General features: G+C 70.0%; 52 protein-coding genes. 29 read left to right on the plus strand and 23 right to left on the minus strand.

The features are described from left to right. Positions 1-128 precede the first annotated feature (128 nt). The 8 genes from ACFT9I_RS28010 (at position 129) to ACFT9I_RS28045 (ending at position 7,186) form a co-directional block, all read left to right on the plus strand. A complete protein-coding gene (locus ACFT9I_RS28010) occupies positions 129-782 on the plus strand; it encodes an HAD family hydrolase (protein ID WP_382568722.1) in 654 nt (217 codons plus the stop codon). A 43-nt stretch (positions 783-825) separates the two neighbouring features. Further along, positions 826-2,085 (plus strand): MFS transporter, encoded by a 1,260-nt coding sequence (locus ACFT9I_RS28015; RefSeq protein WP_382568723.1) that lies wholly within the window; start codon positions 826-828, stop codon positions 2,083-2,085. After that, positions 2,054-3,226 carry an acetoin utilization protein AcuC gene (locus ACFT9I_RS28020; protein ID WP_382568725.1) on the plus strand — a complete coding sequence of 391 codons (1,173 nt, stop codon included), beginning with the start codon at positions 2,054-2,056 and terminating at the stop codon, positions 3,224-3,226. The genes ACFT9I_RS28015 and ACFT9I_RS28020 overlap by 32 nt, the downstream gene beginning before the upstream one ends. Before the next feature lie 102 nt (positions 3,227-3,328). Then, positions 3,329-4,144, plus strand: coding sequence for a phosphatase (locus tag ACFT9I_RS28025; protein WP_382568726.1), 816 nt, complete (start codon positions 3,329-3,331; stop codon positions 4,142-4,144). 128 nt (positions 4,145-4,272) lie between these two features. Next, on the plus strand, positions 4,273-4,485 hold the full coding sequence (locus tag ACFT9I_RS28030) for a helix-turn-helix domain-containing protein (RefSeq protein WP_014046653.1): 213 nt from the start codon (positions 4,273-4,275) through the stop codon (positions 4,483-4,485). Between the two features lie 110 nt (positions 4,486-4,595). Next, a complete protein-coding gene (locus ACFT9I_RS28035) occupies positions 4,596-4,694 on the plus strand; it encodes a 30S ribosomal protein bS22 (RefSeq protein WP_003948845.1) in 99 nt (32 codons plus the stop codon). 241 nt (positions 4,695-4,935) lie between these two features. Next, a complete protein-coding gene (locus tag ACFT9I_RS28040) occupies positions 4,936-5,973 on the plus strand; it encodes an NAD-dependent epimerase/dehydratase family protein (RefSeq protein ID WP_382568727.1) in 1,038 nt (345 codons plus the stop codon). A gap of 1 nt (position 5,974) precedes the next feature. Further along, complete coding sequence (locus ACFT9I_RS28045; protein WP_382568728.1) at positions 5,975-7,186, plus strand: lysophospholipid acyltransferase family protein; 1,212 nt, start codon at positions 5,975-5,977, stop codon at positions 7,184-7,186. 114 nt (positions 7,187-7,300) lie between these two features. On the opposite strand, the gene ACFT9I_RS28050 is transcribed toward ACFT9I_RS28045, so the two are convergent. The 3 genes from ACFT9I_RS28050 to ACFT9I_RS28060 form a co-directional block, all read right to left on the minus strand. Then, the gene (locus tag ACFT9I_RS28050) at positions 7,301-8,515 is read right to left on the minus strand and encodes a DUF5667 domain-containing protein (RefSeq protein WP_382568730.1); all 1,215 of its coding nucleotides are present in this window, start codon (positions 8,513-8,515) and stop codon (positions 7,301-7,303) included. A gap of 215 nt (positions 8,516-8,730) precedes the next feature. Next, positions 8,731-9,531 (minus strand): ECF subfamily RNA polymerase sigma factor, BldN family, encoded by an 801-nt coding sequence (locus tag ACFT9I_RS28055; RefSeq protein WP_354605213.1) that lies wholly within the window; start codon positions 9,529-9,531, stop codon positions 8,731-8,733. A gap of 291 nt (positions 9,532-9,822) precedes the next feature. Beyond that, entirely contained in the window at positions 9,823-10,767 is a 945-nt protein-coding gene (locus tag ACFT9I_RS28060) for an HAD family hydrolase (RefSeq protein ID WP_382568732.1), read from the minus strand. A 152-nt stretch (positions 10,768-10,919) separates the two neighbouring features. Between ACFT9I_RS28060 and ACFT9I_RS28065 the strand changes: the two genes are divergently transcribed. From ACFT9I_RS28065 to hemB, 6 genes are all read left to right on the plus strand, one after another. After that, entirely contained in the window at positions 10,920-11,195 is a 276-nt protein-coding gene (locus ACFT9I_RS28065; protein WP_078079553.1) for a glutaredoxin family protein, read from the plus strand. 322 nt (positions 11,196-11,517) lie between these two features. Beyond that, positions 11,518-12,282 (plus strand): redox-sensing transcriptional repressor Rex, encoded by a 765-nt coding sequence (locus ACFT9I_RS28070; RefSeq protein WP_069629975.1) that lies wholly within the window; start codon positions 11,518-11,520, stop codon positions 12,280-12,282. Next, positions 12,279-13,730, plus strand: coding sequence for a glutamyl-tRNA reductase (locus tag ACFT9I_RS28075; RefSeq protein ID WP_382568734.1), 1,452 nt, complete (start codon positions 12,279-12,281; stop codon positions 13,728-13,730). The genes ACFT9I_RS28070 and ACFT9I_RS28075 overlap by 4 nt, the downstream gene beginning before the upstream one ends. Beyond that, positions 13,727-14,695 carry a hydroxymethylbilane synthase gene (gene hemC / locus ACFT9I_RS28080; protein ID WP_382568735.1) on the plus strand — a complete coding sequence of 323 codons (969 nt, stop codon included), beginning with the start codon at positions 13,727-13,729 and terminating at the stop codon, positions 14,693-14,695. Before ACFT9I_RS28075 ends, hemC begins: the two co-directional genes overlap by 4 nt. Then, positions 14,692-16,347, plus strand: a complete 1,656-nt coding sequence (locus tag ACFT9I_RS28085; protein WP_382568737.1) for a uroporphyrinogen-III synthase — start codon at positions 14,692-14,694, stop codon at positions 16,345-16,347. The genes hemC and ACFT9I_RS28085 overlap by 4 nt, the downstream gene beginning before the upstream one ends. Before the next feature lie 80 nt (positions 16,348-16,427). Beyond that, on the plus strand, positions 16,428-17,417 hold the full coding sequence (gene hemB / locus ACFT9I_RS28090; protein ID WP_382568738.1) for a porphobilinogen synthase: 990 nt from the start codon (positions 16,428-16,430) through the stop codon (positions 17,415-17,417). A 30-nt stretch (positions 17,418-17,447) separates the two neighbouring features. On the opposite strand, the gene ACFT9I_RS28095 is transcribed toward hemB, so the two are convergent. Next, positions 17,448-18,161 carry a DUF4232 domain-containing protein gene (locus ACFT9I_RS28095; RefSeq protein WP_382568739.1) on the minus strand — a complete coding sequence of 238 codons (714 nt, stop codon included), beginning with the start codon at positions 18,159-18,161 and terminating at the stop codon, positions 17,448-17,450. 318 nt (positions 18,162-18,479) lie between these two features. Between ACFT9I_RS28095 and ACFT9I_RS28100 the strand changes: the two genes are divergently transcribed. Both ACFT9I_RS28100 and ACFT9I_RS28105 read left to right on the plus strand, forming a co-directional pair. Further along, positions 18,480-19,787 carry a helix-turn-helix domain-containing protein gene (locus tag ACFT9I_RS28100; protein ID WP_382568740.1) on the plus strand — a complete coding sequence of 436 codons (1,308 nt, stop codon included), beginning with the start codon at positions 18,480-18,482 and terminating at the stop codon, positions 19,785-19,787. 39 nt (positions 19,788-19,826) lie between these two features. Then, the gene (locus ACFT9I_RS28105) at positions 19,827-20,897 is read left to right on the plus strand and encodes a hypothetical protein (protein ID WP_382568742.1); all 1,071 of its coding nucleotides are present in this window, start codon (positions 19,827-19,829) and stop codon (positions 20,895-20,897) included. Positions 20,898-20,915: 18 nt separating this feature from the next. Here the strand turns inward: ACFT9I_RS28105 and ACFT9I_RS28110 are convergent, their stop codons facing one another. The 3 genes from ACFT9I_RS28110 to ACFT9I_RS28120 form a co-directional block, all read right to left on the minus strand. Next, positions 20,916-21,170 (minus strand): hypothetical protein, encoded by a 255-nt coding sequence (locus tag ACFT9I_RS28110; RefSeq protein WP_382568744.1) that lies wholly within the window; start codon positions 21,168-21,170, stop codon positions 20,916-20,918. Between the two features lie 132 nt (positions 21,171-21,302). After that, positions 21,303-21,542, minus strand: a complete 240-nt coding sequence (locus ACFT9I_RS28115) for a DUF397 domain-containing protein (RefSeq protein WP_382568745.1) — start codon at positions 21,540-21,542, stop codon at positions 21,303-21,305. Continuing rightward, positions 21,539-22,363: a Scr1 family TA system antitoxin-like transcriptional regulator gene (locus ACFT9I_RS28120; RefSeq protein ID WP_382568747.1), complete on the minus strand. Its 825-nt coding sequence runs from the start codon at positions 22,361-22,363 to the stop codon at positions 21,539-21,541. Before ACFT9I_RS28120 ends, ACFT9I_RS28115 begins: the two co-directional genes overlap by 4 nt. Before the next feature lie 113 nt (positions 22,364-22,476). Between ACFT9I_RS28120 and ACFT9I_RS28125 the strand changes: the two genes are divergently transcribed. After that, on the plus strand, positions 22,477-22,872 hold the full coding sequence (locus tag ACFT9I_RS28125) for an ATP-binding protein (RefSeq protein ID WP_382568749.1): 396 nt from the start codon (positions 22,477-22,479) through the stop codon (positions 22,870-22,872). A gap of 237 nt (positions 22,873-23,109) precedes the next feature. Beyond that, positions 23,110-23,865, plus strand: coding sequence for a CDP-diacylglycerol diphosphatase (locus tag ACFT9I_RS28130; RefSeq protein WP_382568818.1), 756 nt, complete (start codon positions 23,110-23,112; stop codon positions 23,863-23,865). Between the two features lie 30 nt (positions 23,866-23,895). Here ACFT9I_RS28130 and ACFT9I_RS28135 read toward each other — a convergent pair whose 3' ends face one another. Both ACFT9I_RS28135 and ACFT9I_RS28140 read right to left on the minus strand, forming a co-directional pair. Further along, the gene (locus ACFT9I_RS28135; RefSeq protein WP_382568751.1) at positions 23,896-24,681 is read right to left on the minus strand and encodes a DUF4253 domain-containing protein; all 786 of its coding nucleotides are present in this window, start codon (positions 24,679-24,681) and stop codon (positions 23,896-23,898) included. 36 nt (positions 24,682-24,717) lie between these two features. After that, positions 24,718-25,629, minus strand: a complete 912-nt coding sequence (locus ACFT9I_RS28140) for an NAD(P)-dependent oxidoreductase (RefSeq protein ID WP_382568753.1) — start codon at positions 25,627-25,629, stop codon at positions 24,718-24,720. 223 nt (positions 25,630-25,852) lie between these two features. Here ACFT9I_RS28140 and ACFT9I_RS28145 point away from each other — a divergent pair, with 223 nt between their 5' ends. Together ACFT9I_RS28145 and ACFT9I_RS28150 are read left to right on the plus strand one after the other, a co-directional pair. After that, positions 25,853-26,791, plus strand: a complete 939-nt coding sequence (locus ACFT9I_RS28145; RefSeq protein WP_382568820.1) for an STM4015 family protein — start codon at positions 25,853-25,855, stop codon at positions 26,789-26,791. Positions 26,792-26,840: 49 nt separating this feature from the next. Then, positions 26,841-28,043, plus strand: a complete 1,203-nt coding sequence (locus ACFT9I_RS28150; protein ID WP_382568755.1) for a hypothetical protein — start codon at positions 26,841-26,843, stop codon at positions 28,041-28,043. Between the two features lie 54 nt (positions 28,044-28,097). Here the strand turns inward: ACFT9I_RS28150 and argS are convergent, their stop codons facing one another. Continuing rightward, a complete protein-coding gene (gene argS / locus ACFT9I_RS28155; RefSeq protein ID WP_382568756.1) occupies positions 28,098-29,867 on the minus strand; it encodes an arginine--tRNA ligase in 1,770 nt (589 codons plus the stop codon). 187 nt (positions 29,868-30,054) lie between these two features. Here argS and lysS point away from each other — a divergent pair, with 187 nt between their 5' ends. After that, on the plus strand, positions 30,055-31,812 hold the full coding sequence (gene lysS / locus ACFT9I_RS28160) for a lysine--tRNA ligase (RefSeq protein WP_382568757.1): 1,758 nt from the start codon (positions 30,055-30,057) through the stop codon (positions 31,810-31,812). Between the two features lie 69 nt (positions 31,813-31,881). On the opposite strand, the gene ACFT9I_RS28165 is transcribed toward lysS, so the two are convergent. The 3 genes from ACFT9I_RS28165 to ACFT9I_RS28175 all read right to left on the minus strand — a co-directional run bounded on the left by ACFT9I_RS28165 (position 31,882) and on the right by ACFT9I_RS28175 (position 35,272). Continuing rightward, positions 31,882-33,348 (minus strand): DUF2637 domain-containing protein, encoded by a 1,467-nt coding sequence (locus tag ACFT9I_RS28165; protein ID WP_382568759.1) that lies wholly within the window; start codon positions 33,346-33,348, stop codon positions 31,882-31,884. A 208-nt stretch (positions 33,349-33,556) separates the two neighbouring features. Beyond that, complete coding sequence (locus tag ACFT9I_RS28170; RefSeq protein ID WP_382568761.1) at positions 33,557-34,288, minus strand: DUF3558 domain-containing protein; 732 nt, start codon at positions 34,286-34,288, stop codon at positions 33,557-33,559. A gap of 123 nt (positions 34,289-34,411) precedes the next feature. Continuing rightward, positions 34,412-35,272 (minus strand): DUF3558 domain-containing protein, encoded by an 861-nt coding sequence (locus ACFT9I_RS28175; protein WP_382568763.1) that lies wholly within the window; start codon positions 35,270-35,272, stop codon positions 34,412-34,414. A gap of 278 nt (positions 35,273-35,550) precedes the next feature. On the opposite strand from ACFT9I_RS28175, the gene ACFT9I_RS28180 reads away from it, so the two are divergent. The 3 genes from ACFT9I_RS28180 to ACFT9I_RS28190 all read left to right on the plus strand — a co-directional run bounded on the left by ACFT9I_RS28180 (position 35,551) and on the right by ACFT9I_RS28190 (position 38,399). Further along, positions 35,551-36,732 carry an RtcB family protein gene (locus ACFT9I_RS28180; RefSeq protein WP_382568764.1) on the plus strand — a complete coding sequence of 394 codons (1,182 nt, stop codon included), beginning with the start codon at positions 35,551-35,553 and terminating at the stop codon, positions 36,730-36,732. Between the two features lie 6 nt (positions 36,733-36,738). Beyond that, positions 36,739-37,833, plus strand: a complete 1,095-nt coding sequence (locus tag ACFT9I_RS28185; RefSeq protein WP_382568766.1) for a PQQ-binding-like beta-propeller repeat protein — start codon at positions 36,739-36,741, stop codon at positions 37,831-37,833. A gap of 74 nt (positions 37,834-37,907) precedes the next feature. After that, positions 37,908-38,399 carry a YfbM family protein gene (locus tag ACFT9I_RS28190; protein ID WP_382568767.1) on the plus strand — a complete coding sequence of 164 codons (492 nt, stop codon included), beginning with the start codon at positions 37,908-37,910 and terminating at the stop codon, positions 38,397-38,399. 40 nt (positions 38,400-38,439) lie between these two features. On the opposite strand, the gene ACFT9I_RS28195 is transcribed toward ACFT9I_RS28190, so the two are convergent. After that, positions 38,440-39,009 (minus strand): DinB family protein, encoded by a 570-nt coding sequence (locus ACFT9I_RS28195; protein ID WP_382568768.1) that lies wholly within the window; start codon positions 39,007-39,009, stop codon positions 38,440-38,442. 122 nt (positions 39,010-39,131) lie between these two features. Here ACFT9I_RS28195 and ACFT9I_RS28200 point away from each other — a divergent pair, with 122 nt between their 5' ends. Then, on the plus strand, positions 39,132-39,947 hold the full coding sequence (locus tag ACFT9I_RS28200) for a pentapeptide repeat-containing protein (protein WP_382568770.1): 816 nt from the start codon (positions 39,132-39,134) through the stop codon (positions 39,945-39,947). A gap of 17 nt (positions 39,948-39,964) precedes the next feature. Here ACFT9I_RS28200 and ACFT9I_RS28205 read toward each other — a convergent pair whose 3' ends face one another. Both ACFT9I_RS28205 and ACFT9I_RS28210 read right to left on the minus strand, forming a co-directional pair. Further along, entirely contained in the window at positions 39,965-40,738 is a 774-nt protein-coding gene (locus tag ACFT9I_RS28205; protein ID WP_382568772.1) for an SDR family NAD(P)-dependent oxidoreductase, read from the minus strand. Between the two features lie 121 nt (positions 40,739-40,859). Next, on the minus strand, positions 40,860-41,195 hold the full coding sequence (locus ACFT9I_RS28210; protein WP_382568773.1) for a YnfA family protein: 336 nt from the start codon (positions 41,193-41,195) through the stop codon (positions 40,860-40,862). 97 nt (positions 41,196-41,292) lie between these two features. Between ACFT9I_RS28210 and ACFT9I_RS28215 the strand changes: the two genes are divergently transcribed. Continuing rightward, entirely contained in the window at positions 41,293-41,787 is a 495-nt protein-coding gene (locus ACFT9I_RS28215) for a hypothetical protein (protein ID WP_382568775.1), read from the plus strand. A 23-nt stretch (positions 41,788-41,810) separates the two neighbouring features. Here ACFT9I_RS28215 and ACFT9I_RS28220 read toward each other — a convergent pair whose 3' ends face one another. Next, positions 41,811-42,545: a Mut7-C RNAse domain-containing protein gene (locus ACFT9I_RS28220; protein ID WP_382568777.1), complete on the minus strand. Its 735-nt coding sequence runs from the start codon at positions 42,543-42,545 to the stop codon at positions 41,811-41,813. A gap of 164 nt (positions 42,546-42,709) precedes the next feature. Here ACFT9I_RS28220 and ACFT9I_RS28225 point away from each other — a divergent pair, with 164 nt between their 5' ends. Beyond that, positions 42,710-43,252 carry a DUF6368 family protein gene (locus ACFT9I_RS28225; RefSeq protein ID WP_382568779.1) on the plus strand — a complete coding sequence of 181 codons (543 nt, stop codon included), beginning with the start codon at positions 42,710-42,712 and terminating at the stop codon, positions 43,250-43,252. A gap of 270 nt (positions 43,253-43,522) precedes the next feature. Here ACFT9I_RS28225 and ACFT9I_RS28230 read toward each other — a convergent pair whose 3' ends face one another. After that, positions 43,523-44,941 (minus strand): cytochrome P450, encoded by a 1,419-nt coding sequence (locus ACFT9I_RS28230; protein ID WP_382568781.1) that lies wholly within the window; start codon positions 44,939-44,941, stop codon positions 43,523-43,525. Between the two features lie 683 nt (positions 44,942-45,624). Continuing rightward, positions 45,625-46,149 (minus strand): GNAT family N-acetyltransferase, encoded by a 525-nt coding sequence (locus tag ACFT9I_RS28235; protein ID WP_382568783.1) that lies wholly within the window; start codon positions 46,147-46,149, stop codon positions 45,625-45,627. 71 nt (positions 46,150-46,220) lie between these two features. On the opposite strand from ACFT9I_RS28235, the gene ACFT9I_RS28240 reads away from it, so the two are divergent. After that, positions 46,221-46,862 carry a hypothetical protein gene (locus ACFT9I_RS28240; RefSeq protein WP_382568785.1) on the plus strand — a complete coding sequence of 214 codons (642 nt, stop codon included), beginning with the start codon at positions 46,221-46,223 and terminating at the stop codon, positions 46,860-46,862. Here the strand turns inward: ACFT9I_RS28240 and ACFT9I_RS28245 are convergent. After that, positions 46,856-47,695 carry a DUF6597 domain-containing transcriptional factor gene (locus ACFT9I_RS28245; RefSeq protein ID WP_382568787.1) on the minus strand — a complete coding sequence of 280 codons (840 nt, stop codon included), beginning with the start codon at positions 47,693-47,695 and terminating at the stop codon, positions 46,856-46,858. The two genes, ACFT9I_RS28240 and ACFT9I_RS28245, sit on opposite strands and share 7 nt — an antisense overlap. A gap of 62 nt (positions 47,696-47,757) precedes the next feature. Between ACFT9I_RS28245 and ACFT9I_RS28250 the strand changes: the two genes are divergently transcribed. Then, positions 47,758-48,336 (plus strand): TIGR03086 family metal-binding protein, encoded by a 579-nt coding sequence (locus ACFT9I_RS28250; RefSeq protein ID WP_382568789.1) that lies wholly within the window; start codon positions 47,758-47,760, stop codon positions 48,334-48,336. Here ACFT9I_RS28250 and ACFT9I_RS28255 read toward each other — a convergent pair. From ACFT9I_RS28255 to ACFT9I_RS28265, 3 genes are all read right to left on the minus strand, one after another. Beyond that, positions 48,326-53,350 (minus strand): DNA repair ATPase, encoded by a 5,025-nt coding sequence (locus ACFT9I_RS28255; RefSeq protein ID WP_382568791.1) that lies wholly within the window; start codon positions 53,348-53,350, stop codon positions 48,326-48,328. The two genes, ACFT9I_RS28250 and ACFT9I_RS28255, sit on opposite strands and share 11 nt — an antisense overlap. Positions 53,351-53,451: 101 nt before the next feature. Then, positions 53,452-55,467, minus strand: coding sequence for an SPFH domain-containing protein (locus ACFT9I_RS28260; RefSeq protein WP_382568792.1), 2,016 nt, complete (start codon positions 55,465-55,467; stop codon positions 53,452-53,454). A 138-nt stretch (positions 55,468-55,605) separates the two neighbouring features. Then, positions 55,606-56,250, minus strand: a complete 645-nt coding sequence (locus ACFT9I_RS28265) for a hypothetical protein (protein WP_382568794.1) — start codon at positions 56,248-56,250, stop codon at positions 55,606-55,608. Positions 56,251-56,353: the final 103 nt, after the last annotated feature.

A 56,353-nucleotide genomic window follows, 5' to 3' on the forward strand; every position in this document is an offset into this window, starting at 1 on the left:
CGATGGTACTGCAGGGGGGACCCTGTGGGAGAGTAGGACGCCGCCGAACAATCTTTAGCCTCAGCCCCCGGACCACTGGTCCGGGGGCTGAGGCATTTCTGCGTTCAGGAGCCATTTACAGTCGGCATATGAGCTACGAACTGGTCATCTTCGACAACGACGGCGTCCTCGTCGACAGCGAGCCTCTTTCCAACACCATCCTCGCCGGCTATCTCACCGAACTCGGTCACCCCACCACCTACGAGGATTCCCTCCGCGACTACATGGGTGCCGCGGTCCACCGGGTGCACGATCTCGTACGGGAGAGAACGGGGCAGCAGCTGCCCGAGGACTTCGACGACACCCTGCACAGCCGCGTGTTCGCCGCGTTCGAGCGGGAGTTGAAGCCCGTGGAGGGCGTCACCGAGGTGCTGGGCAAGCTGGCCGCCGACGGGCGGGCGTACTGCGTCGCGTCGTCCGGGAGTCATGAGCGGATCCGGGTGGGGCACCGTAAGACCGGGCTGGACCGCTGGTTCACGCCCGAGGTCGTCTTCAGCGCGCAGGACGTCGGGCGTGGCAAGCCGGCGCCCGATCTCTTCCTGCACGCGGCTGAGCGGATGGGTGTCTCTCCCGCCCGGTGCGTCGTCATCGAGGACAGCCCGCTCGGGGTGGCCGCCGCGCGGGCGGCCGGGATGGATGTGTACGCGTTCACCGCGATGACCCCCGCCGAGAAGCTGCCGGGCGCCACCGCGTACTTCTCCTCGATGGCTCAGCTGGCCGAGCTTCCCGAACTGCTTGGCTGATCCATCTACCCCTCGGTAGCGCGGAGCCATACGCTGTCCGGCCATGAAGGCCTCGACAGGCAAGCCGGTCAGCACAGACACGCGGTTGAAGCACGGGCGGGTGTCCCTGGCGCTGAGCTTCCTCGTGCAGGGGGTGGCCTTCGCCCTCCTCGTCACGCGCATTCCAGCCATTCAGGACCGGTACGGGATATCCGACGGCCTGCTGCCGGCGTTCCTCGCCGCCGTGCCGATTCTCGCCGGTGTGGGCAGCGTCCTCACCGAGAAGATCGTCGTGCGCGTACGGCCCCGAGTCGTACTGCGGTGGGCCCAGCCGGTCGTCCTGCTCGCGCTCCTCGGAGTCGCCGCAGGCGATCAGGTGTGGCAACTCGCCGCGTCGCTCGGTGCGTTCGGGCTGTCGGTCGGGGCGCTCGACGCGTCGATGAACATGCTGGGGGTACGCCTCCAGCGGGCGTACGGGCGCAGCATCATGCTCGGCTTCCACGCCACGTACAGCCTCGGCGGCATCGCCGGGGCCTCGCTCGCCTGGGCCGGGGCGCACTGGGACCTGTCGCTGCTGGTGTCGTATCTGCCGGTCGTCGTCGCGCTGTTGCCGGCCGCGCTCACCGGGAGCCGCTGGTACACCGACGCGGACATACGAATACCCGCCGACGCCGACGCCGTCACCTCGGCCGAGTTGGCCAAATCGGCCAAAGACGGTGCGAGCAGCGTCGCCTTCAAGGCCCTCCTGCCGCTCTGCCTCGTCATGACCTTCGCCTACATCGGCGACTCCACCGTCTCCAACTGGAGCGCCAAGTACCTCCAGGACGTCCTGGGCAGCTCCGACGAGGTCGCCACCGTCCCGTACAACGCCTACATGGTCACCACACTCCTCGGCCGCGCCGCCGGTGACCTCGGTGTGCGGCGCTTCGGGCCCGTCGCCGTCGTGCGGTTCGGATCGCTGTTCGCCGCCGTCGGGTTCGCGGTGGTCGCGCTGGCGCCCGGCGCGTGGGTGGGGATCCTGGGGTTCACGATTCTCGGGTTCGGTCTCTGCGTCCTCGTACCGCAGTGCTTCGCCGCCGCCGGGCGGATGTTCCCCGACGCCAGCGACGCGGCCGTCGCCCGGCTGAACATCTTCAACTACGTGGGTTTTCTGATCGGCTCGCCCCTCGTCGGCGCCCTCGGTGATGTGTGGAGTTACCGGGGCGCGATGCTCGTACCGATGGTGATGATCCTCGTGACGCTGGTGTACGCCCGGTCGTTCGCCGACGGGACCGCCCGATACGGTGGCGGGCATGACCGGTCGCGCACAGCTGATGTGGGATGACGCCGTAACGGGCTACAACTTCGGGTCGAGTCACCCGATGGACCCGGTACGCCTGGCTCTGACGAGGGAGCTCGTGCGCGCGTACGGGCTCGACAGCGAGGTGGACGTGGTGGCCGCGGCGCCCGCCGGGGATTCCACTCTGAGACTTGTCCACCACGAGGATTACGTCGACGCGGTACGGCGCTACTCGGCCGCCCCCAGGTCCGCCGACGGTTCGTACGGCATCGGAACGCCCGACAATCCGGCCTTCGCCGGGATGCACGAGGCGTCCGCGCTCATCGCCGGGCAGTCGGTCGGCGCCGCCGAGGCCGTGTGGCGCGGCGAGGCGCCGCACGCCGTGAACTTCGCCGGCGGCCTGCACCACGCGATGCCCGGCTCGGCCTCGGGCTTCTGCATCTACAATGACGCGTCTCTCGCCATCGCGCGGCTCCTGGAGCTGGGCGCGGAGCGCGTCGCGTACGTGGACGTGGATGTGCACCACGGGGACGGCGTCCAGGCGGCGTTCTGGGACGACCCGCGCGTGCTGACGATCTCGATGCACGAGCACCCCCGCACGCTCTTCCCGCAGACCGGCTGGGCCGAGGAGACGGGCGAGGGCGCGGGGGAGGGCAGCGCGGTCAACCTGCCGTTGCCCGCGGGGACGGGCGACGAGGGGTGGCTGCGGGCCTTCCACGCCGTCGTACCCGAACTGCTCGCGGACTTCCGGCCGCAGGCGCTGGTGACCCAGCACGGTGCCGATACGCACTTCGAGGACCCGCTGGCGCATCTCGCGGTGTCGCTGGACGCGCAGCGCGCCGTGCAGGCGTCCTGCCACGACCTGGCGCACGAGTACGTCGACGAGGGCCGCTGGGTCGCGCTGGGCGGCGGTGGGTACTCGGTGGTGGACGTCGTGCCGCGCTCCTGGACCCATCTGGTGTCGATCGCGGCGCACGCGCCCATCGACCCGACGGCGGCGGTGCCGGAGGAGTGGCGGGACGAGGTCTTCGCCCGTACGCGTGAGTCCGCGCCGCGGCGGATGACGGACGGGCGTACGCCGAACTGGCAGCCGTGGGACGCGGGTTACGACCCGGCGGACCGGCTGGACCAGGCGATCCTCGCGACCCGCAAGGCGGTGTTCCCGTTGCGGGGGCTGCTGGCCTGACGCACCGGGCCGGCGTGTCGGCCGGGCCGGTCGTTACGCCAACTGTGCGGTGCCGCAACCGTTTTGGCCCCGGGGCCGCCTCCGTACGGGAGCATCGGGGCTGTGCTGAGTACGGGAACGCTACGGGCCCATCTGCTGGCCGCCAGACTGGCCGGGCCGGTCGCCACCACGCGGGAGCAGAGTCTGCGCAGTTACCGGCTTTTCGCCGCCCGCGATCCGCGCGCGACGTTGGGGCTGACTCCCGAACGGGCCTGGTGCGAGCGTGACTTGCTGCGGCTCATGGCCGACAGGTGCGGGGTCTCCGGGGATCCGGCGCATGTGTCGGGCGGCGATGTCATCGACCCGGAACGGACGTTGAGCAGCCTCGACGCGTTCGCCGAACGGCTGGGCGCCGCCGCCGGGCGCCGGGCTCCCGTGCTGTTCGGGACCGGGCATCCGCACCGGCTGATCGGGTTCTACGCGGGGTTGGCAGACGCTTTGTCGGCGGCGGGATGCCTCGTACTCACCCCTGCGAAGGGGCGATGTATCGACATAACGACCCGGTTCGGCGTACGCACGTACAACCTCGACTACGTACGAGGAGTCGCGTTGGTGCGGAAATCCGAAGCGCCGCACGCCGGGGGTGAGACCGGCGCACACAGCCATTCCCCCCTCCCCGTTCGGGTCGCGCTGGACTGTGCCGCGGCGTCCGGCGGACCGCTCCCCGAGCTGGTCGTCGGAGACCACGGATGGGTCTGCGGGGCAGGTCAGTTGGGGATTGAGGCCATCGGCCTCGCCGACACCGACGATCCGGCGCTCTTCGTGGGCGAGGCGGAGGGGCGGGTGTCCGTCGTGGTTCCGGTTGACGACGGTGTGCGGTCCGATTACTACCGTCCGCTGACTCGCTATGTACTCAATCGAGCGTGTCTGTCACAGTAGGCGACCATGTGCTGCTCCTCTTCCCCACTCGTACCACCCGCCCCTAGTCTGGGGTGTGAGCGCACAGCGACGAAGAGTCACCGGAGGGGAAGCCGGTGGCCGTCGGGTGCGGAAGGTACAGGTGGGTCATGGCTGCTGGCAGCGAGAGGCCTCTCAACGAGGTCAAGTTCCTTACCGTGGCGGAAGTCGCCTCGGTGATGCGAGTGTCGAAGATGACCGTGTACCGATTGGTGCACAGCGGTCATCTGCCGGCGATCCGGGTGGGCAGGTCTTTCCGGGTTCCGGAGCAAGCGGTACACGAGTATCTCCGCGAGTCTTTCGTGGGGGTCGAATCCGCCTGAGATTTCCCTCGGATTACGTCCCTCACTCGGTGACGGGTAGGCTGGGCCAACGTAGGTCGTGTGGGCCCAGACGCCCCGCACCGAGTGAAGAGAAGTGAGCGAGGGTAGTCGTGGGCTCTGTTATCAAGAAGCGGCGTAAGCGGATGGCCAAGAAGAAGCACCGCAAGCTGCTCAAGCGCACCCGCGTTCAGCGTCGTAACAAGAAGTAAGCGACAGCTGTACGTGACACCGCGGCCCTCCCACCATGCAGGTGGGAGGGCCGCGGTGCGTTCCGCGTCGCTCGGGCCAGGTCGTCCGGCGTCGGGGCGGGTCAGTTCGGGTCAAAGATTCGCGAAGGTGCGGAGAAGAGCCTCGCGAGGCCGTCCCCTGACTGCGGCGACCCGCTACGGTGACGCCTGAGGCAAGCAATGTGCTTGGGCCAGACATCAAATTCAGGGGAAGGCGCTGATCTTGGGCAAGGTCGTGCTCGTGACCGGAGTGGCGCGCCAGCTCGGCAGCCGTCTCGTACGGAGAATCCTGCGCGATTCCGAGGTGGACCGGGTCATCGGTGTGGACGCCGTGACTCCCGAGCACAGTCTCGGCGGTGCCGATTTCGTACGGGCGGACATCCGCCAGCCGGCCATAGCGCGCGTCCTGGCCGAGCATTCCGTCGACACCGTCGTGCACATGGACGTGACGGGCACCCCGCTCGGCGCCGGCGGCCGGACGGCCGTCAAGGAGACCAACGTCATCGGCACCATGCAACTGCTCGGTGCCTGCCAGAAGTCGCCCACCGTCGAGCGCCTGGTCGTCAAGTCCAGCACGAGCGTGTACGGCTCCGCGCCCCGCGACCCGGCCGTCTTCACGGAGAACACCCCGCCCAAGTCGCTGCCCAGCGGCGGCTTCGCGAAGGACGCCGTGGAGGTCGAGGGGTACGTGCGCGGGTTCGCGCGCCGCCGGCCTGACGTCGCCGTGTGCGTGCTGCGCTTCGCGAACATCCTCGGGCCCGCGGCGGATTCACCGCTCGCCGAGTATCTGTCGCTGCCCGTACTGCCCACGGTCTTCGGCTACGACCCGCGGCTCCAGTTCGTCCACGAGGACGACGTCATCGACGTGCTGCGGATCGCCCTGCACGAGCCCCGGCGCGGCACCCTCAACAGCGGGACCTTCAACATCGCCGGTGACGGCGTGCTGTTGCTCTCGCAGTGCTCCCGGCGCCTCGGCAGGCCGACGGTGCCCGTGCTGCTGCCGGCCGTCACCTGGGTCGGCTCCGCGCTGCGCACGCTCGGCGTGACGGACTTCTCGCCGGAGCAGATCCGGCTGCTGACCCACGGCAGGGTCGTCAGTACGGATCAGATGCGCGAGACACTGGGGTTCGTACCCACGTACACGACGGCGGAGGCCTTCACGGACTTCGCACGTAGCCGGGGTGCCGGGCTGTTGCCGCCGGAGGCTGTCGCCGACGCGGTCGACCAGGTCGCCACCCTCGTCAGCAAGGAGCGCATCTGACATGGCCGATGCCAAGGTCATTCCCTTCGGCGAAGAGCCCCGGTCACGGCGCGCGGCGCGGTTGGCCGGTGCCGCCGGAACCGGCGGCGGGGCGGCGAAGGACGCCGCGGCGAAGCGCGCGCAGGCACGCGGCAAGTCGTCCTCGTCCGGGGCTGGGCCCTCGTCCGGGTCCGGGTCGGGGACCGGCCCGCACTCGCTCTCGTCCGTGCCCGATCAGCCGGACGGGGTCGAGGACGGCATGGACGCCGCCTCGGCCTCGGCCTCCGCCTCCGACGACGACGCGAAGAAGACTGATCCGTCGTCGCAGCCGGGCGAGTCGAAGGCCGACGCGGCCGACGCGCCTCTCCCGGACGGGGAACCGCAGTCCGGCGGCAGCGGCTGGGACCGGCGGCTCGCCGAAGGGTTCGCCTTTCTGCGGCGTCGTGTCACCGGTGACTACGAGGTCGACGAGTTCGGGTACGACAAGGAACTCACCGACCAGGTCCTGATGTCGTTGATCCGGCCGCTCTACGAGAACTACTTCCGCGTCGAGGTGAAGGGCATCGAGAACATCCCGACGGACGGCGGTGCGCTGGTGGTGTCCAACCACTCCGGCACGCTCCCGCTCGACGGGCTGATGATGCAGGTCGCCGTCCACGACAACCACCCCGCCGGCCGCCATCTGCGGCTGCTCGCAGCCGACCTGGTGTTCATGCTGCCGGTCGTCAACGAACTGGCGCGCAAGGCCGGTCACACCCTGGCCTGCGCGGAGGACGCGGAGCGGCTGCTCCAGCGCGGCGAGATCGTCGGGGTGATGCCGGAGGGCTTCAAGGGCCTCGGCAAGCCGTTCGGCGAGCGCTACAAGTTGCAGCGCTTCGGCCGGGGCGGGTTCGTCTCGACGGCGCTGCGGCACGGTGTGCCGATCGTGCCGTGCTCGATCGTCGGGGCGGAGGAGATCTACCCGATGCTCGGCAACTCCAAGACGCTGGCGCGGCTGCTGGGATTCCCGTACTTCCCGATCACGCCGACGTTCCCGTGGCTCGGGCCGCTGGGCGCGCTGCCGCTGCCGACGAAGTGGACGATCCAGTTCGGCGAGCCGATCCCCACGGACGGCTATCCGCCGGAGGCGGCCGAGGATCCGATGCTGATGTTCAACCTGACCGATCAGGTACGGGAGCAGATCCAGCACACGCTCTACAAGCTGCTCGTACAGCGCCGCTCGGTCTTCTTCTGACAGCACACGCGATCCGACAGCACGAAGACAGCGCGAAGACAGCATGAAGACAGCACGGAAGAGGCGAGGGCCGACGGCCCTCGCCTCTCTCGTATGCCGTGCCGTGCCTTCCCGTCAGTCCGCGTTCTCCGTGTCGATGCCCAGCCCCGGCAGCAGGCCGGGCAGCAGCGGCGGGAGTGTGACGTCCGGGGCCGGCGGGATGCCGCCCTGGCCGGGCGCCGACGGAAGGTCGCTGCCCGACGGCGGGTTGAGCAGATCGCCGGGCGCGCCGGGCAGCAGCCCGTCGTGCTCCGACTCTCCGGGCCCGGACGGGCTCGGCTTCTGCCCGCTGTCCGTACGGCCCTTGTCAGGGGCCGACTTCGACGGTGCCGGGCCGTTGTCCTTGCCGCCGGAGCCGTTGGACTCCTTGGTGGTCCCGCCGGGCTCCGGCGAGTGCCGGTCCTTGTCGGGAGTGCGCGGCAGCAGCGACTGCAACGGGGCGACGTCTTCGTCTATGGCGTCGAACACCAGGTTGACCTGGCTTCCCACGTCGCTCAGCTGCGGTGGCAGCCGGTCCCGCAGGCCGTTCCAGATGGCGCGGTGCGATTCGGAGAACGAGGAGAGCGTCGCGATCGACTTGATCTTGCCGTCCTTCTCGTACGCCTGGTGCAACAGCCGGTGGCCCTCGGTGGCGTCGTGCTTCATGCCGTTGAGCGCCCGGCGGATCTCGCCGAGCGATTCATGGTCCAGCGCGCCGGAGCGGCCACGCTCCAGCAGTCGGCGGGCTTCGCTCAGCCGGGTCGAGGCATGGTCCAGATAGAGACCGCCGCGGTCGGCGTCCTCGTCGGCCATGCCCAGCTTGAAGTCCTCCATGCCGCGCTTCAGCCCGTACAGCGAATCACCGGGCAGGGCGTCGGAACTGGCAGCGGCCACTCCGCCGAAAGCACCCGCGGCCACACCGACGGTGAGTCCGCCGGCCGCGAGCCCTTTCGACCAGCGGGACCTCGGGCGGAGCTTGCGGAGCGGGGACGCCCGGTGGGCTCCCCTCCCCGATGTCCGCCGTTGCTCGGGCACCGTGGTGCCCGTGGACGCGGCTCCGCCCGCCGTGCCCTCCAGCAGCATGGCCTCCATGGCTGCCACGAGCTGTGCTCGTTGCACCACTTTGACCTCTGGGTCCAGCGTGGGTCTCGGTAGCTCACCGAGACCGTTCGCCAGGGCCAACAGCCGCCCCTGCTCCGTCGGTTCGGCCGACGCGGCGGGCTGGTCCCCCGCCGCGCCCTGGGATGTCCGGTCTTCCAGGGCCTGGGCGAAGGCGTTCGCCCGCCGGTGTGCCGAGACATTCGCGATCACTGGCGGCACCTCCTCTCGTCATGACGATCGACTCCCCTGGGGGTTCGGAAGGTTGCACGCCTTGAGCGCATCCACAGGGAGCCTGCATCCCGCACAACGAGCGTCGCGGCACTTGGGTTACGCGCGAAAGATGATCGGACCAGTGCGTCATCGAGGCGTCACCGACGGTGAGTTGAACGGCGCACCGGGTCCGTGGGAGGACCGGTGGCCGGCCGTCAGCGGGCATCCTCCGGGAGCAGCCGCGCCAGCGTGCGCACGGCCCGGTACTGCAAGGTTTTGATCGCTCCTTCGTTCTTCCCCATGACCCGTGCCGTCTCGGCGACCGAGAGCCCTTGCAGGAAGCGCAGGGTCACGCACTCCTGCTGCTGGGGGTTGAGTTTCCGTACGGCTTCGAGCAGCGCGGCGTTCGAGAGGGACTCAAGGACGGAGTCCTCCGGGCTGCGCTCGACCTCGTTGGCGTCGAGCATTTCGCCGGTGGTCACTTCGAGTCGGAACCGGCTCGACTTGAAGTGGTCGGCGACCAGGTTGCGCGCGATCGTGACCAGCCAGGCGCCGAAGTCGCGGCCCTGCCAGGTGAACGTGGAGATACGCCGCAGGGCGCGCAGGAAGGTCTCACTGGTGAGGTCCTCCGCGGTCGCCTTGCCGCCCACGCGGTAGTAGATGTAGCGGTAGACGGTGTCGCTGTACTGGTCGTACAGCCTGCCGAACGCTTCGGCCTCGCCGGCCTGGGCGCGCTCGACGAGCTCCATCATGCGTGCGCTGTCGCTGTCCGCCGTGGGCCGGCGGACGGGGGTGGAGGCGGCGGTGGTGCTGCTGTTTCGGCTTCCCCGTCTGCCGACCGCCGCACCGCCGTTCGCCAGGGCATAGCAAGGACCAATCGGGCCGCTCACGGCAGGGGCCGCGGCGGCGAATGCGGGGACGGCGTACGCGGTGGGGACGAAGCCGCGCAAGCGGTCGATGACCGATGCGCGCAGCGTAGCCAGGCCCGAGGCGTCAACCCCGACGTGTGGGTACACGGGACTCCCAGAGGCAGAGCTTCCATCACGTTCAGTGCGGGACCATTCACTCGTCGTGGCGACGTGTGGGGTCCGGTATGCGTCTGAGGAGAATAACGCTTCGTACAGGCAGCACTACACCCAGTTGCTCAAATCATCGATTACGTCGCTTCTGTTACGCCTATACGGCGAATCAAGTAGCACATCGTGAGCGTTTATTGATCGTTTGGCGTCACGATGTGTCAGCCGACGTGATCTGTTGTGCCTGAGTGCGTCAGCGCGGCGACAGTCGGCAGGTGGCCGGGACCGCGGTCAGCGGCGGCGGCGGTGCAGTGCCACCGCGGCGGCCGTGCCGCCCGCCAGCGCGCCGACCCCGGCTGCCGCCGGGATGCCGACCTTGGCCGCCTTGCGGCCCGTCCGGTAGTCACGCAGCCGCCACTCGCGGTCCTTGGCGTGCTTCCGGAGCTTGCTGTCCGGGTTGATCGCGTACGGATGTCCGACCAGCGACAGCATCGGGATGTCGTTGTGCGAGTCGCTGTACGCCGCGCAGCGGTCCAGGTCGAAGTCCTCGGCCGTCGCCAGCGCCCGTACCGCCTCGGCCTTCGCCGGGCCGTGCAGCGGCTCGCCGACGAGCTTGCCGGTGTAGACGCCGTCGATCGACTCGGCGACCGTGCCGAGCGCGCCGGTCAGTCCGAGGCGGCGGGCGATGATCGTGGCGGTCTCGACGGGCGCGGCGGTCACCAGCCAGACCTGCTGCCCGGCGTCGAGGTGCGCCTGGGCGAGGGTGCGGGTGCCCGGCCAGATGCGGTCGGCCATGTACTCGTCGTAGATCTCCTCGCCGATGGACATCAGCTCGGCGACCCGGTGGCCCTTGACGATGGACAGCGCGCTGTCCCGCGCGTCCTGCATGTGCTGCGGGTCCTCGACGCCGGCGAGCCGGAACCAGGTCTGCTGCCAGGCGAATCTGGCCAGTTCACGGCGCTGGAAGAACTTCCGCTTGTACAGCCCGCGTCCGAAGTGGAAGATCGCGGCGCCCTGCATGACGGTGTTGTCCAGGTCGAAGAACGCCGCGGCGTGCGCGTCCCCGAAGACGGGGAAGTCGGGTACGGCGGGGTCGGCGATACCGGTCGGTGCCGCGCCGACGCCGTCGATCTCCTGCGACGACTTGAGTCCTGCCTCTGCTGCGGCCTCACCCGCGAGCACGCTCCGTGCTGTCGCGGAGCGCTTACGGGGGGTGAGCCATCCCAGTGCGGCCATAGCGTGAGCATAGTCAGTCTGTTCGGTACTTCCGGACGCACCGGGGTGCCGTCGGTGTGAACTCTCCGAGAAGGTGGAGAACAAGCAGGCGAAGAGGGTGGAGAACGAGGCGGCCGGAGGGGTGGGTCGCGCGACGACGGAGAATGGATGCCATGAGCCCTCTCCTGCGTCGTACGAAGAAGAAACCCGCCGAGCGCGTGGTGACGCTCGTCTCCAAACCCGGCTGTCATCTCTGTGACGACGCGCGCGCGGTCGTCGCCGCGGTGTGTGCCGAAACAGGGGCGTCCTGGGAGGAGAAGGACATCACGGTGGACGAAGAGCTGCACCGCGCCTACTGGGAGCAAATTCCGGTCGTGCTCGTGGACGGCGAACAGCACACGTTCTGGCGGGTTGACGCCGATCGGCTCCGCAAGGAACTGGGGACCTGACAGAAAGACGGTTACGATCGTGGGCGCTTTGCCGAGCTTTTTCCGACGGGCCGGGACGACCGGCTCCGGCGGGCGCGGCGGAAGCGGTCTCGGGGGCGTGGTCATGAGGAGTTGTACGGTTTTGCCCCCATCATGGGTTCAACGGGCCGGTGCGGTCGAGGGTTCCAAGATCCCTCGTTCGGGTCGCGTGACCCCGGTCACTTTGCGCGGACAAAGCGGACACAATCTTTGTGCACGCGTTCACAAAGGCATAACCTGCACACGACGGGGCGGTCCTTGGACATACGGCCGCCTGCAGCCCCGCTCATCCGGCAGGAGCACCGTGGCAACTGGCCGAACTCACCGACCGGCGACCCGTAGCCGAGGAATCCCCGAGGCCACGGTCGCCCGGCTTCCGCTGTATCTGCGGGCGCTCACCGCACTCTCCGAGCGTTCCGTACCCACTGTGTCGTCCGAGGAACTCGCCGTGGCCGCCGGGGTCAACTCCGCGAAGCTGCGCAAGGATTTCTCGTATCTCGGCTCCTACGGAACGCGCGGTGTCGGGTACGACGTGGAGTACCTCGTCTACCAGATCTCCCGTGAACTCGGCCTCACGCAGGACTGGCCCGTCGTCATCGTCGGTATCGGCAACCTCGGCGCCGCCCTGGCCAATTACGGCGGATTCGCCTCCCGCGGCTTCCGCGTCGCCGCGCTGATCGACGCCGACCCCGAGATGGCCGGCAAGCCGGTCGCCGGGATGCCCGTCCAGCACACGGACGAGCTGGAGCGGATCATCAGCGACAACGGCGTCTCCATCGGGGTCATCGCGACCCCGGCGGGCGGTGCCCAGCAGGTCTGCGAGCGTCTCGTCGCCGCCGGTGTCACCTCGATCCTGAACTTCGCCCCGACCGTACTGACCGTGCCCGACGGCGTGGACGTACGGAAGGTCGACCTCTCCATCGAGCTGCAGATCCTCGCCTTCCACGAGCAGCGCAAGGCCGGTGAGGAAGCCGCAGCCGCCGAGGCCGGCACGCCGCCGCCGATCCGCTCCACCGCCGCGAGCCGGAAGGGACCCGACGGGGAAGTCCCCGCCGTGATGCCGGCATGAGTCTTCTGGTCATCGGTCTGAGCCACCGCAGCGCGCCCGTGAGCGTGCTGGACCGGGTGTCGCTGTCCCCGGACGGCCGGACCAAGCTTCTGCAGGACGTGCTCGCCGCCGAGCCGGCGACCGAGGCGGCCGTCCTCGCGACGTGCAACCGGGTCGAGCTGTACGCGGACGTGGACAAGTTCCACGCGGGCGTCGCCGAGCTGTCCACGCTCCTCGCCCGACACAGCGGCGTCGGCCTGGAAGAGCTGACCCCTTATCTCTATGTGCACTACGAGGACCGCGCCGTCCACCATCTCTTCTCGGTGGCCTGCGGACTGGACTCGATGGTCGTCGGCGAGGGCCAGATCCTCGGGCAGATCAAGGACGCGCTCGCGGGCGGCCAGGAGCTGCACACCGCAGGACGCCTCCTCAACGACCTCTTCCAGCAGGCGCTGCGCGTCGGCAAGCGCGCCCACAGCGAGACCGGGATCGACCGGGCCGGGCAGTCGCTCGTCAGCTTCGGTCTCGAACAGCTCGCCGCCGGCGCGGACGTCCCCGGCTGGGCCGCGGGCCGGCGGGCGCTGGTGATCGGCGCCGGGTCGATGTCCTCGCTCGCCGCCGCGACACTCGCCCGCGCCGGAGTCGCCGAGATCGTCGTCGCCAACCGCACCGCCGCGCGCGCGGACCGGCTGGTGGCGATCCTGAACGAGCCCGGTGGTACGGGAGTCAGGGCCCGCGCCGTCGACATGGGCGCCGTGGACGGCGAGTTGACACGTGCCGACGTCGTCGTCTCCTGTACCGGCGCCACCGGTCTCGTCCTGACGGCCGACGCCGTCGAGACGGCCATAGGCCAGGCCGGCGGCGGCCGGGAGCTGGCGCTCCTCGACCTCGCCATGCCCCGCGACATCGACGCGGCCGTCCACCGCATCGGCGGCGCCCGGCTGATCGACATCGAGTCCCTGGCCGACGCCTCCGCCGACGCCCCGATGGCCGCCGACGTCGAGCAGGTCAAGCGGATCGTCACCGACGAGGTCGCGGCCTTCGGCGCCGCCCAGCGCGCCGCCCACATCACCCCGACCGTGGTCGCGCTGCGCGCCATGGCCGCCGATGTCGTCACCAACGAGATCACCCGTCTCGAAGGCCGGCTCCCCGGCCTCGACGAGCGGCAGCGCGCCGAGATCACGCAGACCGTACGCCGCGTGGTCGACAAGCTGCTGCACGCCCCGACCGTGCGGGTGAAGCAACTCGCCGGTGAGCCGGGCGGAGCCGGTTACGCGGACGCGCTGCGCGAACTCTTCGACCTCGACCCGCAGACGGTCGCCTCCGTCAGCCGGGCCGACCGGAACGAGGCCGCCGACCGCGGCGCACCCGCCGATCGGAACGCAGTCGCCGACCGCAGCGCAGCCGTCGACCTCAGCGCATCCGTCGACCGGAACGCGGTCGACGTCAAGAACCGAGGGCGAGTATGACCGACAAGACACTGAGACTCGGGACCAGGCGGAGCAAGCTCGCCCTGGCCCAGTCCGGGCAAGTGGCCGACGCCGTCCGGGAGTTGACCGGACGCGCCGTGGAGCTGGTGGAGATCACCACGTACGGCGACACCTCCCGTGAGCAGCTGTCCCAGATCGGCGGCACCGGCGTCTTCGTCACCGCGCTGCGCGAGGCGCTGCTGCGCGGCGAGGTCGACCTCGCCGTCCACTCGCTCAAGGACCTGCCCACGGCGCAGCCCGAGAACCTGACACTGGCCGCCGTACCGCGCCGCGAGGACCCCCGGGACGTGCTGATCGCACGCGACGGGCTGACCCTCGACCGGCTGCCGCACGGCGCCAGGATCGGTACCGGCTCCCCGCGGCGTACGGCACAGCTCAACGCGTACGCCCGGAGCCACGGTCTGCTCATAGAGACCGTGCCGATACGCGGGAACATCGACACCCGTATCGGCTACGTGCGCAGCGGACAGCTCGACGCCATAGTGCTGGCCGCCGCCGGTCTCAACCGCCTCGGCAGGACAGACGAGGTGACCGACTTCCTGTCGGTCGACTCCGTCCTGCCGGCCCCCGGCCAGGGGGCACTCGCCGTCGAATGCGTGGCTTCCGACCCGGAACTCGCCACCGCACTCGCCGGCCTCGACGATCCGCACACGCGGATCGCCGTCACCGCGGAACGTTCCCTGCTCGCCGCCCTGGAGGCCGGTTGCAGCGCACCTGTCGGTGCGCTGGCCGACCTGCTGGGCGACGGACAGGACGCACGATTTGTCAACGAACTGCGCCTGCGTGGCGTCGTCGGCACGACCGACGGCTCGACGCTCGTGCAGTTGTCCATCACCGGTCCCGTACCCACGTCGCTCGGCGACGCCGTCGCGCTCGGTCGCGAACTCGCGTCCGAGATGCTCGCCAAGGGTGCGGCCGGTCTTATGGGGGAGCGAGCACTTTGAGCCCCATCGCCGACCATCCGGCCGTCTACGCCTCAGGGCACGTCACCTTCCTCGGTGCCGGACCCGGGGATCCGGGTCTGCTGACACTCCGCGCCGTCGAGGCGCTCGCGGGGGCGGAGGTACTGATCGCCGAGCCTGATGTGCTCGCTCTCGTACGCGCCCATGCGCGTGCGGGTGTGAGCACGCCAGCGCTGACGATTGTTGACGATGCGTCAACAGCCGCCGGTATCCCCGCGATCAGGGATGCCGTCAATCTTGTCATGGAGGCCGCGCGAGGCGGCAAGCGGGTCGTCCGTGCGGTGACCGGGGATCCCGGTCTCGACGGCGACACCGGCTCCGAGATGCTGGCGTGCGCCGCCGCGGGCATTCCCTTCGAGGTCGTGCCCGGTATCGCCGCCGCCGTGGGGGTGCCCGCCTACGCGGGTGTGCCGCTGCGGGACGCGCAGGGCACGGACGTCCGCTTCGTCGACAGCCGTACGGCCGACGACCGCTGCTGGACCGAACTCGGCGCCAGCGACGGCACGGTGGTCGTCTCGGCGACCCTCGACACGGTCGCCGCGACCGCCGGGGAGTTCGTCGCCGCGGGCCGCAAGCCCGACACACCGATGACGGTCACCGTCGCCGGTACGACGACCCGGCAGCGCACCTGGTCCGCGACGCTCGGCACGATCGCGCTGACGCTGAAGCAGGCGAAGGTCCTGCCCTCGGCGTCCGGGCACCAGCCGGTCATAGCCGTGGTCGGGGAGCGCAGCGCGCCCGCGCAACGCGACCAGCTCGCGTGGTTCGAGTCGAAGCAGCTGTTCGGCTGGAAGGTGCTCGTCCCGCGTACGAAGGAGCAGGCCGCCTCGCTCTCCGACCAGCTTCGGTCGTACGGCGCCGTACCGCACGAGGTCCCGACCATCGCGGTCGAACCGCCGCGTACGCCCCAGCAGATGGAGCGCGCGGTCAAGGGGCTCGTCACCGGGCGCTACGAGTGGATCGCCTTCACGTCGGTCAACGCCGTGAAGGCCGTCAGGGAGAAGTTCGAGGAGTACGGGCTCGACGCCCGTGCCTTCGCGGGGATCAAGGTCGCCGCGGTGGGCGAGCAGACCGCCGCCGCGCTGGTCGACTTCGGCGTCAAGCCGGACCTGGTGCCCAGCGGTGAGCAGTCGGCCGCCGGTCTCCTGGAGGACTGGCCGCCGTACGACCCGGTCTTCGACCCGATCGACCGGGTGTTCCTGCCGCGCGCCGACATCGCCACGGAGACGCTGGTCGCCGGGCTGATCGAACTCGGCTGGGAGGTCGACGACGTCACGGCCTACCGGACCGTGCGCGCGTCGCCGCCGCCCGCCGAGACGCGTGAGGCCATCAAGGGCGGTGGCTTCGACGCGGTGATGTTCACCTCGTCGTCCACCGTGCGGAATCTGGTCGGCATCGCGGGCAAGCCGCACAACGTGACCGTCATCGCGTGCATCGGTCCGGCGACCGCCAAGACGGCGGAGGAGCACGGGCTGCGGGTGGACGTGCTGTCGCCGGAGCCTTCGGTGCACAAGCTGGCCGAGGCGCTGGCGGCGTTCGGCGCGGAGCGCCGGGAGGCGGCACGGGAGGCCGGCGAAACGGTCACCCGGCCGAGTGAACGGCGACCGGGGTCGAGGCGGCGGCGCACGACATAGCGGGTTCGTGGGGGGCTCCCGTCCACGCGGCGTAGCGTGGGCGGGGACGACAGCTCTTTCGGACCATGAGGCGACTCACCATGACTGTGTACGGTTCCTTCCCCGGTGCCCGGCCCCGTCGGCTGCGGACCAGCCCCGCGATGCGGCGCATGGTCGCCGAGACGAGGCTCCACCCGGCCGATCTGATCCTGCCCGCGTTCGTGCGGGAGGGCATCGGCGAGCCGGTGGCCATCTCGGCCATGCCGGGGGTCGTCCAGCACAGCCTGGACACACTGCGTAAGGCGGCCGTCGACGCGGTGTCCGCGGGTGTCTCCGGGATCATGCTGTACGGCGTGCCGGAGGACGCGAAGAAGGACGCGCTCGGGACGGCCGGGACCGACCCGGAGGGAATCCTCCAGGTGGCGATCCGGGCGGTCCGCGAGGAGGTCGGCGACGACCTGGTGATCATGTCCGACCTGTGTCTGGACGAGTACACCGACCACGGCCACTGCGGGGTGCTCGACGCCGCCGGGCGCGTCGACAACGACGCGACGCTGGAGCGGTACGCGGAGATGGCCCAGGTGCAGGCCGACGCGGGCGCCCATGTGCTGGGCACCAGCGGGATGATGGACGGCCAGGTCGGCGTGGCCCGCGACGCGCTGGACACGATCGGCAAGGAGGACGTGGCCGTCCTGGCGTACGCGGTGAAGTACTCGTCCGCGTTCTACGGCCCGTTCCGGGAGGCCGTCGGCTCCTCGCTGACGGGCGACCGCAAGACGTACCAGCAGGACCCGGCCAACGTACGGGAATCCATGCGCGAGTTGGCGCTCGACCTCGAAGAGGGCGCCGACATGGTGATGGTGAAGCCGGCCGGGCCCTATCTGGATGTGCTGGCGAAGGTCGCCGCCGAGGTGGCCGTCCCCGTCGCCGCGTACCAGATCAGTGGTGAGTACGCGATGATCGAGGCGGCGGCCGAGAAGGGCTGGATCGACCGGGAAAAGGCGATCATGGAGAGCCTGACCGGCATCAAGCGGGCCGGGGCGCAGCTGATCCTCACGTACTGGGCGACGGAGGTCGCGCGGGCGCTGTGAGCGCCCGCGCGTGACCGGCTGCCGCAGCCGTTACCAGGTGAGGGCGTCGGACATGGTGGCCTGCCAGTAGGAGACCGACGTGTCGTTGTTGGTCTTCGTCCCCTTCGGGAGGGTGAGGTTCGCGACCGAGCCCACCGACCCCTGGTTGTCGCGGCCCGCGAAGGAGACGCTGAGGTTGTACGCCGCGATGGTCGGGGAGCCTTCGCCGCCGCCCAGCGCGATCGAGGCGTAGGCCGACTGGCCGGGCGACAGGGTGACCACGGCCTGCGGCTGGCTGCTCTCGTTGATCTGGGTGACGGACTGGGCGTCGTCGAAGCCGAGGAGCGGCGCGTAGTAGGCGTAGCAGGTGGCGCTGCCGGCGTTGGTGGCGGTCACCAGCAGGTGGTTGATCGGGCGGCTGACCTTGGTGACGGTGATCTTGGTGTTGTCCGCGGTGCAGGTGCCGGGGGCCTTGCTCTTGGTCTTCTTGTTGTTGCTGGAGCCCTTGCCGCTGTTGCTGTTGCTGTTGCTGGTGGCCTTGCTGGCGTTGGTCTTGTCCGCGCTCTGGTCGGTGGAGTCCTGCGGGTTGTCGGTCTCCTTGGCCTCCGGCTTGTCCGTGGACGAGGTGGCCGTGGCCGTGGCCGTGGCGTCCGGCTTCGAGCCGGCGCCGACCGCGTCCGACTGGCCGCAGGCCGTGAGGGCGAGTGCGGCCACGAGGGCGGTGGTGGCGGTGGTGGCGGCGGAGCGGAATCGAAGGTTACGCATGAGTGTCTGTCTCCCGTTGTGGTGGTGCGTTCAGTGACGGTTGATGAGCACGAGCAGCACGGCTGTGCAGGCGATGAGTACGCAGACGGCCACGGCATCGACGAGGTCGTCGCGGTTCCGAGTGCGGATCGCTCCTCCTCGTTCGGCGGGTGCTGCACTCACCTTGCGGGGCGGCTGGAAGTGGCCGCAATCGGCAAGGGACAATGAGGGAAGCTGGAACGCTCAGGCGGCTGTGACCTGCGGGAACAGTGTTTCCCTGGGACGCGTTCCTGGAACGGCCGCGCACCTGTGGCAGACGCATCTGGAGGGGAACCCCGAGTGGCGACCACCGAGGCCAAGGCTTTCGCCGAACTGCTCACCGAGCTGAAGGACCGCTCGGGACAGAGCTACGGCGCGCTCGCCGCGAAGCTCCATGTCAGTACGTCCACGCTCCACCGCTACTGCAACGGCGACGCCGTCCCGGCCGAGTTCTCGGCGGCGGAGCGGTTCGGGCGGCTGTGCGGGGCGAAGGGCGAGGAGTTCGTGGAGCTGCACCGCCGGTGGATCCTCGCGGACGAGGCACGGCGGCGGTCCCGGGCGGCGGCGGCGCCGACTGCTGTCGCTGTCCCTGTCCCTGTGGCTGTTCCTGACTCCGCTGCTGTGGAGGAGCAGGCCGCCGAGAGCCCGGAGACCGATCCCGATGTTCCGGCCGCCGACCCGCCTCCCTCGCGGCGCAAGAAGCGGCTGTACGTCACTCTTGCCGCCGCGGCTGTCGTGGTGGCGGTCGCCGTACCGGCCGTTGTCTTCGGCCCCTTGAACGATTCGTCGAACGGCCGCTCACCCGTCGCGTCCGAGGTCTCGGAGGGCGGCGATGCGTCGAACTCGGCCTCGCCGTCCTCCTCTCCCTCCGCGTCACCGTCCCCCAGCAAGTCGCCCTCGCCGAAGGCCTCTCCGTCGGAGCGTGCGACTCCCAAGGGCGAGGCGAGCGGTGGCGGTGGTGCCGGGGGCGGAAAGGGAGCGGTCGCCGGGGTGCCGGTGACGGTGAACACCAAGCCGTACGCCTACGAGGACCCGTGCTCCCAGCACTACCTCGTCAACCGCCCCGAGACAGAGGTGCCCCCGCCCCCGAACGAGCCGGACGCGCCCGGCTGGGTGGGTGCGCTCGGCGCGGTGTCGAGCGGCAGCCAGTTCATCGAACTGGCCCTCCAGGGCACCGGGAGCGAGACCGTCATGCTCAACGAACTGAACGTCCGCGTGGTGGCGAGCGAGGCGCCGCTCGCCTGGAACGACTTCGCCACGGGCGTCGGCTGCGGCGGCGGTGTGACGACCAGGGCGTTCGCCGTGAACCTGGACGCCGGCCGCCCCGACGTCGCACCGCAGGGCGGGCAGCGGGACTTCCCCTACAAGGTGAGTGAGTCCGACCCGGAGGTCTTCCAGATCAGCGCGAAAGCCTCGGCCCGGTACGTCAGTTGGTACCTGGAGCTGGAGTGGTCCAGCGGCGGCCGCGAGGGCACGCTCCGCATCGACGACCGCGGGCAGCCGTTCCGTACGAGCGGCGCGAAGGGGCGGCCGTCCTTCAACTACCCGATGGGCGGCGCCTCGAAGTGGGAGACGGCACCCGTGAACGACCCGAACCAGTTCCCCTGACGCCTGTCCTGTCAGTGGGGTCACCTAGTGTCAGCCGGCATGAGGAAGACGGAAGGTGACATCGAGCGCGCGGACCTGACTCTCAACGCCATGGGAGTCAGAGACAGCGGCTATCGGGGCGTCGGCTGGTCGGATCAGCTTCTGGGCGAGTTGCGTGAGCTGCCTCAAGAGCGTCGTCGCAGCCTCGCCCGTTCCCTGGTCGAGCGTTGCCAACGCCTTGAGGAGACCTCCGAGTTCCGGGCGCGGACACTGCTTCTGGCCGGGATCCTCGCCGCCGATCTCCCCGAGGACCCACTGTCCGCCGAGCGCGTCAAGGTGCTCGACGACCTCGGCGAATGCCACTCCTTCTGGTACGAGGACCATTTCTCGGTTCTGGTGGAGGCGGAGCTGGCCGTCGGCCGTTCCCTCACACCGGCTGCGATTGCCGCCTTCCGGCGCAGTGGCATGGAGTACGGCTACCCCGCCGCACCACTCGTTCGCGCTGGTGAGAAACCAACCGACCCGGTGCTCAACGTGGGTGAGATGTGGGCCGAGCGTGCTCTGGAGCAGGTGGGTCCCGGTCCCGAAGACCCGTGGCGTGCGCTGTTCGCGCACGCCCTCACCGCCAAGTCCGCCAAGCCCAGCGCGAAGTGGGACAGGCTGGCCGGGCAGCTCGTCGAGCCGCTGGGCCCTGAGCTGGTGCGCGAGAAGGTGGTGTCCTGGCTCGCTCTGGTGGGCGTTCCGCGCACCTTCCGCGTGAAAGCCGTGTTCTGCGAAGACCGGCAGTTCAACGAGGTCTTCGACCCGTACAACGCCCTCGCGCTGCGTGGCCTCGCCTGGCTGTTGTCGCTACTGCCACCACATGCCGACGCGGCTCGCGCGCTGGGGGCCTTGGTGGACACCTCGCTGGAGAGGTTGCCCGGACGGGGCCCGCGCAGTGCGAAGGTCGCGCATGCGGGCGCTCTCGCCCTGGGCCGGGTCGACAGTGAATCCGCGCCGGCCGAACTGGACCGCCTCGCCGCCCGGGTGACACACAAGGCCACCGCGAAGGCGATCGCCACCGCCCAGGAGGCACACGCCACGCGTTCCCACGACGACAGATCAGCCCTCAGCTCGTATCCCGCCCTCTGACACGGAGGCGGGGTTCCCCTAGGCGGAGTCCGGTGCCTCGGGCGCTTCGGCGGGCTCGGCGGGCTCCGCACCCTCGTTCATGTGGGTCTCACCGAGGATCGTGGCGTGTTCCAGCACGTCCTCGGCCGGGTCGTCGATCTGGCCGATCGAGAGCAGTGTGAAGCCGCCGTTGTGCGAATTCGTGTGGGTCTCGTCCGCGGCGGCGCCGGTGGCGGGAAGTACGGCGCCCAGCACCGCCGCGCCCAGGACGGTCAGTGTGCGTGTGGCTTTCATCTGGTGGTGGCCCGTCTGCTCGTCGTGGTCCTCATGGTCCGGTCTGTCTATTGCGCGGACCGGGCTCAAAAGTCACGGCTGACGGCGTGTGTCGGGTAGGGATTCACCTCACCGGAGCAGTCGGCCCGACGGTCAGCGGACAACGTCCGAGGTGAAAGCCGCCCAAGCGGCGGGGGTGAGGTTGAGCACCGGGCCGTCGGAGACCTTGGAGTCCCGTACGTGCACGGCGGCGGGGTGGGCGGCGACCTCGACGCAGTTGCCGCCTTCGCTGCCGCTGTAGCTCGACTTGTGCCAGTCGTAGGCGACTTCGAGGCAGGCGCCGCCCTCACTTCCGCTGTAACTGGACTTGAACCACTCCAGTGCGGTGTTCATTGCTCTCCTAGCAGCCGGTCCAACAGGCCCTTTGTCTCTTCGGGGTTGCGGGCCTGCGTCCGCAGCATCGCATATTTGCGCGCCAGGATGCTGACCTCATCCGGGTCCTCGACAAAGAGGCTGCCCCGCTGTGTCTCGGCGTAGGCGAGGTGCTGATGATCGGGTGTTTCCAGCAGGACGAACGGCCCGTCGAGTCCTGCGTGAGTGATCCGGTAGAACGGCATGATCTGGAGGGTCAGGCCGGGAAGGTCGGCGCACTCACGAAGATGACGAAGCTGCTCAGCGAATACGGCCGGGGAGCCGAGCCGGTCGTTGAGTACAGCTTCGCTGATCAGAAAGCTGCAGGTCGGTGGGATCTTGCGGTGCAGAATCTGTTGACGTTCGATGCGCCCGGCGACGCGGGTGTTGATCTCGTCCTCGCTGAAGGTGGGGACCCTGCTGCGGAAGACCGCCCGCGCGTAGTCCTCGGTCTGGAGTTGGCCAGGCACTACCTGGTTCTCGTACGAGGAGATGGCGATCGCCTCCTGCTCCTGATCGATGAACGCCGCCGCCCACGTCGGATACCGGTCGATCTCCGGCATGTTGTCCACCGCCGTCGCCAACGCCCCTTTCGTCAAAAGCACTTGATCCAGCAGCGCCGCCAGATCAGGCTTCAGTAGGCGTCGGCCTTGCTCCACCGACGCGATCGTCTCCGTGTGTACGCAGGCGCGCTCCGCGAGTTGGCGTTGGGTCAGGCCCGCCGCTTCCCGAAAGAGGGCGACCAGCGCGCCCACGAGCTTCATCGCCGACGCGTTCTTCCGCTGTCGTTTTCTGCTGTGCATACCCGTTCAACTCCCCGTCCCCGTCCGTACGTCACGCCCGCGCAGCCCGTACGGAATCTTTGTACGGGTGCGCGTACTGCATCAGCGTAATCACAGGCAGTGACAATCGCCCTGTGAATGAGACGAATCCACCCCCCGCCCAGCGCGAGCGTTTCTACCGCCGCGAACGCCGATCCGTGCCCGCCGCCAGGCAGTTCGTACGGGAGGCGGTGATCGACTGGGCGCTCGGCGAGCGGCTCGACGACGTCTTGCTGTGCGTGAGCGAGCTGGCGACCAACGCGCTGGTGCACGGAGTTCCGCCGGGGCGCGGGTACCGGTTGCAGCTGTTGTTGCTCGCGGACGGCGTGCTCCGTATCGAGGTGCACGACAGCGGGGACGGGCGGCCGAGTGTCCGGGAGCCGTACGGGGAGTCCGGGCGCGGGCTCATGCTGGTCGCCGCTCTCGCGGACAAATGGGGGGTGGGGGAGCGTGATCCCGGAAAGATCGTGTGGTGCGAATTCGTGATCTGACCGGGTGACATTCCTGCAATTCAAGTCTTTCCAGGATGCGGCCCCGCCTACCCTGACTCTCGCTCATGGCCGGTACATCCAAGCAGCGGTCATCATCCCGGGAGATCACGCATGAATGAGCCCAAGAATTCGAATGCGATGCCTCGGCGTCAATTCGTCTCGCTCTCCGCCATCGGTACGGCGGCGCTCCTGGCCGGCGGGGGAGCGGCCGGGAGCCCGGCCGCGGCCGCCGGCCTGGTGCCCGGCTCGTGCCCCACTCCGCCGCCTCCCGGGGGCGCGAACCCCTGTCCCCCTGCCGCTCTTCAATCCCTCTGCGGCAGCCCCACCGACAACGATCCGCTGTGGAGGGACGTTCAGTCCTGTACGGGAGGCACTCCCGGGCCCAACTGCCTGAACGTGACTCAGAATTACGTCGTGCTGCACGGCAGGCCCGAGACCCAGCACAATTATCTGCTGCTCCCCACTTGTCGGATCAAGGGCATCGAATGCCCCTTCATCTCGACCTCGGCGGCGGCGAATTACTGGGACGACGCATGGCAGAACGCGAGGAACGGGGGGAGCGTTCCCGTGCGATACCCCAATATCGGATTGGGGATCAACTCGCAGATCGCCCGGCGCCTCAACCAATTGCACATTCATATGGCCGGCGTCCGGCCGAGCACACAGCGGCGGTTGCAAGAACTCGAAACGATGAACCGCCTCGCCACGCAGCCCGCGCAGTGGGCCGCCCCGCAGTACCAGGTGGCCGTCACGGGCTCCGGGGGCGACCGTACGTACCGGGCACTCAGGCTGCCCAACCTCTCGCAGAATCTGTTCACGCTGCTGTCCAACAACGTGGTGGTGCCGAACGGGCTGGACATGGGGAACCAGACGCTGATCGTGGTGCCGAAGATGAACGCCGCCGGATTCGCCGGGGCTTTCTACGTCCTCAACAGCGACTCTTCGCTCCACGACGGTACGAACACGTGCGACCACCTGCTCGTGTACAGCTGACCGATCCGGGGACGGGTCCCGGGGGCTCGGTCAGTCCCACCAGAAGGTCCAGGCGGGCTGGTCCAGCACCTGGTTCGTGGCGTACGCGGGCAGGGTGGTGTGGTGGCCCTGGTGGAGGTTGTCCGGGCAGAACGCGAAGTGCTCCGCCGCGACCGCCTCCGCCTCCTCCTGGGTCGTCGGCGGGGCGGCCACCGAGACCACCAACTGGTCGAAGGTGAGCGCCACCACCCGTATCCCGAAGCGGTCCTCCCACGACCGCAGCACCGCGCACAGCCGTGCGACGTCTCCCTCGTGGTTCACCGGGCCCAGCCAGCCGACGGCCGCCGGTATGTCCGCGCTGCGGCGGGCCGGGACCAGGGCCAGACGTGCGCCGTGCAGCCAACTGCCCTCGTCCGTAAGGATGGAGGCGACCTCGGCCGCCTCCTTGTCCGGGTCGGCCGACGACGTCAGCGGGGCCGCCAGGCCCGGCCACTCGTCCTCCTCCGTCAGACGCTCCCAGGACTCCGCGAGGACGTCCTCCGCGTCGTGGTCCCCCGGATACGACGCGGAGTCCGGGCTCAGCTCCCAGTCCTCCGGCCACTCCTTGCGGTGCCCGCCGTGGACGAGCAGCGGATGCAGCCCGGCCGCCTTGCGGGCGGGCAGCAGATCGGCCCACGCCCGGTGGGTCGCCGGCTCGTCCGCGTACCAGAGGAGCGGTTCGTGCCAGGTCCCGTCGATGGTCGCGTCGACCAGCTTGCCGGGCGGCAGCTGGAGCCCGACCGACCGTCCCGTGGGGTCGGTGGCCAGGGCGGGCAGGGGGTTGGGGAGCGTCGCCATGCAGGAGACCTTAAATGCCCGCACCGACAACGGGGTTCAGCTTGTGGAACTTGCCGTGCCCGGTCCCGTACGCAGCAGGTCGGCGAGGCGGGAGAGGCCGTCCGCCGCGTGGCCCTCGGCCACCGCGCGGTCGAGGAGTGGCTGGACCGGGGCGAACAGTTCCGTGCTGACACCCTGCGCGGCGAACGCCTCCAGCAGGTTGGGGAACGCCTCCTGGTTGACGGCCAGGCTCGACACGTCCGTCAGATGCTGCCCCGAGTCGATCGCCTCCGCCCATCTCGGGGCGGAGCCGAGCATGGCGCCCACCCACGGCACCAGCAGCTCCGAGAACTCGGCGGCCGGGATGGACTCCGTACCGACCAGGGCGTACGCCTGCAGCACGCCCATGACCATCCCGTACATGCCGGTGAGCAGCGCCAGGTCGTACAGCGCGGCGAGGCCGGGGTCGGTGCCGACGTACTTCGTGCCGCCGAGCGTCGCGAACGTCTCCCGGTGTGTGTCGAAGAGTTCCCGCGCGCCGCTGTAGAAGACGTACGCGTGCGGGCCCGCGATCATCTGTGGGACGGCCATGATCCCGCCGTCGAGATATCCGGCACCCTCCTTCGCGGCCCAGGCGGCGAGGTCACGTGCCTGCTCGGGGGTGCCGTTGGTGAGGTTGGCGACGGTCTTGCCGGTGAACTGTCCGGAGAGCGGTTCGAGGACGGTGCGGACCGTGTCGTACGTGGTGAGGCAGACGACCACCAGCGGGCTCGCGGCCACCGCCTCGGCGGCCGTGCCGGCGGGGGTCGCGCCCTGGGCGACCAGGGGGCCGGTCTTGGCGGGGGATCTGTTCCACACGGTGACGGGGTGCCCGGCCTTGAGGAAGGCGGCGGCGAGGGCGGTGCCCATCATGCCGAGGCCGATGACGGAGACGGCGGGCTTGGGGGTGGGCGTATCGGCGGCGGACATGCGGGTGCTCCTCCAGGTCGGGCGAACGGGGGGTCGCTTTCGCGTTCGCTTTCGATCTTCGGGGGGAGGACTTCTGCCCACAAGTACCGACTATTTAGTGCGGTACACACCGGGAGGTAAGCAAGAGAGATACGGAAGTGTGTGCGAGAGGCGGGCCCGAGACGGAAGGATGGCGAGCGCCAACTGGCGTACCAGGAGCCCCAGGAGCCCGATCTTGTCTTACGTGCACCATGTCGAGCAGTTCTACGGACTGCCCGCCTACAACTTCCCGCCGGCCGCCGACCCGGCGGACCTGCCGCCCGCCGACGCGGTCGCCTGGCGGCTGCACCGGGAGCCGTACGACGCCGAGGAGGACGCGGACGTCTGCTGGAAGCGCTTCACCGAGATGGTCGAGCTGGAGAAGGTACGGGCGATCATCTTCGGCCAGCCCTGGTACGACGGCGACGGCGGGATGTCGGACGACGAGCTGATCAGTCTCGCCCCGCGGCTGACCGGGCTCGAAGCGCTCTTCCTCGGCGATCTGGAGGACGAGCAGGCGATGCTCTCCTCGATCTACCTCGGTGACGTCGCGCCGATCCTGGCGGCCTTCCCCGGACTCAGGGAGCTGGCCGTACGCGGCGGGGAAGGTCTCGACTTCCCCGTCTCCGGACACGAGGGACTGCGCGTGCTGCGCGTCGAGTCCGGCGGGCTGCCCCCGCACGCCGCCGAACAGATCGCCGCCGCCCAACTGCCGTCGCTGGAGCGCCTGGAGCTGTGGCTCGGGGACGAGAACTACGGCGGCGGTGTCACGGTCGAGCAGCTGGCGCCGCTGTTCGCGGGGGAGGGCAAGCCGGCGCTGCGCCACCTCGGCCTCCAGAACAGCTTCATCCAGGACGAGTTGGCCGCCGCGCTCGCCTCCGCGCCGGTGGTGCCCCAACTCAGCTCGCTGAGTTTGTCGATGGGCGCGCTGTCCGACGAGGGCGTGGAGGCACTGCTCCAGGGGCAGCCGCTGACGCACCTGCGGGAACTCGATCTCTCCTTCCACTTCATCAGCCACGAGATGATGCTGCGGATCTGGACGGCCCTGGAGCCGGCGGGAGTCCGGGTGGATCTGACCATGAAGCACCACGCCGAGCCGGACGACTGGGACGAGGACGGCCGCTACATCGCGGCGTCCGAGTGATCCCCCGCGTTCCCGTCCTCCTGTCGAACCCTCGAAAGGCCACTCCACGATGTCCCGCGCACCCAAACCCCATGCCCCCGAGTCCGAGGACCCGGACGACATCCTGATCGCCAGCGAGTCCCTGAACGCCCGATATCCCTGGCGGGACCCCGCCAAGCGGGTGCCGTACGGGATCGTGCTGCTCATCGCGGCCAAGCTGAAGTGGAGCCCTGCCGCGGTCGTTTCCCGGCTGGGCGCGCTGGGGTACGCCGACATCCAGCGCTCCGACGGCCCGCTGCCCGACGCCGTCGAGCCCGACGACGCGTCGCTGATCGCGAGCGTCGACAGGCGGTTCGGCCTCACCCCGGTCGACGTCGACAAGACCGTGTCCCTGCGGCAGGTCGTCGAGTCGGCTGCCCTCACGGGCCGTTCCCCGGCCGATGTCGCACGGCGCCTGACCGCGTACGGCTATCAGGTCGGGACCGGCGCCCGGCCGCTGCCCGAGACCGCCAACCCGCGTGACGTCATGCTGATCCGCAAGGACCGCCGGGGCGACTGGCTCAACTGGGGCGACCAGGTCTCCGGGCACGATGTGCTGCGCCTGGCCCAGGAGTTGTCGTGCAGCCCGCACTTCGCCGCCGAGCGGCTGATCGCGCTCGGCCTGCGGCTGCCGTACACCCCCGAACCCGGGGACGAACGGCTCCTCAAGTACGCGGACACTCCCGGCGGCGGCTGGATCGGACAGTGGGGATCCGCGCCCGTCGCGCACATCCTCACCGTCGCCCGCGAGACGGGCCGCTCGCACGCGGACATCGTCGCCAGGCTGAAGGAGCTGGGCTGCCAGCGGCCGAGCGGGAACGTACCCGAGAGCCAGGAGGAGGACGACCTCGTCCTCCTCAGCGAGAACCTCGACGGCGAACAGCCCTGGCTGATGAAGAACGACGTCGTCGGCCTCCAACTGCGCCACATCCTGCGCGCGTCCCTCGTCACGGGCCGCAGCCCCGCCCAGGTCACCGAGAGACTGACCACGCTGGGCCACTGGCTGCACGAGAACGCGAACGTGCCCGAGACCGCCGAGGAGGCCGACATCCGCCTCCTGGAGACGGTCACCCGCTCGTACCTGGACAACGTCCACCTGGAGAACGTGCTGCGCAGCGCGAGCCTCACGGGCCGCAGCCCGGCGGACGTCGCGGCGCGGCTGACGGAGCTGGGGTACCGGCTGCCGGACGAGGTGACGTACCCGGAGGTACGGCCGGGGGTGCGCGTCGCTTAGGGGCGGCGGCGACCGGCACGGCGCTCGGCCGTGCCGGTCACCGGCGTTGAGGTGCTAAAGGCGCTCGGGTGTGTGGATGCCGAGCAGGGCCATGCCCTGGCGCAGCGTGCGGGCCGTGACGTCGCACAGGAAGAGGCGGTTCTCCGCGATCTCCTGCGGGGGCGCCGGCTTGACGACCGGGCACTCCGTGTAGAACGTCGTGAAGAGCGACGCCAGTTGGTACAGATACGCCGTCAGCTTGTGCGGCTCGTACGCCGACGCGGCCTCCGCCAGGACCTCGCCGAACTGGTCCAGGTGCAGACCCAGCGCCCGCTCCGCCGGGGCCAGTGCCAGCTCGGGGTGGGCCACGGGTGAGCGGTCGCCCGCGTTGCCGAAGATGGACCGGGTCCGGGCGTACGCGTACTGGATGTAGACGCTCGTGTCGCCCTGCAGCGACACCATCTGGTCCAGGTCGAACTTGTAGTCCCGCGCGGCGGAGGTCGACAGGTCGGCGTACTTCACCGCGCCGATGCCCACCTCCGTGGCGCGCTCGACGACCTCGTCCTCGGTGAGACCGATGCCCTTGCCCTTCTCCCGGACGACCGCCGCCGCGCGCTCGACCGCCTCGTCCAGCAGGTCCACCAGCCGCACCGTCTCGCCCTCACGGGTCTTGAACGGCTTGCCGTCCTTACCGAGGACGGTGCCGAACGCGAGCTGGACGGCCTTGACGTCCTCGTTCAGCCAGCCGGCCCGGCGGGCGGTCTCGAAGACCATCTTGAAGTGGAGGGACTGGCGGGCGTCCACCACGTACAGCAGGGTGTCCGCCTTCAGATTCCCCACCCGGTCGCGGATCGCGGACAGGTCGGTGGCCGCGTACCCGTAACCGCCGTTGGTCTTCTTGACGATGAGCGGCGTCGGATTGCCGTCGGGGCCCTTCACGTCGTCGAAGAAGACGCACAGCGCCCCGTCGGAGCGGACGGCGACGCCCGTCTCCTCAAGGATGCGGCAGGTCTCTTCGAGCATGTCGTTGTAGCCGGACTCGCCGACGACGTCCTCGTCGCGGATCTCCATGTCGAGCTTGTCGAAGACCGAGTGGAAGTAGATCTTCGACTCGTCCACGAACCGCTGCCACTGGGCGAGGGTGTCGGCGTCACCGGCCTGGAGGGCGACGACGCGGTCGCGGGCGCGGGTCTTGAACTCCTCGTCGGAGTCGAAGACCGTGCGGGCGGCCTTGTAGAGCCGGTTGAGGTTCGACATCGCCTCCTCGCCGGAGACCTGATCCGTGCGGCTGTGGTCCAACTCGTGCGGGTGCTCGGTCAGATACTGGATGAGCATGCCGAACTGCGTGCCCCAGTCGCCGATGTGGTGGCGCCTGATCACGTTCTCGCCGGTGAACTCCAGGATCTCGACCATCGCGGCGCCGATCACGGCGGAGCGCAGATGACCGACGTGCATCTCCTTGGCGACGTTGGGCTGCGCGTAGTCGATGACCGTCGTGCCGGGGTCCGCGGCGCGCGGGACGCCGAGACGGTCGTCGGCGGCGCGGGCGGCCAGCGTCTCGACGATCGCCCGGTCCGTGACGGTGATGTTGAGGAAGCCGGGGCCCGAGACCTCGACCTCCTTGATGAGGTCGCCGCCGACCAGCGCGTCCACGACCTTGGTCGCCAGCTCGCGCGGATTGCCCTTCAGCTTCTTGGCCAGCGCCAGCATCCCGTTGGCCTGGAAGTCCGCCCGGTCGCTACGTCGCAGCAAAGGGTCCGCGGGGCCGGCCTCCGGCAGGGCTGCCGAGAGGGCGTCCGCGATGCGCTGATCGACGGTCGAGGCGAGGGAAGTGACCGGGGCCATGGGCTGGGAGCCGTTCCTGTAGAGGTGTGGAGGGGGTGTTCGGAGGAAGTCTTCGTAACCCCATTCTCCCATGGGGCAACAAGTCGTTTTCGCATTGTCGGAGGCGCCTGGGACACTGGTCGTCGCCGGTATCGCGGGCGTAGAGACGTATTCCGCGGGGCGTAGCAGAAAGAAGGACGTACCGACCGTGGCTCAGAGCACCGAGACCGACTGGGTCTCCCGTTTCGCGGACGATGTCATCGCCGAGTCGGAGCGACGTGCGCCTGGCAAACCGGTCGTCGTCGCCTCCGGAATCTCCCCCTCCGGCCCGATCCACCTGGGCAATCTCCGCGAGGTCATGACGCCGCATCTCGTCGCCGACGAGATCCGCAGGCGTGGTCACGAGGTCAGGCACCTCATCTCCTGGGACGACTACGACCGCTACCGCAAGGTGCCGATCGGCATCCCCGGGGTGGACGACTCCTGGGGCGAGCACATCGGCAAGCCCCTGACGTCCGTGCCCGCCCCGGCCGGGTCCGCGTATCCGAACTGGGCCGAGCACTTCAAGGCCGAGCTGATCGAGTCGCTGGTGGAGCTGGGCGTCGAGTACGACGGGATCAGCCAGACCGAGAAGTATCTGGCGGGGACCTACCGCGAGCAGATCCTGCACGCGATGCGGCACCGGGGCGAGATCGACGCGATCCTCGGGCGCTACCGCACGAAGGACACGTCGGCGGGCGGGACGAAGGGCCCGGCGGGCGCCGGAAAGAAGCCGCAGCAGAAGAAGGTCGACGAGGCCGAGCTGGAGGCCGCCGAGGGATCGGGCGCCGCCGACGAGGACGACGGCGCCGGATCGGCCGGGTACTTCCCGTACAAGCCGTACTGCGGCAACGAGGGCTGCGGCAAGGACCTGACCACCGTCACCGCGTACGACGACGGGACGACCGAGCTGACCTACGTCTGCCAGGCCTGCGGGTTCGGCGAGACGGTCCTGCTCAACGAGTTCAACCGGGGCAAGCTGGTCTGGAAGGTCGACTGGCCGATGCGCTGGGCGTACGAGGGCGTGATCTTCGAGCCGTCCGGCGTCGACCACTCCTCGCCCGGATCGTCGTTCGTCGTCGGCGGGCAGATCGTGCGCGAGATCTTCGACGGCGTGCAGCCGATCGGGCCGATGTACGCGTTCGTGGGGATCTCCGGGATGGCGAAGATGTCGTCCTCCAAGGGAGGCGTGCCGATCCCGGCCGACGCGCTGCGGATCATGGAGGCGCCGCTGCTGCGCTGGCTGTACGCGCGGCGCAGGCCGAACCAGTCGTTCAAGATCGCCTTCGACCAGGAGATCCAGCGGCTGTACGACGAGTGGGACGCCCTGGAGCGCAAGATCGCGGACGGTTCGGTGCAGGCGGCCGACGCCGCCGCGTACTCGCGGGCCGCGCGTACGGCGGCCCGTGAGCTGCCGCGTACGCCGCGACCGCTGCCGTACCGCACGCTGGCCTCCGTCGTGGACATCACGGCGGGCGCCGAGGAGCAGACGCTGCGGATCCTCGGCGAGCTGGACCCGGCCGACCCGCTGACCTCACTGGACGAGGCGCGGCCCCGGCTGGACAAGGCGGAGAACTGGATCACCAGCCAGGTGCCCGCCGAGGCCCGGACCGTCGTCCGGGGCGAGCCCGACCGGGAGCTGCTGGAGTCGCTGGACGCGCAGACGCGCGAGGCGCTGCGGCTGCTGCTGGCGGACCTGGACGCGCACTGGTCGCTGGACGGGCTCACGACGCTCGTCTACGGCGTGCCGAAGGTGCTGGCGGGGCTGGCGCCCGACGCGAAGCCGACGCCGGAGCTGAAGGCCGCGCAGCGGTCGTTCTTCGCGGTGCTCTACCGGCTGCTGGTGACCAGGGACACGGGACCGCGGCTGCCGACGCTGCTGCTGGCGGTGGGGGCGGACCGGGTACGGACGCTGCTGGGCGGCTGAGTCTGTTGTGCGACGGGATCGGCCACCGGGGTTGCCCCGGTGGCCGGTTCGTGTTTCGTGTCCTCTGTTTCAGGCGATCTGCTCGGCGTCGTCCTGCGCGTCCAACTGCTGCTGGTAGCGGCGCTTGAAGTCCTTCAGGTACTGGCGCAGAGAGTTCTCGCTCAACGGGCCACCCGTGCGGCCGGTCACGCCGTACAGGTCCTGCAAGTAGATCGCGAACTGACGGGCGTTGGGCAGGTCCTGGCGCTCGCTGACGTACCTCAAGTAGGCGTTGAAGTACGCCTCCTCGCGGGGCATGCCGTTGGGGAGTGAGGCCGTCGGGGCTTCCTCCAGCTCGGGCTCGGGCTCGACGTCGGGCTCGAACTCGACCTGGGGCTGCGGGCCGAGAGGGCGGCGGGGCGGGGACTGCTGCTCCTGCTGGGCCGCCTGCTGCTGCTCCGGCTCCTGCTGCTCCTGGACTTCGGGCTGCTGGTCCTCGTAGCGGTCGAACTGGCGGTGGGCCCGCTCGTACTGCTCGTACTGCTGCTGGTCGTACTGCTGCTCGTACTGCTGCGGGTCGTACGTGGGATCGTACGAGCCCTCGTACGGGCCCTCAGGCGCGCGCGGGGCGGCGAACCAGGGGTTCGCCTCGGCGGCGGCACCGGCGTCCTGGCCCTGCTCCTCGTGCTCCCGTGCCCACTGCTCCTCCTTCTGAAGCTGGATCCACTCCTCCTCGGTGAGTTCGGGCTGCGGGTGCTGTTGGCGGTGCTGCTGGTGTTGTTGCTGCGGCTGGGGTTGCTGGGCCTGGGCCTGGGGGAGTTCGGGTACGGCCGTGGCCGCGGTCACGGGGGCGGGCGGGAGCAGGGCCGGTTCGATGCCCGCCGCGGCGAGGCCGGCCGGGCCGGTGTCGGCGAGCGGGACGCCGTACTTGGCGAGGCGCAGCGGCATCATCGCCTCGATGGGCGCCTTGCGGCGCCAGTTGCGGCCGTAGCGCGCCTGGAGGCGGGCCTGGTAGATGAGCCGGTCCTGTTCGAGCTGGATGATGTCCTCGTAGCTGCGGATCTCCCACAGCTTCATCCGGCGCCACAGCTTGAACGTCGGGATGGGCGAGAGCAGCCAGCGGGTGAGGCGGACGCCCTCCATGTGCTTGTCGGCGGTGATGTCCGCGATGCGGCCGACGGCGTGGCGGGCTGCCTCGACGGAGACGACGAAGAGGATCGGGATCACCGCGTGCATGCCGACGCCGAGAGGGTCGGGCCAGGCGGCGGCGCCGTTGAAGGCGATGGTGGCGATGGTGAGCAGCCACGCGGTCTGGCGCAGGAGCGGGAACGGGATCCGCATCCAGGTCAGCAGGAGGTCGAGCGCCAGCAGGACGCAGATACCCGCGTCGATACCGATCGGGAAGACGATCGAGAACTGGCCGAAGCCCTTCTGCTCGGCGAGTTCGCGCACGGCGGCGTACGACCCCGCGAAACCGATCGCGGCGATGAGAACCGCGCCGGCGACGACGACGCCGATGAGTATTCGGTGCGTGCGAGTGAGCTGCATCGCGGCCACCCGTGGCCCCTCCCGTCCTGGACATCTGGCGGGGCACAGCCTGGCACATGTGTACGGGTGCTGTGGCCCAGGGAGCCTTGCGCGGCCGGGGAGTTGGGGTGCGGGGGTGGTGTGGTGAGGTGTTTGTCCTCAATCGTCGGACGGGCCCGGACGGGCCCGGACGGGCTCGGACGGGTCTTCGCGCCGCAGGGGAGACCGCGCGGCGGCTCTACTTCGCCGTGCCCGGAACGGCCGCCACCGCTTCCTTCGTCGCCTTCGCCGCGTCCTTCACCAGGTCCGACGCCGCCGGGGACTTCGCGCCCGCGTAACCCGCGCCGTTGTACGTGAGCGTGATCACCACGTTCTCGGAGCGGGCCACGACCGTCGCGTAACCGAACGACTCGTCCGTCTTCGTCAGGCTGTATGTGATTGCCGTCGCCTCGGTACCGACTCCGGGCGTCGGGGTGGCCTTCGTGCCCTTCGCGCCTTCCGTGGCACTCGCCTTGGCGACTTCCTTCTTGTAGTAGTCCGCGGCGCGATCCTGGCCCGAGCCGAGGCCCTCGTCGGAGTCGTAGCGCATGAAGGAGACGTCCAGCCAGCGGTACTGCGAGCCCTTGACGCCGTTGTCGTCCAGCCCGTTCCACGAGCAGCTGCCGCGCGTCGTGATGTCCGACGACTTGCCCGACGAGCCCGACTTGTCCTTCGCCTTGGGCACCAGGTCCTCGATCGTCTTCTTGGCGATCGACTTGCACGGGTCGGCCGGCAGCGACGTGAACTTCGCGGCGGCGACCTTCGTCGCCGCCTTCGAGGTCGTGGCGGCCGGCTTGTCCTTGGCGCTGTCGGAGTCCGAGTCGGAGGAGCAGCCCGCGGCGACGATCATCACCGGGACGGCCGCGCAGGCGAGCAGGCGAACGCGGTTGCGGGTGCGGGAGCGGCTGGGTCGCGGGGCTGATCGCTGCATGGTTCCTTCAGTGTTCCTTCGTCGGTAGTCGTACGGTCCGATCGGCCACGGTAACCGCCCCGAGCGTCACGCAGGGCCCGAGTGGCGGACTCGGCCCCGGGCGGACACCCGGTCCCGACCCTGCTACTCGTTGAGCTGGTCGGCCAGCTTCCGGGCCAGTCCCCGGGCCTTTTCCTGCAGTTCCTTGCTGTCGGGGACCGTCGTCGGGTGGGCCGGCTGCTCCGCGTACCGCACCGTCACGACCACGTTCGATGTGCGAAAGACCACGCTGACCGTACGGCGCTTGGCGGCCGAACCGGACGACGCGAAGACGTCGTCCACGAAGGCGGCGTCGCCGAGATTGTCGAGGAGGCGGGGCTGGAGGCCCGGGGGTGTCGTGCTCGCGCTCCCGGAGGGGCTGGTGGTCGTGCCGCTGTTGGGGGTGGGGCCGTCGGAGGGCGAACCGGAGGGCGAACCGGAGGGTGATCCGGACGGGCCCGCGTCGTCGGCTGGGTCGTCGCCCGACTCGTTCCCCGTCTCGTCGCCCGTCTCGTCGGCGACGGGAGGCGGCAGTTCCGCGTCGTCCTCCTTCTTCGCGTAGACCTCCTGCGCCTTGTCGGCGTCGCTCACCGCCGGGTCGTAGGACACGACGCGCTCGATGTCGATCGCCAGGTGGTGCGAGGCGTTCGGGGCGTCGGCCGACCAGGAGCACCCGACGCGGCGATCGGTGTCGTACGTCACGGCCGCCGTGCCCTTGAACGCCTTCTCCTGCTGCTCCCCGGGGAGCTGGGCGGCGCCCGGCAGGAGGTCCCGCAGCGTGGCGCGGTCCAAGGATCCGCACGGCTCGGGCAGTGTCTGGTACCTGCCCGGAGGTGCGGTGGCCGTGGTGGCGGCCCCGGCCTTGGCGTCGATGTCGGAGCCGTCGCCGCCGCTGCCGGAGGTGCAACCCGCGACGAGTGTCACGAGCAGCGCCGCCAGGGCGGGTACGTACGCCTTTCGCTGCACGGTCCCTGGGCTCCTCATCTACGCGGTGTGGACATGAGTTCTAAATGGTCGCACTGGTGAGAACTACGCAGGTGCCGTGCTGGTTCCAAGTTGGGCACAGCTGGTGGGCCACATGGCGAGACACCTGCGAGTTCACGCGAAAAGGGTTTGCCGCCGCATGGTGTGCGGTGGACACAATGTGTACCTCAAGCACTGCCGTGGATGCCGGTTCGCTGTCTGTTTTGGCGGCCCTGGTTCCGGTTTTTGCTCTATCAGACTTTCGGGGGAATCGAGGAACTATGTCGTACGTGGAAGTGCCGGGCGAGAAGGTCCCCATCCGTATGTGGACGGACCCCGCGTCGGTCGAGGACGTCGCGATGCAGCAGCTGCGGAACGTGGCGACGCTGCCCTGGATCAAGGGCCTCGCCGTGATGCCGGACGTTCACTTCGGCAAGGGCGCGACGGTCGGTTCGGTCATCGCGATGCAGGGCGCGGTCTGCCCGGCGGCGGTGGGCGTGGACATCGGCTGCGGCATGTCGGCGGTCAAGACGTCCCTGACGGCGAACGACCTGCCGGGCGACCTGTCGCGGCTGCGGTCCCGGATCGAGCAGGCGATTCCGGTCGGGCGGGGAATGCATGACGACCTGGTCGAGCCGGACGGGATCGCCGCCGGCTGGGACGACTTCTGGGCGCGGTTCGACGGGATCGCGGAAGCGGTCAAATTCCGTCAGCAGCGGGCGGTGAGGCAGATGGGAACGCTCGGCGGAGGAAACCACTTTGTCGAATTCTGCCTGGATTCGACCGGATCTGTCTGGTTGATGCTGCACTCCGGCTCCCGGAACATCGGCAACGAGCTGGCGGACTTCCACATCGGCGTGGCACAGGCCCTTCCGCACAACCAGGACCTGATCGACCGGGACCTCGCGGTCTTCGTCTCCGACACCCCGGAGATGCGGGCATACCGGAACGATCTGTTCTGGGCGCAGGAGTACGCGAGTTACAACCGCGCGGTGATGATGGACCTCTTCAAGAACGTCGTCCACAAGGAGTTCAAGAAGGCGAGGGTCACCTTCGAGCCCGTCATCTCCTGCCACCACAACTACGTCTCCGAGGAGCGGTACGACGGCATGGACCTGCTGGTCACCCGGAAGGGCGCGATCCGCGCAGGCAGCGGTGACTACGGGATCATCCCGGGCTCGATGGGCACGGGGTCGTACATCGTGAAGGGTCTCGGCAACGAGGCGTCCTTCAACTCCGCGTCCCACGGAGCCGGCCGCAAGATGAGCCGGAACGCGGCGCGGAAGAAGTTCTCGGTGCGGGACCTGGAGGACCAGACGCGGGGTGTGGAGTGCCGTAAGGACTCCGGCGTCGTGGACGAGATCCCGGGCGCGTACAAGCCGATCGAGAAGGTCATCGACCAGCAGAAGGACCTGGTCGAGGTGGTGGCGAAGCTCAAGCAGCTGGTGTGCGTGAAGGGGTGAACCCGGGTGGCGGGAAGGCCTGAGGAAGTCCTGTGGGAGCGCGCGCTGCACCAGCGTGTTTCCCGGGGCACGGTGGCCGTGGCCGGGGACCACGTCGTCGTCCATGAGAGGGCGAGCCGTCTGGTCTGCCTGGACCGGTCGGACGGCTCGCTCCGATGGGACGTTCCGTTCGGTCTCTGGCCGCGCGCGGTTGTGGCGGCCGGTGACCACTGCCTCGGCATTCCCCAGAACGCCGATGTCGTCATCTGCTGGGACCTCCGCACCGGGGCCGTGCTCTGGACGGCCGAACTCCCGCGCTACACCGGCCACATGGTGGTCGGTGACGGCACGGTGCTCGTTGGCGGCTGGCGGGGCTACACACCGCTCCAGGCGTTCGACCTGTCCACCGGCCGCCTGTTGTGGAGCACGGGTGAGCCCCACGACACCGTCCCCCCTCTGGTCGTCGGCGATCACGTTCTGCTCGGGAGGGGCCGGGGGACGAGCGTGCGGCTGGTCGGGCTGCGGGACGGCCGGGAACGGGGCCGGTGGGAGCTTCCGGAGCCGTTGGCGTCCACCGATGTGGGGATGGTCCTCTCCCGCTTCCGTACGGAGGCGGGAGACCGGGTCCTGGTGCGCTGCGGACGGCGGAGTGTCGTCGAGGTCGAGGTCGAGGTCGGGGGCCGTGTCGGGGGCGGGAGCATGCGTACCCTCCGGCGCCATGACCGCGATCTGACAGCTGACGCGGTCCATCGCGTCGGCGGACTGCTGTGGCTGCGGGAGGCCATGGGGTACGCCGTGGCCGACGACGCGGGAACGCTTCGGTGGCGCGTCGACCTTCGACAGCGACCGGCCGGGGGCGTGGTCGCCGCGGGGTCCGACTTCCTGGTCGGCGGCGAGCAGGGCACGTTGTTCCGCATCGACCCCACCGGGCGGATGACGGGACGCGCGGCCGTGTCCCGCCGTATCGCCGGGCTGTGGCCCGTTGGCCCTACGGGCGACCCCGACGCACTGATCGTGGCCACGCGTGGCACCTTGCTCGCGCTCGGGATCCGCGCAGCGGCTGAAGGTTCTTCGGGGACCGCAGCAGTAGGTGCTCCGGGCCCCCGGCTCGTAACGAGTTGAGCCGGCTCCAGTCGCCGGCCGGGGCTTCGGGGAATGGCTGTGTCAGTGGCGACTCGTACTCTGCGCTGGTGAGCATGAATGGCGAGTACCTGCGCGTGACCGTCGCCGAGTTGGCCAGGGCGGTCGACGACCCGGAATGGGCGTTCGAGTACGTCATGGAGGTCATGGAGACGGACGGCATCAATGACGTGGCTCCCTCGGATGCCCGGCAGTTGACGACCCACAAGGCGTTCGGCGCCATCGCGTTCCTCCTCGAACGCGCGGGCGTTCCCGTGGACATCGTTCATGGCGAGCAGGCGCTCACCAGTGAGCACTGGGGCTACGGACCGGCCAAGTACCTGGATGCGGATCAGGTCAGGCTCGCTGCCGATTCGCTGGCCCGCTTGTCCTTCGACGACCTGGTCCGGGAGGTGGACTCCGCTCAGCTGACGGCCGCGCAGATCTATCCCCTCATCTGGGATGAGGCCGATGCCCTCGAATGGGTGCGCGGGTGGTTCGATCCCCTGGCCCCGTTCTTCGCGTCCGCCGCCTCGGCGGAGGAGGCCATGTTGGTCTGGCTCGACTGAGTTCCTGCCGCTCAGCTGAGCCGTCCGGCCAAGCCGGGCGTCAGGTGGCGCGTGCGGCTGACTCGTCCGCCTTGTCCGCCTCGTACGCCTCGTACGACCGTTGGACCAGGCCGATCTCCGCGACGTTCTTCGTCAGTTCGAAGTTGAGCCAGCTCGCCACATGGACAAGCTCCACGTTCTCGCCCCACGGCAGGCCCGACGTCCGGGCCTTCGAGTCCAGGTCGGCGTCGGTGAGTTGGAGCAGTTCCGTGCGCCAGGCGTCCTTCAAGGAACCCAGCCAGGTGATCGTGGACTCCGCCGTGCCCGGCCAGTGGATGGACTCGCGTGGTGGGGCTCCCTCGCCGAAGCAGTGGGTGAGGGTGGTCGTCCACCAGAAGCCGATGTGCCAGGTGAGCCAGCCGATCGAGGTGCTGGGGACCGGGTCGGGCTCCGGGACCTGCCAGTCGGCAACCCAGTGGCCCTCGGCGGTCGGGCGGACCGTCCAGCAGTCGGGGGAGGGTTCCCAGAGGCAGGCCTGGTCGGTCAGGTCCTTCTGGTAGTACTCGAACAGCGCCCAGGCCATGTCGAGTTGGCGGACCAGCAGGTCAACGCGGGGGACTGGCGTCGTCATGACCGTGAGCGTTCCATCGGGGGTGGCGGGCGGCAACCGATTTGTGGCTGTGTTCGTGGGTCGTGCGCGGTGTGGTGTGTACTGGCGGGAGTTCTGCCACCTGAGCCGGGAGATCCGCCGCCGTGCCCGACCGAACCGATCTGCTCGCCGACTGCGGAAGCTGCTTCGGGCTGTGCTGCGTCGCGCTGCCCTTCGCCGCGTCGACGGACTTCGCCGTCGACAAGAAGGCCGGGCAGCCGTGCTCGAATCTGCGCACGGACTTCCGCTGCGGCATTCATACGCGGCTGCGGGAAGAGGGCTTTCAGGGCTGCACGGTGTACGACTGCTTCGGTGCCGGCCAGCGGGTCTCGCAGGTCACCTTCGGGGGCAGAAGCTGGCGGGACGACCCGGGGAGCGCGCCGTCGATGTACGCCGCGTTTCCCGTGATGCGGCAGCTGCACGAACTGCTCTGGTATCTGAGCGAGGCCCTGACCATGGAGGCCGCCCACAGCCTGGGGGCCGATCTGGGCGCCGATCTGCGGGGCGCGCTCGACGCCACCGAGCGGCTGGCCGCGAGCGACGCCGAGACCCTGGTGGAGCTGGACGTGGCCGGCCACCGGGCGGGCGTGAACGACCTGCTGCTGCGCACCAGCGAACTCGTCCGCGCCGGTGTCCGCCGCAAGCGGATGGAACGCAGGGGCGCCGACCTGATGGGCGCGAAGCTCAGAGGCGCCGATCTGAAGGGCGCGAATCTGCGGGGCGCGTATCTGATCGCCGCCGACCTGCGCGGCGCCGATCTGCGGCTGGCCGACCTCATCGGCGCGGACTTCCGGGACGCGGACCTGCGCGGCGCCGATCTCACCGGCGCCCTGTTCCTCACGCAGTCACAGCTCAACGCGGCGAGGGGCGACACCGCGACCGTACTGCCGGCCACCTTGGCGCGCCCCTCGCACTGGTGACAGCGCGCCCGTGGCCGTCAGAGTTCCCTGTGCACCTTCGTGTTGGAGGCCTGCGCCCGGGGGCGGACCACCAGGAGGTCGATGTTCACGTGGTGGGGGCGGGTGACCGCCCAGGTGATGGTGTCGGCCACGTCCTCCGCGCTGAGCGGCTCGGCGACCCCCTCGTACACTTTCTCCGCCCGCTCCGTGTCCCCGCGGAAGCGCGTGGACGCGAACTCCTCCGTCTTGACCATGCCGGGCGCCACCTCGATCACACGGACCGGCGTGCCCACGATCTCCAGCCGGAGTGTCTCGGCCAGGACGTGCTCGCCGTGCTTGGCCGCGACATAGCCGCCGCCGCCCTCGTACGTGGCGAAGCCGGCGGTCGAGGAGAGGATCACGACCGTGCCGTTGCCGCTCGCGGTGAGGGCGGGGAGCAGGGCCTGGGTGGTGTGGAGGGTGCCGATGACGTTCGTCTCGAACATCTGGCGCCAGTCGTCCGGGTCGCCGCTGGCGACCGGGTCGGCGCCGAGCGCGCCGCCCGCGTTGGCGACCAGCACGTCGACGGACGGGAGGCTGCCGAGTTCGGCGGCGAAGGCGTCAACGGCCGCGCGGTCGGTGACGTCCAGGACGTATGCCGTGGCGGAGTGCCCGGCCGCGTTGATCTCGGCGGCCAGCGCCTCGATACGGTCCTTGCGGCGGGCGGTCACGACGACGTGCAGGCCCGTGGCCGCGAGCTGGCGAGCGGTGGCGGCTCCGATGCCGCTGCTTGCTCCGGTGACGACGGCGGTGGGTCTACCGGCGGCGGTCATGGCGTGCTCCTCGCGCGTGTGGGCGACTGATGCGTGCGGTCGGCTGATCGACTTCCGGCCAGGATAGGCACGCGGTACGGGTCATGGTCACGCGGTACGGCTCACAGGCACGCGGTAAGGCTCAGTGGTTGCGCGGCGCGTACATCAGCACGGCCATGCCGACGAGACAGATCAGCGCGCCGATGATGTCGTAGCGGTCGGGGCGGTAGCCGTCGGCGACCACGCCCCAGGCGATCGAACCGGCGACGAAGACGCCGCCGTACGCCGCGAGGATGCGGCCGAACTCGCCGTCCGGCTGGAGGGTGGCGACGAAGCCGTACAGGCCGAGCGCGATGACTCCGGCGCCGATCCAGATCCAGCCCTTGTGTTCGCGTACGCCCTGCCAGACGAGCCAGGCGCCGCCGATCTCGAAGAGGGCGGCGACGGCGAAGAGGGCGATGGAACGGGCCACGAGCATGGGGTCAGCCTGCCACGGGGGCGGAAGAGCCGACTCGCCACATTGACGGGTGGTCAAGTATGCGAGGCTTTAGGGGTATCTTCCGATTATGGGCGTAATGCGTAAAGCGATGTTGGTGGTGTCCACCGCGGCCACGGCCGTGGTCCTGAGCGCGGGTTCGGGCGTGGGATCCGGTGTACGCGTGGACCTGGGTTCCGAACGGGGCCCCGTGGAGGCCGACGTGGCGCACCACGGGCATGTCTCCCTGTGGGGCGGACGCCTCGCCGTACGGCTCTCGACCGGCAACCACGGTCCGTCGGACCTGGCCGGCGCGACGGCCAGGCTGGGCTTCTCCGCACCGCTGGCCGTCGGGCAGAAGCTGCCGGACGCCTGCCTGTGGGGCGGGAACCAGGTCGTGTACTGCCAGGCCGGCGCGTTGCGGGCGGACGGGCGGGACAGCGAGTTCCTGCTCGACCTGCGGACGATCGGCGATCCTGCCGAGGTGTCCGTGGACATCGCCACCGTCTGGAACGGCGGCGCCGACGACCGCAACCCGGACAACGACAAGCACCACGTGCTCGTCCCCGCGACCGGCGATCTGTACGTGTACTGAACGCGCCTGCCGGGCTGTTTCAACTACGCCGCCGCGCCGCCGAATTCACGTACGGCCTCGTCGACGATCGCCGCCAGACGCGCGTGGTGCGCACCGCGCCAGTAGACCCTGCCGCAGGCCGTGCACTGCGCGAACACGTCGTACGTACGCTGCGTGCCCTGCTCCAGCCGGTCCTCGACCGAGTCCTTGTCCGCCGCCCCGAGCGGCCCGTTGCACGCCGTGCAGCGCGTCCACGGGGTGAGCGCGGGCGCGAACCGTTCCAGTACGTCCCGCAGCTGGTCGTCCGTGCGGTCGCTGTAGATGTACGCCCCCGCCCAGATCTCCCGGCGCCGCAGCAGACCCCGGTCGCGGGAGAGCATGACCCGCTGCTCCCTGGCCGAGAGCGTGGCCAGCGCCGCGTCGCCGATGTCCTCGCTCTCGTACGCCGCGTCGACGCCCAGCAGCCGCATTCGGCGCGCGAGGGTGCCGAGGTGGACGTCGAGCAGGAAGCGCAGCGGCGCGCCCGGTACCTGCTGCGGCCGGACCACCGCCCGTACCTCCACCGACTCGCCCGCCGACGGGATGTGCGACGTGGCCACCGGGCTTCCGTCGACGAGGAGTTGGCCGGCCTCGGTGAGCGGGACGCCCAGGGATTCGACGACATGGCCGAGCGTGGACGAGCCGTCCGTGGCCACGGCCGTCGGTCCGTCGCGCCGCCCGGCCGGGACGAAGACGTGCAGCTCAGGGGCGAAGGTGAGGTGGATCTCCGGTCCGTTCACGCCGTCAGCATGACATCGGGCCGGGAGGCGGGCCAGGCTTTTCCGGGTGGGTGCGATCCGGGGCGGAAAGCGTGCTTCATTCCGTGGTTCTGGCTCACCTTCTGTGGTGAGAGCACGCTGAGTAACCGGTCGGGACGGGAGCCCAGGCTGGCTAGGCTCTCGTCATGGGCGGACCGGTGTTGGTGATTGAGCTGGCGGAGACCGTCCCACCCATATCCATCCAGCGGCTCCGGGAACTCCTTGTCCGTTCCTCATCTCACTTTGAAGAGAAGCGGGTCGGCGAGTACGACCTGAACATTCACGCGGAGAGCCTCGGCATCGCCGACACCGGGGGCATCGACGGACGCCGGCCTGTCATGGTCTCCCTCATGGGACCCGGCGTCGGCGACGAGGGCATCTTCGAGGCCGAGCACGCCGACGAAGTCGACCAGGAGCCCCTCATCGGCTTCACTCCGACCCACGCCGTCGACGTCATAGCGTTCTGTAACAGGCCGGTCGACCACGTCGTGACGGCCCTGCTGACCGCTGCCGTCATGGACGTGATCGGTGGCGTCGCCAACGCCGAACTTCTTGAGGATCAAGTCCCGATCGTGACCGGCCTTCCAGGCATCGTCGCGACGATGACGGATCCATGGCCCGCCGCCTACGGTTCAGCGGAATTCCTCAGAGCGTGGGCTCGGCAGCCCGGCTTCCGGCTCCTGAAGTAGCCCCGGGCCGGCCAGGACTTGTCCGGGCGATCATGTCCGGAGCCAGATCGTGAGGGCGGCAGCGGCCGTCCGTGCGGGCGCCGGCGGCGTGCTGATGCGCCCGCACGATGGTGGAGTCGCCCGAGCCGCCCGAGCCGCCCGAGCCGGCCAAGTCACCCCGCCCCATGTCCACATCAACGACACGGTCGTGAAGTAGTCACATGATCGACCGGACACGTCCTGGCCTCGCGTCCACCAGCAGGTCCGAGACACTGCGGGCCGTGCCCGCCATCAGACGGACCGTGCAGACCGATCCGGGGCGTCCGTCCTGAGCTCAGGGATCATGCGAAGCCCTGACGGTTGCGTGGTCATCTCGCCCACGGCCCTTACGGAACCCCTCATGGGCGCGGCCTTGAGGCTCCGTCTCGACGCGATGAGAGCCGTGACGACCTTCGCCTCCGTTTCTGCGAAGACGTCGCCGATACACATTCTCTTGCCTGCCCCGAACGGGAGGAAGGCTTCCCTGGGGGGTTGCGGCCGGTCCGGGTGCCAGCGATCAGGATCGAACCGGTCAGGGTCGGCGTACAGGCTCGGATCGCGGTGCACGGCGTAGGGACTGAAGATCACGTCGGTTCCGGCCGGGAGCACGGTCTTGCCCAGCCGGACGTCACGCAGGGCCTGTCGGGTGAGGAGCCACGGCGCGTACATTCGCAGAGTCTCCTGGACAAGCCGCCCGGTGTAGGGGAGGCGGCCGAGATGGTCGGCGGTGAGTTCGTCGCCGGCGAGTACGCTGTCGACCTCCTCGTGCAGGCGGCGCTCCAGGTCGTGGTTGCGGCCGAGTTCGTAGAACAGCCATGAGAGCACCACAGCGGTGGTCTCGGAGCTGGCCGCGAGCAGCGCTGTCACCTCGGAGAGGATGCCGTCGCTGTCCAGGGCTTCGCCGGCATCGTCCTGAGTGTTCATCAGCAGCGAGATGACGTCCTGATATGAGTCGGGCCGCCTCTGGTGATCCTCGATGATCTCTGTGACTGCCTTCCGCAGCGCGGAGCTCGCAGCCGCGATTCTCCGGTTTCCGCGTGTGGGCAAGTTCTCCGGTGCACGTATCGGCAGCAGGACTCTGAGTAGCGCGGCGCGGAAAACGGTCTCGACACTTTTCAGGATGACCCGTGCAGGCTCGCGTGCCGGGACGGATGAGAACAGGGCCGACATGACCACGTTCTGAGTGATCAGCTGCATCTCAGTCTTCATGTCAAGTGTCGTGGCGGGGTCCCACGAGTCGATGGTCGGCGCGGTGGTGCTCACCATCTTCTCGACGTAGCTCCTGACCATCTCTCTGTGGAAGGGCGGCTGCATCTGCCGCCTCCGTGCCAGATGCACGCGGCCCTCGGTGACAGGCAGAGCATCCTTGCTGAAAAGTTTCAGTCCCTCGAGAAGGAGGCCCTTGGAGAAGGCGTCCGCCTGTCGGGTGAGCATCTCGTGTATCAGGGTGGGGTCGTTCACGACAGCCACGCTCTTGGGACCCAGCCGGATACGCACGATCGGCCCGTAGGCGCGGACGTCCTGCATGAACTTCAGCCGGCTGCTGCTCCCTGCCATGGAGAGACCGTGTCCGAGGAGCGGAAGGCGCCCTGGGACTACGGGCGGGATTCCGGGTGCGCTGTCCAAAACTGGTCCTTTCCTGTGCGAGTCGGTGGGGTCGGTCAAGGGCACACGTGCGCGGTGAAGGCGAAGACGTCGGAGTCAGGTGGTGTCCTCGATGGGCGCTGTGGTCCGTGTGAGCTCCTCATGCAACAGAACTCCCCCTCTTGGCCCAGTTCCGCACCCCGGTCGATGTCCCGATTCCATCTCCTTGGCGGCTGGGCCAGAAGTACACGCTCGCGTGGCAGGGTGAAGCCGGCCCGGACGTTGTGAAGCCGGCCCGGACGTTCTTCAGGGGGAGGTAGGCGCGAACGCGCTGGTAGCTGCCCGTGTAGCCGAGCGGGACGATCTCCTCCCACGGTTTCCAGGCGTTCGTGCGGCCCGCGTTCCGGTCTGCGGTGCGCCGGCGGTGGCGCCTTCGGCGAAGAACGGGGCGCGGTCGCGGCACACGACCTCGATTCCGGGCCGTTGGGCCAGCCAGGCGGCCAGGCTGGATGACTCCCGGTCGGGCAGCAGGTCGACCGGCCGGCGAGGGCGAGACCGATCGCAGCCGGGGGCGAGCGGAGACGCTCGGTCCGCCGGCCGTGACTTCGGGTCAGGCCGGTATCCGCTCGACGAACGTGCGACGCCCACCGACAGCACCGCGACGTCGTCGATCGACGGGAACTCGGCGGTCACTCACAGTGCACGGACCACACAACCTGCGCCAGAACCCGTTCCGTATCGCGCTTCAGTCCGTATCGCGTCTCCGCACCTCACTCCGCTTCGAGGTCCAGCCGCCACTCGTTGCACCGCATCATGTGGCCGACCGGATACTCGAAGTCGCTCTCCCCGATCAGCTCGAAGCCCACCTTGCGGCACACCGCGTTCGACGCGCCGTTGCCCACCGACGGGTACGCCATCAGACAGCGGTGCTTGCGCTCCGCCCGCGCCTGCTCCACCACCGCCCTCGTCGCCGCCACCGCGAGCCCGCGGCCCTGGAACTCGCCGAGCACGCCCCAGCCCGTCTCGTACACGTCCTGCCCCTGCCGGGTGGTCTCCCAGAAGCCGGTGTTCCCCACCGGCACCTCCTCCGGCAGCAGGACGATCCGGAACATCCTGCCCTTGCCCGTCCGGTCGGCACTCAGCGTGACGTACCTGTGGTGCCTCGCCAGCACCTGGTCCTCGGTCTCGGGACCGCCGAGATGCGTCATCAGCTCCGGCGCGTTCCCGGCGCGCAGCAGCCCAAGATCCCCCTCCGACCATGGCTCCAGCCGCACCTGGGGTGCTTTCATCTCCATGGAACCGACTGTAGATCGAGGCACTGACAACGGAACCGACAACGGAACCGCTGAGCGGGAGGTGCGGTCGCATGAGCTACACCGGCGTCTGGTCCGTCGGCGCCGTACCCGACGCCGAGGTCGTCGCCCTGCCCCGGCGGTTCGCCCACCTCGACGAGACCTGGACCGTCCCGGACGGCTGCGCCGACGACCTGCGCTGGTGGCTGGGCGGCGGCGACCGTGAGCCGTACTTCACGCCAGGACCGACCGCCGCCGCGCATCGCTTCGCCGCCTTCGCGCGCGGCGGCGGCCCGACCGCGCCCGCCGTGGTGGCCATGCGGGAGGCCGCGACCGACCTCCTGGGGCGGGCCGAAGCCGACGGGACCGACCCGGACGGGCTGTTCGCCGTGGCCGTACGCAAAGGTGAGCCCGCGACCGCGCTCCTCCACGGGCTGGGCGCCGAGGCGTCCGCCCAACTGCCGGGCTGGTTCGGGGACTTCCTCCTCACCGCCGACGAGGTGCGGGCCGTGCTGCCGGGCGCCGAGTCCGTGCTGGCGGTGACGGGGCACCGCCGTACGGAGGTGCTCGCCCGCGTCAACGCCTGGGCGTACGCGATGACCGACGCGCCGGAGGGGGAGTTCGACGCCGCCGGACTGCTGGCCGGGCCGCTGCGGGTGCTCCGGTACGCCGCCGCTCATGGCTTGGGCGTCGTCGCCGTGACCGGGGCCTACTGAACCGGGTGCCCCTGCGCGTACGCCGTCGGCGGCACGCCCACCGTCGCCGTGAAGTCCCGCACCAGATGCGCCTGGTCGCTGTAGCCCAGCTCGGCCGCCAGAGCGGCCCAGTCCAGCTCCTCGTCCGCCTCGGCGCGCTCCAGCGCCTCGTGGATGCGGTGGCGGAGGATGACCCACTTCGGTCCCACTCCCACGTACGTGGCGAACAGCCGCTGCAACGAGCGCACCGAAAGACCGGCCGCCGTCGCCAGTTGCGCCGCCCGCCGGATCGTGCGGTCCTCGCCGAGCAGGCCGACCACCCGCATGGCCTCGTCGGCCCCCGGTTCCGGCCGCGCGCCCAGACCCAGCAGGTACGTGTCGAGCGCGGCGACCCGCGCGTCCTCCTCAGGAGGATCGAGGATCGCGTCGACGTCCGCTGCGACGCCCGCGTCGACACCCGCGTCCGTCGCGGGCAGCACCTCGTCGATCGGCACCCGCCGCCCCGACCACTCGGAGACCGGCCACGCGGGCGCGAAGGGGTGGAAGCCGCCGGGGCGGAACTTCACCCCGCACACCCGCCCGCGCGCCTCCAGTTTCTGCGTGAACAGTTCGAGGCCGATCCCCGCGACCTCACCCCAGGGCGGGGCCGTGCCGAACCGCTGGAAGACCACGTTCACCGACGGGTGCGGGACGACGTGGGAGGCGTACGGCTCCGAGAGGTCCCAGTCGATCAGCCAGTACAACTCCACATACCGGCGCAGCTCCGGGGCCGGCAGACGGCGGCGGAAATCGACCCGTGCGAAGAGCGCGGAGGCGTCGACGATGCCTCGTGTGTCGCGCCGTGGAGCTGTCATGGCCGGATCCTATGTCGTGTTTGTTCAAGACGCCGAGGTGCGCCGTCCGTAGCGTCGGACGCATGACCGACAAGATCAGCACCCTCATCGAAACGGCCGCCGACGACGCCCTCCCGGTGCTCCGGGGAGTGCGCGACGACCAGCTCACCCTGCCCACGCCCTGCGCCGAGTACGACGTGCACGGCCTGCTGGATCACCTGTTCCAGGTGATCACCAACTTCCAGGTGCTCGCCGCCAAGGGCGAGTCCGACTTCGGCGCGACGGCCGAGCGCCTGGCCGACGACCGGCGCGAGCGCTTCGCCGCCGAGATCGCCAAGCTGATCAAGGCATGGGCCGCGCCGGGCGCGGAGGACGGCCTCACCGGAGGCATGAACATGCCCGCGCGGACCGTCGGCGCGATGGCGCTGGGCGATCTGGCCGTGCACTCCTGGGACCTGGCGCGCGCGACCGGGCAGTCGTACGAGCCGGACGCCGCCGTCGTGGCGATGCTCAACGACGAGTTCACGGCGCTGGCGCCGACGGCCCGGAAGATGGGCGTCTTCGGCGAGCCCTTCCCCGTAGGGGAGGACGTGACGCCGTTCGAGTCCCTGCTGGCCGAGACCGGGCGTGACCCGGCGTGGCGGCCGTCCGTCAGCGCGTAGTGACCTCGGCCCGGCCGGGAGTGACCTCCGCCCGGCCGGTAGTGACCTCGGTCCGGCCGACGCCGGTGATCGCCGACTCCACCGCCGCCACGCGGTCCGCGAGCAGCCCCAGCGCCGCGACCGCCCGCGTCATGGGGTCGCCCTCCGGGCCGCCGAGTGCCTGCCTCCGTACGTAGGTCGCCTTGATCTCCGTCCAGCGGTCGGCCTGTTCCGGTGTCAGCGACGACCGAAGCTCGGCCAGCCGCAGCAGATTCGCCTCGGCGCCCGTGGTGAGCGTCTGGGCCTCGCCCGCGTAGTGGTCGTCCACGACCGCCGTCAGCTCGGCGTCGTTCATCACCGGGTCGATCCGCGCGGCGATCTTGTTCATGTCGCGGTACGAGCCCTGGAGCTGGAACGGCGGTGCGGTACGCGACTCGTCCGTCCGCGCCGCCGACGCGATGTACGCCTCGTTCACGGCGAGGACCGTGCGCCGGGCCGTCAGCAGATGCCGCAGGACGGCGACGACCCGGTCCAGTTCGGCGGGGGCGTACGGATGGACCAGGGTGTCCGACACGGCCGTCGGGTCGCCCTCCGCGAGACGCACCAGGACGTCGAGATCGCGCCGGTCGCGGCCCGCGAGCGGGGCGAGCACCGGGTTGGACGTGAGCGCGTTCTCCACGAAGCTCAGCGCGAACACGTCCTCCTTGCCGGTCAGTACGTCGCCGAGGTTCCAGACGTCCGCGCGGTTCGCGAGCATGTCGGGGACGCGGAAGTGCCCGCCGGCGCCGGTGTACGGATTGCCGGCCATGCAGACCGCGAACCGCTTGCCCCGCAGGTCGTACGTGCGCGCCTCGCCCTCCCACACGCCCTCGATGCGGCGTTGCGCGTCGCACAGCGCGATGAACTTCTGCAGCAGCTCCGGTGACGTGTGCTGGATGTCGTCCAGGTACAGCAGCGTGTTGCTGCCCGCCGCCAGCGCGAAGTTGATCTTCTCGACCTCCTGGCGCGCGGTCGCGTTCGGCGCCTCGGCCGGGTCGAGCGAGGTGACGGCCGTCCCGAGCGCCGGCCCGTCGATCTTCACCAGGAGGAGGCCGAGGCGGTCGGCGACATACTCCATGAGCGTCGTCTTGCCGTAGCCGGGCGGTGAGACGAGCAGCAGAAGGCCGTTGGTGTCTGTACGCCTGCTGTCGTCGGAGGTGCCCAGCTGCTTGGCGAGGTTGTCGCCGACGAGCGGCAGGTAGACCTCGTCGACGAGCCGGTTCCGTACGAAGGAGGACAGGACCCGGGGCCGGAACTCGTCCAGCCGCAGCCGGGCCCGTTCGGCGGCCACCAGGGCGGTGCGCTGCCGCTGGTAGGCGCGGAAGCCGGGCACCGTGCGCTCACGGAAGTCCCGCGTCCTGAGGAGGAGTTCGTCGATCCGTACGGTCATCCGGCGGCCGGTGACGCGCGGATGGCTGCCGAGCAGGCCGTCGACCTCGGTGGTGAGGCGCGCCGTGGAGCCGTAACGGTCGAGTTCCGGGCAGAGTTCGACGGCCACGGCCTCGGTCAGATCGCCGGGGTCGGTCTCGCCGCGAACGGCGCTGTACGAGGTGAGCCAGGCATCCACGAGCTGCCGGCGGGCGGTGAGGCCGTCCTCCCGCGCCTGCTTCAGGTCCTCGGCGAGCGCCGGGCCGCCGGGGGAGCGGTGGAAGCCGTCGAGCAGCGCGCGGGCCGCCGCGCCCGTGACGAAACCGGGCGGGCCGCTCGTCAGCTCCTCGAAGAGGTAGTCGGCGACGTGAAGGGGGTCGGCAGCCGTGCCGGTGTCGCTGTTCGCGCCGAACTCCCGTACCGCCGACGCCACCTCCGTAACGAAGGCGTCGATCGCGACAGCCGGCCCGAACGTCTCGCGCACCCGTGCCAGCGACACCGCCCGGCGGGTCCAGTTCTCCCGAGCCTCCTCCGTCACGCCGTACGCCCAGAACAGCTGCGCCGTCGCGCGGGCCGCCGGCGGGTGGCGCAGCAGGCCCGCCTCGTCGTGCAGGCGCAGCAGCGCGGTGAGGACGGCCGTCGCGTCGTGGTCGTGGACGCCGCGCTGATGGCCCTCGTCGTACGCGGCCTCCGCCGCCGCCCTGACCAGCGCGGGGAGGTCGGCCGCCGCCCGGAGTCCGGCGGCGCCGTGTTCGGCCAGCAGACGGGCGGCCAGGTGCTCGGCGCGGTAGACGTCGGGGGACTCGGAGGGCAGCGACTGGTCCCAGTACGGGCGGGTCGCCTCGAACGCCGGGTCCGTGACGGGGCTGCGGTAGTCGGTGCCGGTGAGCGCGAGCGCCGTGCGGTCGCCGTGCGGGACGAGGGTCAGTTCCGGCGCCCGGGTGTTCACCGCGAAGGTGTGGCGGCCGAGCCGGATCGTGGCGCCGCCGTCCGCGTACAGGTCGGTGCGGTCGCGCAGGGCCCGCGCCGCCTCCTGGCGGGCGGACATGAGCCGCCCGGCCAGCTCCTCGGCGCGCACCCGGTCGCCCAGCTCCCGCAGCTCGTCGGCCGTGCGGCGGACCTTCGCGACCATCGGGTCGGAGGCGAAGTAGGTGTTGACGGCGTCGGTGTCGGCGAGCGAGGAGAGCCGGCGGGAGATCGAGCCGAGCACGCGGACGGCCGAGTCGGCCAGCCGCTCGGCGCGCCGGGCGCGGGTGTCCTGGAGGGACTGCCTGCGGGCGGCGAACGCCTCGTAGACCTCGGTGCGCTTCGCGTCGAGTTCGGCGAGGAAGCCCTCGTACTCGACGAAGCGCGACTCCAGGTCCTCCAGCTGCAGCAGCAGCCCGGCGAGCTGTTCGTCGCAGGTCTGGGGGGTGTCGGCGGCGGCGAGCGCGCCCGTCACCGCCTGCCCCAGCAGGGCGAATTCGGCGGCGAACTCGGCACGGCCCTCGTGGTCGAGCAGTTCGGCGCGGCGCGCTTCGAGGGTGGCGCGGGCGCGGTTGACGCCGCCGAGGACGTCCGCGACGCGCTCAAGGACCGACGTACGGACGACGGTGTCGCCGATGTCGAGTCCCGTGACGACCTCGGTGACGGTCCGCAGTCCGGCGGCGTGCTCCTTGAGGCGTGCGGCGACCGGCGCGGCCTCGGCGACCGTCGTGATGGCCGCCGCGTCGGCCGTCAGCCGCTCCACCTCGGTGTGGTGGTCCGCGAACGCGTCCTCGCGACCGAGGAAGGCGACGGCACGGCGCGCGGCCGCGTCGATGTCGCCCTCGGTCGCCGCGACGAGGCTGTCGATGCGCTCGGTGTCGGCGTACCGCATCTCCTTCAGTGTCACCAAGTGGCCCTGCGCACGCCGGAGTTCGGTGAGTCGGTCCACCCAGTCGGCCGCGCTGCGGGGTGCCTCGCCGCGGACGCGGCGTACGAGCGCGGCGACCTGTGCGGCGGACTCGGTGAGCGCGTCCGCCGCCCGCCGGGTCAGGGTCCGTACGGTCCGGAACTCGCCCAGCACCTGCTCGGCGGTGGCCCTGATCTCGGCCAACAGGCCGTGCGGGGAGCCCAGTTCGGGATCGGTCAGCCAGTGGTGGCGGTCGGCGGCGCGGGCGCACGAGGTGACGAGCGCGTCGTACGCGGCCGTCGTCGGGGCCGCCGTGGGCGCCGTCGTCCCGGCGACCGCGCGGGCGACCGCCAGGCAGTCCGCGATACCGCGCACGAGGTCGGCGTTGCCCACGCGCGCGAGGGGGCCGGTGCCGGCGGGGCGGGTCGCGGCGTACGTGTCGGAGACGTACGGCGACTGCCAGAGCTGGAGCGGATGCACCCGCGCGGGCTCCTGGGCCGCGCGCAGGGTGAGGAGGGTGCCGTCGTCGAAGACGGCGTAGCCGCTGCCGGTCAGGGGCGCCGCGGCCTCCTTACGGATGACGTTGTACGGCAGGAGCAGGGTGCGGCCCTCGGCGCGGTCCTGGAAGACGTACAGCACGTCCTCCCCGTTGGGGGAGTGCACCGCCCGCTCGAACTCCAGGTCTCCGGCGGATCCGGAGCCCGTGCCGGTGCCCACGCCCGTGCCTGTGCCCGTGCCTGCGCCTGTGTCGAATGTCTTGGCCGCGCCCGCAGCCGCCAGGTAGTAGCCGCCCGGGAAGACGACGCCCTGGTCCTCGGGGAGCCGGCGGCAGGACCTGCCGATGCCGTCGAGGCGGACGACCGTCCCGGAGAGGGTGTTGAGGACGAGATGGCGCCAGGCGTCCTCCTTGTAAGGACGCACGCGCAGCAGGAGCAGCGCGCCCACGCGCGCGTGGGCGACGTCGGCGTCCGCGAGGGACTGGAGGGGTTCGGCGACGGGCTCGGAGTAGATCCCCTCGGCCGTCTCGGTGTCGTCGGCGGTCTTGAGGGTGAGGGCCCCGCCGACCGTGGAGACGTACGCCTCGCCGCCGACGCGGATGTGCGGATGGCGGCCCAGCACATGGTCGTCGCGGGTGGCCGCCGTCCACTCCACGTCGTGCGACGGCGGGAAGACATGGTCCCGGTCGCCGCGCGCGTCCAGGAACTCCGCCGTGCCGTCGGTGCGCAACGCCCACCGCAGTACGCGGATGTCGGCGGCCTTCTCGCCCGTACGGAACACGGCCAGCAACTTGCCGCCGAGACGGCGCAGTCGGAGCAGCCGCGCGCCACGGTAGTAACGGAACAGCGCGCCCAGCTCTCTTACGAAGGCGGGGTCGTCCAGCAGTCCGGGGACCGTGTCTTCGGGCAGCGGGTCGAGCGCGCGGTCGTGGAGGGCGAAGACGTCCGAGACCGCGATCTCGGAGCCATGGTCCGCAGCCGTGGCGGTGTCGACGGCATGGCCGAAGAGGAGCACGTCCCCGACGGCGACGATGTCGCGCGGCACGCTCGCGTACGGCGTCCGGACCTGTCCGGTGCCGGTGAGGCGCAGCTCGGTGGAGCCGAAGGCCTCGGTGCGGCGGGAGTTGAGCGCTTCCGTACGGAGGGCGAGTTCCACGCCCTGGGCGGCGAGCCGGTCGCGCAGCACCTCGTAGGCACCGGCGTCGATACGCGTACCCGTACCGCTGCCCGCGTCCGCTTCGTTGGCCGTCGTCGTCATGTGTGGTCACTCCCTGCGGGGTCGTCGGCGAAGCGGGGCCGGAGCTGCCACACCCCCGTGGCGGCAGCTCCGGCCGGTCTTGATGGTCCTCGCGGTGGCCGTCAGGCCTTGAGCGCGCCGTTCACGCCCGTGCTCGTGCCCGTACCGCCCAACTCCGCGATGGGCATGTCCGCGAGCCCCAACTGCTTCGCCTTGTCGAGCAGTTCACCGAGCTGCCCGCTCCGCGGCCCTGTACCGCCGCCCGACGCCATCAGCTTCGTCAGGAGCGCCGACACCGTCAGATTCCGCACGTCGGCCGTCGACACGGACCCGAGCATCTTCGCCAGGTCGTCCGTGAAGCTCGCCGACCCGTCCAGCCACGGCCCCGCCAGCGCCTGCGCCGTGTCCGAGTGCCGCATGAAACCGTCCAGGCCCTTGCCGAGCGAGATCGACGACACGAGCCGGTCGAAGAAGACGGTGTCCCCGCCGACGATGTTGATGTCCGCGCTCTCCAGGCCCGTCGCCAGCACGGCGGCCTGCGCCTCGGCGACCTGCCGCTGCGTCTCCAGGCCCGCCAGCCGTACCTCCTTGTCGGCCTCCAGACGCAGCCGGTACTCCTCGTGCCCCCGCGACGCCTCGTCCAGCGCGGCCATCGCCGCCGCCTTCTCGGTCAGCCCGGCCGCCTCGGCGCGCAGGCGCGCCTCCGTGGCCCCGGCCTCCGCGCGGCCGGCCTTCTCGACCGCGTCGGCCTCCTTCTCCCGTACCTGCACCGCCGCCAGGCCGATGGCCGCCGTCTCGGCCTGGATGCCCTCCGCCAGCCGTGTCTTGGCCGTCGCGTCGAGGTCCGCCGACTTCACCCGTGCCTCGGCGAGGGTGATCTGCTCGGCGGCCCGGTGGACCGCCGCCTGCTCGGCCGCCTCGGCCGCCTTGATGTCCTTGACCAGCCGCTCCTGCGCCTCGGCCTCGGCCGCGATGATGATCGACTGGCGGTCGCGCTCGGCTGACTCCACGGCGCGCAGCCGCTTGATGGACTCCTCCTGCTCGGCGACCGTACGGTCCACGGCGATCCGCTCGCGGATCACCTCGGCGATCTCCCTGCGCTCCGTCTCGACCTCCTTCTCGGCCGAGATACGGGTCAGTTCGGTCTCCCGCTCGCGGGCGATGACCTCAAGGAGGCGGTCCTTCTCGATGCGCTCGGTCTCGATGGCGATGACCCGCTCGCGGTTCTTCTCGGCGACGGCGACCTCGCGCGCCTGGTTCTCGCGCTGGACCCCCAACTGCTCCTCCGTACTGAGGAAGGCGCTCTGCGCCCGCAGCCGCTCCTCCTCGCGCACGCGCGCCGTCTCGGCCTCCTCGCGCGCCCGTACGGTGTCGATCTCGCGCTTCTGCTTGCTCTCGGCGTCGGCCTGCCGCCGCTCCAGCTCCAGGATGGCCTCGCGGGCGTCGACGTTCTGCCGAGTGGTCTCCTTCTCCTCTGTACGGAGGAACTCGTTGGTGCGGACATGCTCGATCGCCGTCAGCTCGGTGATCTTCCGGATGCCCTGAGCGTCCAGGATGTTGTTCGTGTCGAGCTGCGCGAGCGGCGTCTGCTCCAGGTAGTCGATCGCCGCGTCCTCCAGGCTGTAGCCGTTGAGGTCGGTGCCGATGACCTGGATGATCCGGTCCCTGAACTCGTCGCGCTTGGTGTAGAGATCGGTGAAGTCGAGCTGCTTGCCGACCGTCTTCAGCGCCTCGGAGAACTTGGCGTTGAACAGCTCCTGCAACGTCTCCTTGTCGCTGGCCCGCGCCGTGCCGATGGCCTGCGCGACCTTGATGACGTCCTCGGTGGTCTTGTTGACCCGGACGAAGAACGAGATCCGGATGTCGGCGCGGATGTTGTCCCGGCAGATCAGTCCGTCCCGGCCGGTGCGGGTGATGTCGATGGCCTTGACGGAGATGTCCATCGTCTCGGCCTTGTGGAGCACGGGAAGGACGACCTGGCCGGTGAAGGTGACGTCGACCTTCCGCATCTTCGACACGATCAGGGCCTTGCCCTGCTCGACCTTGCGGAAGAGCCGGCTGACGACCAGGAGCAGGGTCACTGCGATGAGCAGGAGGACGGCGACGAGCACGCCGACGCCCAAGGTGATGGCATCCATGAGAAGTCCTTGCGTGGAGGCATGAGAAGGCATGAGAAGGCGTTGGCGAGGCATGGCGAGGTACGGCGAGCCATGAGGGCCCGACCGACGAGGGTCGGGTGAAGGGATCGGCCGAGGGGAGTGGGTCGGCGGCAGCGGTCAGGCGGCCGAGGCGCGCGGGTCAAGCGCCGTGTCGTACGGCGCGACCCAGAAGAACTCACCGGCGTCGTCGTAGGCGTACAGCAGCCCCGTGCTGCCGTTGCTCAGGGCCGCCGCGCCGGCCTTCGCGGTGTCCGCGCGGTGCTGCCTGACCTGTACGACGGCGGTGGAGCCGTCCCGCGCGGCGACCTCGGCCTGGCCGAACCAGGCATCCACCCGTCCTGTCCGGATGGTGCAGGTCAGTCCCACGAAGTCGAGCCGGGACGGCCCGGGTTCGTCGGGGAAGAGCGTGTGCAGCGGCCGTACGAGCAGCCGGGTGGCCCACCAGGCGAGCAGCACCGCGCCGACGAGGACGGCGAGAGCCGACACGGCGCGGACGAGACCGGAGGCGTCGAAGGCACCGAAGCGGTGCAGCAACACGGAAGCGGCGAGGCTGCTGAACCACGCGACGGCTGTCAGCAGTGAGCAGGCCACGGTGACCGGCACTCCGCCGATCCCGGCGGTGTCGAGGTCGACGTCCGAGTCGAAGCTGTCGGTCTCGGCGACGCCGGTCAGCACCAGCAGCCAGAAGCCGACGACCACGATCAGTGCGGCGGTGAACAGGAAGGTGGGGAATCCGAGTGCCGCGTCGATGAATTCACGCATTCCCGTTCCCCCTCACCCCCGGCGCTCCGCCGCCGTACCGACCGGACCGGCTCCGGATGCCGGAGTGCGAGTGCGCGCACTCCGGCACCGGAATCCGTCCCCC

This window comes from Streptomyces sp. NPDC057137 (genome assembly GCF_042670825.1).
Classification (GTDB): Bacteria; Actinomycetota; Actinomycetes; order Streptomycetales; family Streptomycetaceae; genus Streptomyces.

Bases quoted from the DNA above. Each gene is read 5' to 3' on its own strand.
- ACFT9I_RS28095 (WP_382568739.1), bottom strand. From the start codon at position 18,161: ATGCGTAACCTTCGATTCCGCTCCGCCGCCACCACCGCCACCACCGCC.
- ACFT9I_RS28240 (WP_382568785.1), top strand. From the start codon at position 46,221: ATGAGCTACACCGGCGTCTGGTCCGTCGGCGCCGTACCCGACGCCGAG.
- ACFT9I_RS28075 (WP_382568734.1), top strand. From the start codon at position 12,279: ATGAGTCTTCTGGTCATCGGTCTGAGCCACCGCAGCGCGCCCGTGAGC.
- ACFT9I_RS28045 (WP_382568728.1), top strand. From the start codon at position 5,975: ATGGCCGATGCCAAGGTCATTCCCTTCGGCGAAGAGCCCCGGTCACGG.
- ACFT9I_RS28265 (WP_382568794.1), bottom strand. From the start codon at position 56,250: ATGCGTGAATTCATCGACGCGGCACTCGGATTCCCCACCTTCCTGTTC.
- ACFT9I_RS28015 (WP_382568723.1), top strand. From the start codon at position 826: ATGAAGGCCTCGACAGGCAAGCCGGTCAGCACAGACACGCGGTTGAAG.
- ACFT9I_RS28030 (WP_014046653.1), top strand. From the start codon at position 4,273: ATGGCTGCTGGCAGCGAGAGGCCTCTCAACGAGGTCAAGTTCCTTACC.
- ACFT9I_RS28010 (WP_382568722.1), top strand. From the start codon at position 129: ATGAGCTACGAACTGGTCATCTTCGACAACGACGGCGTCCTCGTCGAC.
- ACFT9I_RS28235 (WP_382568783.1), bottom strand. From the start codon at position 46,149: ATGGAGATGAAAGCACCCCAGGTGCGGCTGGAGCCATGGTCGGAGGGG.
- ACFT9I_RS28060 (WP_382568732.1), bottom strand. From the start codon at position 10,767: ATGGCCGCACTGGGATGGCTCACCCCCCGTAAGCGCTCCGCGACAGCA.
- ACFT9I_RS28150 (WP_382568755.1), top strand. From the start codon at position 26,841: ATGTCCCGCGCACCCAAACCCCATGCCCCCGAGTCCGAGGACCCGGAC.
- ACFT9I_RS28135 (WP_382568751.1), bottom strand. From the start codon at position 24,681: ATGGCGACGCTCCCCAACCCCCTGCCCGCCCTGGCCACCGACCCCACG.
- ACFT9I_RS28260 (WP_382568792.1), bottom strand. From the start codon at position 55,467: ATGGATGCCATCACCTTGGGCGTCGGCGTGCTCGTCGCCGTCCTCCTG.
- ACFT9I_RS28190 (WP_382568767.1), top strand. From the start codon at position 37,908: ATGAATGGCGAGTACCTGCGCGTGACCGTCGCCGAGTTGGCCAGGGCG.
- ACFT9I_RS28215 (WP_382568775.1), top strand. From the start codon at position 41,293: ATGCGTAAAGCGATGTTGGTGGTGTCCACCGCGGCCACGGCCGTGGTC.
- ACFT9I_RS28115 (WP_382568745.1), bottom strand. From the start codon at position 21,542: ATGAACACCGCACTGGAGTGGTTCAAGTCCAGTTACAGCGGAAGTGAG.
- ACFT9I_RS28225 (WP_382568779.1), top strand. From the start codon at position 42,710: ATGGGCGGACCGGTGTTGGTGATTGAGCTGGCGGAGACCGTCCCACCC.
- hemC (WP_382568735.1), top strand. From the start codon at position 13,727: ATGACCGACAAGACACTGAGACTCGGGACCAGGCGGAGCAAGCTCGCC.
- hemB (WP_382568738.1), top strand. From the start codon at position 16,428: ATGACTGTGTACGGTTCCTTCCCCGGTGCCCGGCCCCGTCGGCTGCGG.
- ACFT9I_RS28120 (WP_382568747.1), bottom strand. From the start codon at position 22,363: ATGCACAGCAGAAAACGACAGCGGAAGAACGCGTCGGCGATGAAGCTC.
- ACFT9I_RS28195 (WP_382568768.1), bottom strand. From the start codon at position 39,009: ATGACGACGCCAGTCCCCCGCGTTGACCTGCTGGTCCGCCAACTCGAC.
- ACFT9I_RS28180 (WP_382568764.1), top strand. From the start codon at position 35,551: ATGTCGTACGTGGAAGTGCCGGGCGAGAAGGTCCCCATCCGTATGTGG.
- ACFT9I_RS28250 (WP_382568789.1), top strand. From the start codon at position 47,758: ATGACCGACAAGATCAGCACCCTCATCGAAACGGCCGCCGACGACGCC.
- ACFT9I_RS28205 (WP_382568772.1), bottom strand. From the start codon at position 40,738: ATGACCGCCGCCGGTAGACCCACCGCCGTCGTCACCGGAGCAAGCAGC.
- ACFT9I_RS28255 (WP_382568791.1), bottom strand. From the start codon at position 53,350: ATGACGACGACGGCCAACGAAGCGGACGCGGGCAGCGGTACGGGTACG.
- ACFT9I_RS28140 (WP_382568753.1), bottom strand. From the start codon at position 25,629: ATGTCCGCCGCCGATACGCCCACCCCCAAGCCCGCCGTCTCCGTCATC.
- ACFT9I_RS28020 (WP_382568725.1), top strand. From the start codon at position 2,054: ATGACCGGTCGCGCACAGCTGATGTGGGATGACGCCGTAACGGGCTAC.
- ACFT9I_RS28065 (WP_078079553.1), top strand. From the start codon at position 10,920: ATGAGCCCTCTCCTGCGTCGTACGAAGAAGAAACCCGCCGAGCGCGTG.
- ACFT9I_RS28105 (WP_382568742.1), top strand. From the start codon at position 19,827: ATGAGGAAGACGGAAGGTGACATCGAGCGCGCGGACCTGACTCTCAAC.
- argS (WP_382568756.1), bottom strand. From the start codon at position 29,867: ATGGCCCCGGTCACTTCCCTCGCCTCGACCGTCGATCAGCGCATCGCG.
- ACFT9I_RS28110 (WP_382568744.1), bottom strand. From the start codon at position 21,170: ATGAAAGCCACACGCACACTGACCGTCCTGGGCGCGGCGGTGCTGGGC.
- ACFT9I_RS28210 (WP_382568773.1), bottom strand. From the start codon at position 41,195: ATGCTCGTGGCCCGTTCCATCGCCCTCTTCGCCGTCGCCGCCCTCTTC.
- ACFT9I_RS28245 (WP_382568787.1), bottom strand. From the start codon at position 47,695: ATGACAGCTCCACGGCGCGACACACGAGGCATCGTCGACGCCTCCGCG.
- ACFT9I_RS28170 (WP_382568761.1), bottom strand. From the start codon at position 34,288: ATGCAGCGATCAGCCCCGCGACCCAGCCGCTCCCGCACCCGCAACCGC.